Genomic DNA, 57671 nt, shown 5'->3' on the forward strand with positions numbered 1-57671 from the left:
TCGAATCTACTTACATTTCCATTTAAAAAGAGCGAGCCACGCTTCATAAATGAAACGTGATCTCGCTCAAACCAATCGATTTTTATTCAATTGAAAACTCTCACCAACGTTATTTGACAAAGAGCCATTAATTCTTGCATCAGGATTCTCTACTGCCGATGTCATTTCAGACGTATCGGGCCGCGGTGTTGGATTAGATGTCGTTAAATCAACAATTGAAGCACTTGGTGGCAATATTAGTATTGAATCTGAATATGGCAAAGGTTCATTATTCTCGATTCAATTACCGCTTACTTTATCAATCATCTCAGTCATGTTAGTTGAGATTGAAAAAGAAGTGTACGCGATCCCGCTATCTTCAATTATTGAAACATCAATTATTAAACGCTCAGATATATTAAATGCACATAATCAAAAAGTTATCGACTTCCGTGGAAAAGTAGTGCCGCTTGTATTCCTAGATGAGACTTTTGAAGTGCCAGCGTCTGATATTGAAAAAGATGAATTTTTATCTGTTGTTCTCGTTCGCAAAGGTGATAAAATGGCTGGTCTAGTAGTGGATTCATTCATCGGACAGCAAGAAATCGTTCTGAAATCATTAGGAAATTACTTAACGAATGTATTTGCAATTTCAGGAGCAACTATTTTAGGAAATGGTCAAGTAGCGTTAATTATTGACTGTAATGCCTTAATAAAATAGAGGGGAGGATTTACTATGACAGAAATGACAGAATCTGCAGTTGTAAAAGTAATCGTTTTTCAATTAGGGGATAAAGAATATGCAATCTCTGTATCACAAGTTCAAGGGATCGAAAAAACGATGTTTATCACGCGCGTCCCAAGAACAGTAGGCTATGTAAAAGGTGTCATCAATTTACGTGGTGTTGTAACGCCAATTATTGATTTAAGAGAACGTTTTGGTATTCATTCGGATATTCAAGGTGAGGATACACGCATCATTATTATTTCTCATGAAGAAATGGAAGTTGGATTAATCGTTGATGCAGCGAATGATGTAATGGACTTAGATAAAATGAAAATCGAACCGCAACCAGAAGTAGTAGGTTCTCTTGAAGAAGAATTTATTGCGGGTGTTGCCAAAGTCGAAAATCGATTACTTATATTATTAAATTTAGAAAAAGTGTTAAACACTTTATAGTAAGTGAGGTTCAAAAATGACGAATCAAATTACTTCATTTCATTTAGATGTTTTAAAGGAAATTGGAAATATAGGCGCTGCACATGCGGCAACGGCATTATCAGGTTTATTACAAACGAAAATTGATATGAAAGTGCCAGCAGTTGAAATCGTTACGTTTAACGACATGGTTGAACGTGGTGGCGGAGCTGAAAAAGTAGTGGCAGGCACATATCTTCAAATTGATGGAGATGCGAATGGCGGGATGTTTTTCATTCTTCCAGTCGAACAAGCAAACCGATTTATTCGAAAATTAATACACGACGAGCAATTTGATTTACAAAAAAGTGAAAACCAAGAGTTAGGTGTTTCCGCAATGCAAGAATTAGGAAATATTTTATCAGGGTCGTATCTTTCGGCATTATCAGATTTCACAGGATTGAAAATTTATCCGACCCCACCAGCACTTAGTGTCGATATGTTCGGTGCAATTATTAGTTTTGGTCTTATTGAATTATCGCAAGTTAGTGATCATGTCGTTGTGATTGATACTTCTATTTTTGAGGAAAGCATGGAACAAAGCGAGCAAGTGAATGGTCATTTCTTCCTCCTTCCAAACCCTGAGTCATTTCAATCTATATTTAAAGCATTAGGGGTGGAGTAATGATTGGCAGTCAGAACGTAGTCAAAGTAGGAATTGCACAGATGGATCTTGTTCATTCACCTGCGACGATACGAACTTCTGGACTTGGTTCGTGTGTGGGAGTAGTCATCTATGATTCGACAAAAGGAATTGCAGGATTAATTCATATTATGTTACCTAGCTCATCACTTGCAAAAGCAGGACAAGTAACGACTGCTAAATTTGCGGATACAGGGATCCCGGCATTAATTGAACAATTAAAATTAACGGGGGCATCTCCTTATAGAATGAAGGCAAAGCTTGCAGGTGGTGCGCAAATGTTTCAGTTTGCAAATGCAAATGACACGATGAGAATAGGCCCGCGAAATGTAGAAGCAGTGTTAGAGGAATTAAAAAAATATTCCATCCCCGTTTTAGGGAAAGACACTGGTGGTAATAGCGGCAGAACAATCGAATTCAACCCAGAGACTTGCCTATTAAATATTCGTACAGTCAACCAAGGAGTGAAAGATATATAATGTATGGGTCGATTTTTTATAATCTATGGATTGCATTAAGTGCTTTCACGCTGTATTTCTTCATGAATTTTTTATCAAATGAAGCGCCACTTAAAATAGTGCTTTATAGTTTTATGTGGGCGGGAATCGCATTTCTACTTACATTCATTTTAAGAGCAATCATTGCGTATATCGTTTATACACCTGAAGAAGCAGAAGTGGTAGAAGAAGCGCAAGGAGTTGAGTCTATAGAAGTTACTAAAGACGAAACAACTCACACTTCTGAAGAAATTGCAGAGGTTGTAAAAAGCATGATTAACGAAGATGAATAATTCATGGATATTTCGAAAAGGGACTGTTAATTCAGTTCCCTTTTTTTTGTAGTCTTTGATATAATGTAATGAATAAGTAATGAAAGATAACAAGGGGGAGTTAGCAGTTGCAATCAACGTCTGTAGAAGAACTTAAATTGTGGCAAGATTGGTCTGATCATAAAGACCCTCGTGCAGGTGACTTGCTAATGGAGAAGTACAAGTCACTTGTGTCTTATCATGTTCAAAGAATTAGTATGGGCTTACCTAAAAATGTTGCGAGGGATGAACTTACGAGTCTAGGTATGATGGGGCTTTTTGATGCCTTAAATAAATTTGATATTTCAAGAGAACTTAAATTTGATACATATGCATCTTTCCGCGTTCGAGGAGCGATTATTGACGGACTTCGTAAAGAGGATTGGCTACCGAGGTCAGCGCGCGAAAAAACAAAGAAATTAGATGCCAAAATAGAAGCGATGGAGCAGAGGCTTCAACGTCATGTGACACCGGAAGAAATCGCCTTGGAAATGGGCTTAACAATTGAAGAAGTACATCAAACGATGCAAGAGCATTTATTTTCAAATGTATTGTCGATTGATGAGCAGTTACAAGACAATGATGATGTCGATGCAAAAAGCTTTGTCATTCGAGATGAAGGTATGAAAACACCAGAGCAGGAAGCTGTCCAACAAGAGTTATTAGGAGATTTAGCGGAGAGCATTAAGAAATTAAATGAAAAAGAACAAATTGTCTTAAATATGTTTTACACAGATGAGCTAACCCTTACAGAGATTGGCGAAACATTAGGATTATCAACTTCACGTATTTCACAAATTCATTCAAAAGCGATTTTTAAACTTAAAAAATTATTAAAAGATGAAATGAAAAATGCGCAGTAAAAATACGAAGTGAAGGTGGAGGGATTCAATGAGTTTAAAAAGTATTGAACTACAAATTGCAATTCCGAAAACATTTGATGCTGGTAAACAAGTTGAGCAAGCGCAGCAAAACGTTCATGGTAATCAAGCGATGGCGAATGATGCTTTAAATAAACAACTCGAAAAAAATAACACATTATTATTACACTCAGAAGAAACAAGAAATCTGAGAAGAGAAGATCCGCGTTCAAATGATCAACAATCGCAAAATCAAAGTGAAGAATCGAGTAATTTGAATGAAGAAGAGACCAAAGTGAAAACAGTGCATCCTTTCAAAGGAAATTTATTCGATTTTAGCGGTTAGGAGCATATTTAATGGGAATACTGATTGCAGTTCTATTTATTTTACTCATGATTTGTTTTTATTTCATAGCCTTACTAAATATGAAATTAAATCGTTTCCAAAAAAATGAGCATAAACAAGAACTTTTAATGGAAGAAATGGAATCCTCAATTGCAAATTTCCTTACCGAAATTGAAGATGAGAACAATCGATTAATTCAAATAATTAATTCAAAAGAGAAACAACTCACGAAAGAGGATGTTCAGCCTACAGTAGCAAGCGTCGAACAAGCACCAAATGATGAACCTACAAAAAATGAAGAAAAGGTGGCTTTTACTGCACCAAGATCATATGTGAAAAAAGCATATTTAACAGAGTCAAAACCATCTGTTAATGAAATACCAAAAGTCGAACGAACCTTAGAGCAAAAAGTGAAAGACCTTTATATAAAAGGGCAGTCGATCGCCGAAATTGCTAAGCAATTGAACAAAGGAAAAACAGAAGTAGAATTGCTTTTGAAATTCCAAAAGAATAAATGAAATCACTTGTTAAGAAATATATGTTATGTTACAATTACAAATGGTGTTAAATACACACGTATTCTAATGCAAGGAGCGGTGCTCTTTCAACGAAAGAGTTCTCATGCAATTGATGAATGCGGAGGAATAATAAAAACAAACCTTTAGGAGGCAATACAAATGTCAGTAATCTCAATGAAACAATTACTAGAAGCTGGTGTACACTTCGGTCACCAAACTCGCCGTTGGAACCCAAAAATGAAGAAATTTATCTTCGTTGAACGTAACGGTATCTACATCATCGATCTACAAAAAACAGTTAAAAAATTAGAGGAAGCTTATGACTTCATGCGCCAAGTTGGTGCTGACGGTGGTAAAGTTCTTTTTGTTGGTACAAAAAAACAAGCTCAAGAAGCTATCAAAGATGAAGCTGAACGTTCAGGTAACTACTACATCAACCAACGCTGGTTAGGTGGTACTTTAACTAACTTCGGTACAATTCAAAAACGTGTTGCACGTATGAAACAAATCGAAAAAATGGAAGAAGACGGTACTTTCGAAGTTCTTCCTAAAAAAGAAGTTGTTCAACTTAAAAAACAACACGAACGTCTTGTTAAATTCTTAGGCGGTGTACGTGATATGAAAGCTATCCCGGACGTAATGTTCGTAGTAGATCCTCGTAAAGAGCGTATCGCTGTAGCTGAAGCTCACAAATTAAACATCCCATTAGTAGCAATGGTTGATACTAACTGTGATCCAGATGAAATCGATTACGTTATTCCTTCAAACGATGACGCTATCCGCGCAGTTAAATTAATCACTTCTAAAATGGCTGATGCTTTAATGGAGTCTAAACAAGGTGAAGACGAAGCACAAGCTGAAGCAGCTGCTGAGTAATTTCTAGGTAGAAACAGGTGATAAGCGGCTAAACCCTCTTATCACCTTTTTTTGAGAAAATAATATATTTATATATAGGAGGAAACAATCATGGCAATTACTGCTAAAATGGTAAAAGAATTACGCGAAAAAACTGGTGCAGGTATGATGGACTGTAAAAAAGCATTAGTTCAAACTGATGGTGACATCGAAGCTGCTGTAGACTTCCTACGTGAAAAAGGACTTGCTGCTGCAGGTAAAAAAGCTGACCGTGTAGCTGCTGAAGGTACTACTTTCATCGCAGAAAAAGGTAATACGGCTGTATTATTAGAAGTTAATGCTGAAACAGATTTCGTTGCTAAAAACGAAGGTTTCCAAACTCTAGTAAAAGAATTAGCAGACCACTTATTAGAAGTACAACCTGCTAACGTTGAAGAAGCATTAGAATCAACAATGTCTAACGGCGCTGTAGTTTCTGCTCACATCTCTTCAGCAATCGCTACAATTGGTGAAAAATTAAGCTTACGTCGTTTTGTAATCCAAACTAAAACTGACGCTGACGCTTTCGGTTCTTACCTACACATGGGCGGACGCATTGGTGTTCTAACTCTAGTTGAAGGTTCTGCTGACGCTACAGTAGCTAAAGACGTTGCAATGCACATCGCTGCATTAAACCCTAAATACATTTCACACGATCAAATCTCTGCTGACGAAATCGAGCATGAACGCAAAGTATTAACTGAGCAAGCTCTAAACGAAGGAAAACCAGAAAACATCGTAGCTAAAATGGTTGAAGGTCGTCTTAACAAGTACTTCAAAGAAATCTGTGTACTTGACCAACCATTCGTTAAAAACCCAGACCAAACTGTTGGAGCATTCATCACAGCAGCTGGCGGTACTTTAGCTTCTATGGTTCGCTTCGAAGTGGGCGAAGGTATTGAAAAACGCGAAGACAACTTTGCTGAAGAAGTTATGAACCAAGTAAAAGGTAACTAATTTCAAAAGCATTTTATAGCAATATTTTAGGGAGCACAAGTATTCTTCGTGTTCCCTATTTTTCAATAAAAAAGTATGATGGAGGTCCAGAAAATGCCGCAATATAAACGCGTAGTAATTAAATTGAGTGGGGAAGCTTTAGCAGGTGACCAAGGTTTTGGTTTATCACCACAAATCGTAAAATCTGTTGCCCAACAAATTAAAGATGTAGTAGAGCTAGATGTAGAAGTTGCTTTAGTAGTAGGTGGCGGTAACATTTGGAGAGGTAAAATCGGTGCCGAAATGGGCATGGAAAGAGCAAATGCTGATTACATGGGTATGTTAGCGACTGTAATGAATGCATTAGCACTTCAAGATTCTCTTGAAAATTTAGGTGTTGAAACGCGTGTTCAATCATCAATCGTGATGACACAAGTTGCAGAACCATATATTCGTCGTAAAGCTGTGCGTCATTTAGAGAAAAAACGCGTCGTAATTTTTGCTGCAGGAACTGGGAACCCTTACTTCTCAACAGATACAACAGCTGCTTTACGTGCTGCTGAAATTGATGCAGACGTAATCTTAATGGCTAAAAATAATGTTGATGGTGTTTACTCAGCAGATCCACTTAAAGATTCAACAGCAGTTAAATATGAAAACTTAACGTACTTAGAAGTAATCCAACAAGGTTTACAAGTGATGGATTCTACTGCATCAACTCTATGTATGGATAATGATATCTCATTAGTTGTATTCTCATTAATGGAGAATGGCAATATTAAACGTGCAGTACTTGGTGAACCAATTGGTACTGTAGTAAGTAAATAATTCAGGGGGAAATAGACATGACTAAAACAGTTGTAGATTTAGCTTCAGAAAAAATGACAAAATCAATTGCTGCGTTCTCACGTACACTTGCGGGTATCCGTGCTGGCCGTGCAAATGCATCATTATTAGACCGTATTAATGTAGATTACTACGGTGCTCCAACACCTTTAACTCAAATGGCAGGTATTACGGTTCCGGAAGCTCGCTTACTAGTAATCACACCGTATGATAAAACAATCCTAGGTGAAATCGAAAAAGAAATTATGCGTTCTGATATTGGTATTACACCAACAAATGACGGTAATGTTATTCGTTTAACAATCCCAGCATTAACAGAAGAACGTCGTAAAGACTTAGTAAAACAAGTTGGTAAAGAAGCGGAAGAAGCAAAAGTGGCAGTACGTAATGTACGTCGTGATGCAAATGACGAATTCAAAAAACTTGAAAAAGCAGGCGAAATCACAGAAGATGACTTACGTGGTTACGGTGAAGACGTTCAAAAGCTTACAGATGAGAGCATCGTGAAAATCGAAGCGCTTGTTACAGAAAAAGAAAAAGAAATTCTAGAGGTTTGATTCGTTAGAACTTTGTACTTTTTTAGGCGTCCTATTGTCAAAGGGACGTCTTTTTTAATAATAAAGAGAAATCTAAGCATCTGTGCAAACATGGATATTGCAAAACGGTGAACAATTCAATGATTTATCCTTGAATAGAGGAAAATAATCCGTATTTTTGATATGATATACACAGTGTACGTTCCGATTTGTAAGCTAGTGGAGGATTCTAAATGTTAGATAAACTCGGATGGAAAAAAGTAGATAAAGAAATACTAACGATTGAAGAACGTATGGCCAATTTACGCCAAGATGACATTCCAAAACATATCGCAATTATTATGGATGGAAATGGACGATGGGCAAAAAAGAGGGCATTACCTAGATTCGTAGGACATCGTGAAGGCATGCAAAATATTCGTCGTATTACGCGAGCTGCAAATAGTGCAGGCGTAGGTGCGATCACTTTATATGCATTCTCAACAGAAAACTGGAAAAGACCACCAAAGGAAGTTGAATTCCTGATGCGTCTACCAGAAGAATTTTTGAACTCATTTATTCCAGAATTAATGGATTTGAATATTCGAGTTGAGATGATCGGAGAAATGGAAGGAGTTCCAGAGTATACGAGCAGAGCGATTCAACATGCGATGGTAAAAACAAAAGAAAACACAGGTATGGTACTTAATTTTGCCTTTAATTACGGAAGTAGAAGGGAAATTGTGTTAGCTGTTCAACAACTAGCTAAAATGGTTCAGGATGGGACGCTTGAGCCACAAGAAATCACAGAAGAACTTATTTCTGAGTATTTAATGACTGCAAAAATACCGGATCCTGATTTACTCATTCGTACAAGTGGCGAAATTCGATTAAGTAACTTTCTGCTTTGGCAGTTAGCTTATACTGAATTTATTTTCACCGATGTACATTGGCCAGATTTTACAGCTGAAAAACTGCTCGATTCACTCGAGAGTTACCAACAGCGAAACCGCCGTTATGGAGGTTTGAAAGGAGAATAATAAAGTGAAACAGCGTATTATTACAGCCGTAATTGCTGCCGCTTTGTTTATTCCATTTGTCGTATATGGTAATCTTCCATTTACGATTTTGGTTTATGCAATGGCAGCAGTGGGGCTTTTTGAAATGCTAAGAATGAAAGGTTTATCCATCTTTTCGATACCTGGATTATTAGGTTTACTTGCATTATTTACTATTCTAATGCCAACTTCATGGGCAACACAGGTTGAAGAAACGACTGGATTTTCACAATTAGAGTATGTATCAATCTTTGTTATGCTTCTATTGATTTATACGGTTCTTGTGAAAAATAAATCAACATTTGATACGATTGCATTTATTCTTGCGAGTGTATTCTATGTTGGAATTGGTTTCCACTATTTCATCGAAACGCGTGCAGAAGGTATTGCATACATTGTATTTGCATTAGTCATCGTATGGACGACTGATTCAGGTGCATATTTCGTCGGTAGAAAATTAGGGAAACATAAACTATGGCCAGAAATTTCACCGAAAAAAACAATCGAAGGATTTGTTGGTGGCGTTGTAATTGCCGTTATTTCAACTTTAATCTTCCAATACTTTGCACAATTAGATGTGAATTTATGGATTTTATTAAGTGTAGCAATTTTAGCTTCTATGATTGGTCAATTAGGCGATTTAGTAGAGTCTGCAATTAAACGACACTATGGAGTGAAAGATTCAGGTACAATTTTACCTGGTCATGGTGGGATTTTAGACCGTTTTGATAGTCTGATTTTTGTTCTACCATTATTACACTTTATACATTTTATTGGATAAGGGGATTTAAAAATGAAATCAATTAGTTTATTAGGTGCTACTGGATCGATTGGTCAACAGACTTTAGACATCGTGAAGGAACATCCAGAGGAATTTCAAGTATCGGCATTATCAGTCGGGAAAAATATTGAAAAGACGAAGGAAATCATTCGTGAATTTAAGCCCAAATTGGTTTCAGTTCAACTAGAAGAAGATGCGCTAGCTCTTTCAAAAGAGTTCACGAATATCGACTTTACTTTTGGTAACAAAGGGTTAGTGGATGTAGCTACATACACAGATTCGACGTACTTACTTAATGCAGTTCTAGGTTCAGTAGGTCTAGAATCGACTTTAGCAGCAATCCGTCAAAAGAAAACAATTGCAATTGCAAACAAAGAAACACTTGTAACTGCGGGGCAATTAGTGATGGCGGAAGCAGAGAAATACGGAGCGCCAATTTTGCCAGTAGACAGTGAACACTCTGCTCTATGGCAATCTATGGTTGGTGAAAATCGTAAATCAATTTCTAAATTAATTTTAACTGCATCGGGTGGTAGTTTCCGCGATCAAACGCGTGACGAACTTAAAGATGTCACAGTTGTAGAAGCATTAAATCATCCGAACTGGTCGATGGGTGCGAAAATTACAATCGATTCAGCAACATTGATGAACAAAGGATTAGAAGTAATTGAAGCTGCTGTATTATATGATATGTCATACGACGATATTGATGTGTTAATCCATAGAGAGAGTATTATACATTCAATGGTTGAATATCAGGATACATCGGTAATGGCGCAACTAGGTACGCCGGATATGCGCACGCCGATTCAATATGCTTTAAGCTATCCAGAACGTCTTCCGAGATCAACTGCTCAAAGACTTGATTTAGCGAAAATCGGTCAATTACATTTCGAAAATGTAGACTTCAACCGCTTCCGTTGTTTAGGCTTTGCTTATGAGGCTGGACGAACTGGTGGTACGATTTTAACAGCGATGAATGCAGCGAATGAAGCTGCTGTTGCGGCATTCTTAGATGGCAAGATTAAATTCTTAGAAATTGAAGATATGATTGAACGTATGATGCAACAACATAATAATATTCAAAATCCAGATGTTGAAACAATTCTTCATGTAGACAAAGAAACAAGAAAATCAGTTCAAAGCATGATAAAATAACAAAAGAAACAATTTGAATTCAAGAAGGTGGGAGAACAATGCAAGCAGCTATTGCGTTTATATTAGTGTTCGGCTCCATCGTATTCTTCCATGAACTTGGTCATTTCATTTTCGCGAAGCGTTCAGGAATTTTAGTTCGTGAATTTGCTATCGGTTTTGGACCGAAAATTATCGGTATTACTAGGGGAGAAACACTCTACACAGTTCGTCTGCTACCTATGGGTGGTTACGTACGAATGGCTGGGGAGGATATGGATACGGTTGAGCTACAGCCGGGGTATAGAATCGGGTTTTTATTAAATGATCAGGACGAGATTACTCGTATTGTTCTTAATCAAAATAAGCAATTACCCGATATGCTTTTTTTAGAAGTAGAAAAAGCAGATTTACTTAAGGGGTTATGGGTTGAAGGTTACGACGAAGAAGAACAACTTGTTCGTTACAACGTTGCAAGAGATGCAGTAATCGAAGAAAACGGTAAAGATACAATTATTGCACCGTATGAACGTACTTTTGATGCAAAATCATTACCAAAACGTGCGATGACTATTTTTGCAGGGCCATTATTCAACTTTATCCTTGCGGTAGTTTTCTTCATCATTATCGCCCTTGTACAAGGTATGCCAACGAACGAGCCTTTAATTGCCAATGTAGTTCCTGGAAGTCCTGCTCAACAAGCTGGCATCCAAAAAGATGATGTGATCATCGGTGCGAACGGCGAAAAAATCGAGAAATATGAAGAACTGTCTGAAATTATTAAAGACAACAAAAACAAAGAAATTAAATTAAATGTTCAACGTGGCGACGAAAAAGTAACATTAGGTGTTACACCGAAGTTAAATAAGGATAAAGTTGTCCAAATCGGGATTCAATATGCTAATAAATACGAGAAAAATCCATTAAAAGCTATTTCTTATGGATTTGAACAGACGTATAATTGGTTTATAAAAATCGCTGAGTTATTAGGTTTATTAGTAACGGGTCACTTTACTTTAGATGCGCTTTCAGGTCCTGTCGGAATTTATAAAGCAACAGAAGAAGTTGCTCAATATGGATTTATGACGTTAATGAACTGGGCAGCAGTATTAAGTATTAACTTAGGAATTATGAACTTACTACCACTTCCAGCTTTAGATGGAGGACGCTTATTGTTCTTCGCTTATGAAGCGGTTAGAGGAAGACCAATCGATAAACAAAAAGAAGGAGTCGTTCATTTTGTCGGCTTTGCATTATTAATGATTTTAATGATCGCAGTGACCTGGAACGATATACAGAAATTCTTCTTCTAAAAAATAGAATAGCCAAAGGTGAGGTTAAATAATGAAACAATCAAAAACTTTTATTCCAACTTTACGTGAAGTACCCTCTGATGCAGAAGTAAAATCACATCAATTACTATTACGTGCTGGATTTATCCGTCAAAATACAAGTGGAGTATACTCGTACTTACCACTAGCGCGCAAAGTGTTGAAAAAAATTGAAACAATCGTTCGTGAAGAAATGGATGCAATCGATTCAAATGAAATTTTAATGCCTGCACTACAAGCCGCAGAATTATGGCAAGAATCAGGACGTTGGGAAGCATATGGACCAGAATTAATGCGTATCACAGATCGTCATAACCGCGAATTTGCATTAGGACCTACTGCTGAAGAGGTTGTTACTTCATTAGTACGCGACGAACTAAAATCATACAAAAAATTACCACTAACTTTATACCAAGTTCAAACAAAATTCCGTGATGAAAAACGCCCACGCTTTGGTCTTTTACGCGGACGTGAATTCATTATGAAAGATGCTTATTCATTCCATGCGACTAATGAAAGCTTAGATGCTACGTATGATCAAATGGTTCAAGCATATACAAATATTTTCACACGCCTAGGATTAAACTTCCGTGCTGTACTTGCGGATTCAGGTTCAATTGGTGGTACAGGTGGATCTCATGAGTTCATGGTACTTTCTGAAATCGGTGAAGATACAATTGCGTACTCTGATTCTTCAAACTATGCAGCTAACATTGAAATGGCTGAAGTGAAAGTTGATTACAGTCATTCAGACGCTGAAATGAAAGAACTTGAAAAAGTTGCAACACCTGATCAAAAAACAATCGAAGAAGTATCTGCTTTCTTAGATGTTGTATCAGAAAATATTATTAAATCATTAGTATTCAAAGTTGATGAAGATTTAGTCATCGTATTAGCTCGTGGCGATCACGAAATCAACGATATTAAATTAAAAAATTCACTTGGTGCTGAATTAGTTGAACTTGCTGAAGATGCTGAAATCAATGAATTACTAGGTAGTCACGTTGGAAGCTTAGGCCCAATCAAATTACCAATCGGCGTTAAAGTTATTGCTGACCATGCGATTAAATCAATTCGCAACGGTGTAGCTGGAGCAAATGAAGATGGCTTCCACTACATTAACGTAAATCCAGGTCGTGACTTTGCGATTGATCGTTACGAAGATTTACGCTTCATCCAAGAGGGAGACCCATCTCCAGACGGCGAAGGAACAATCAAATTCGCTGAAGGAATCGAAGTAGGTCATGTATTCAAACTAGGTACGAAATACTCTGAATCAATGAAAGCTACTTTCTTAGATGAAAACGGCCGCGCTCAACCATTCATTATGGGTTGTTACGGAATCGGTATTTCTCGCGTACTTTCTGCAGTTGCAGAACAATACCAAGATTCATACGGATTTGTATGGCCTAAACAAGTTGCGCCATACGATGTTCACGTCATCTCTGTTAATACAAAAGATGAAGCACAGTTAGCACTGGGTGAAGAACTGTACAAATTATTAAAATCATACCGCTACGAAGTTCTATTTGATGATCGTCAAGAACGTGCGGGTGTGAAATTTGCTGATGCTGATTTAATCGGCTTACCAGTTCGTGTAACAGTTGGTAAAAAAGCAGCTGAAGGAATTGTAGAAGTGAAGATCCGTCATAGCGGTGAAACTTTTGAATGTGCTAAAGAGGAAGTTTTAGATCGTTTAAACAACTTTTTCTAAACTCTATAAATTGTAACGAAGCATGACAAGGGAAAAGAGGTTGTCCCCTAAAGTCATAACTTTTCTTTCGCTTTAGTGGGCTGATTCCAATGATTATACATTGTGAGGTTCCAATAGAAGATGAGTTTGACTTTTCGGACAATCTCTTTTTTCTTTAAAGGAGGAGAGAAAATGTCGGAAGAAATGACTGCTAAACAGCGGTTTAAAATACTATTACAACAAATCGCTTTGACTGATGATGTGGCGATGCAATATTTAGAAAATGGTGAATTAAATCGATTAACAGTTCAAAAAGCGAATCGCGTTTGGCAATTTGCATTAGAATTAGATCGCATTCTGCCATATAATCATTTTTTGCAATTTCAAAATCATGTGGATCGAGCGTTTAGTCAAATTGCGACAATCCAACTGCAAATAACTACGAAAAACTCAATTGCTGATGAAAAGCTCATTCATGAATACTGGATGAAAGTTGTCGAAGAACAAGATGAATTATCGCCACCACTTCGCCAAATTTTATCGCAGCAATTACCTAAAGTAGTTGGGCAAAAACTAATGATTAATTGCAATCAAGATTTTGAACAGGCGACATTGCGCAATAAATACGCGGATCGACTTAGTGAAACTTTTCAATCATATGGCTTTGATAAATTGCATTTTGACTTCCAAGTGAAGGATGCCACACAAGAAATGGCTGAAGAACAACAGAAATTCATGGCGCAAAGAAGAATTGAAGAAGAAGCGATTTCGAAAAAAGCGGTTGAAGATATGCAAAAACGTGAGAAAGAACGTCAAAATAATCCAGAGGGTATCGATGTGTCGAACCAACCATTCCAATTAGGTCTTCCGATTAAAAATGATGAAGGTATGATGGAAATTCATCAAATTCAAGATGAAGAGCGTCGTATTATAATTGAAGGATTTGTTTTCGACGCCGAAGTGAAAGAACTTCGAAGTGGCCGTTCGTTAATGACATTAAAAGTATCAGATTATACGGATTCAATTTTAGTGAAAATGTTCTCTCGCGATAAAGAAGATGCAGCATTAATGCAACTTGCGAAAAAAGGTATGTGGGTTAAAGTTCGTGGCTCGGTACAAAATGATACATTCGTTAGAGATTTAATCATTATGGCTCAAGATATTGTCGAAATCCGTCCAATCATTCGTAAAGATGAAGCTCCAGAAGGCGAAAAACGTGTCGAACTACATATGCACACGCCGATGAGTAGTATGGATGCCGTGACGCCAACAGGTGAATTAGTTGCAGCAGCAGCGAAGTGGGGACACCCTGCAATTGCCATTACTGACCATGCAGTCGCGCAATCATTCCCAGATGCACATAATGCAGGGAAAAAACATGGCATCAAAATCATTTACGGAGTTGAAATTAATTTAGTCGATGATGGTGTTCCAATCGCTTACGATGAACGTCATATTAAACTGGATGATGCTACGTATGTCGTATTTGATGTTGAGACAACAGGTCTTTCAGCAGCGTACGATACAATCATAGAGCTTGCTGCGGTGAAGATCGTAAATGGAGAGGTAATTGATACTTTTGAAAGTTTCTCTAATCCGCATCATGCCCTTTCAGCAACGACGATTGAGTTAACAGGCATTACCGATGATATGGTAAAAGACGCACCAGAAGTAACTGAAATGATTACGAAATTCCATGATTTCATAGGCGATGGAATTCTTGTAGCGCATAACGCGTCATTCGATATAGGTTTCTTATATGAAGCATATAAAAAAGCGAATATCGATGATTTCCATCAACCCGTAATCGATACATTGGAATTAGCGCGTTTACTTCACCCGACGATGAAAAACCATCGACTGAATTCATTATGTAAGAAGTTCAACATTGAATTAACACAACATCACCGAGCTATTTATGATACGGAAGCAACAGGTTATTTACTGCTACATTTAATGAAAGAAGCAACTGCTAAAGGAATCGAGTACCACGATGACTTCAACAAATACGTTGGTGGTGGAGATGCCTATAAAAGAGCTCGCCCGACACATTGTACTGTATTAGCTCAAACGAATGATGGCTTAAAAAATATGTTCAAAATGTTGAGTGAGTCATTTACACAATCCTTTTTCAGAATGCCAAGAATTAAACGTTCGACATTGCAAAAATATCGCGAAGGTTTAATCGTAGGTTCAGGATGTAGTAAAGGTGAGTTTTTCACAGCAGTTATGCAAAAATCGATGGATGAAGCATTAGAAATTGCTAAATTCTATGATTATTTAGAAGTGCATCCACCAGCAGTTTACGCACCACTAGTTGAGTCAGAATTAATAAAAGATGAATGGAATATGCAAGATATTATTCGCAAAGTGATCAAGATTGGTAAAAAGCTTGAAAAACCAGTAATTGCGACTGGTAATGTGCATTACTTACATGAAGAAGATGCGATTTTTCGTAAAATCCTTATTCGTTCACAAGGTGGAGCGAATCCGCTAAACCGTAATAAATTACCGGATGTGCATTTTAGAACGACGAATGAAATGCTCGATGAATTCGCCTTTTTAGGAGAAGATTTAGCGAAGGAAATCGTCGTAACGAATTCTCAAAACTTAGCGAAAGAGATGGAAGAAGTCGTTCCTGTAAAAGACGATTTATATACGCCTAAAATCGACGGTGCCGATGAAGAAGTACGTCGTATGACATATGAAATGGCGCATGATATTTATGGTGAAGAACTTCCTGAAATCGTCGAAAAACGAATTGATAAAGAGTTGAAATCGATTATTGGACATGGATTCTCTGTTATTTATTTGATTTCTCATAAGCTCGTAAAAAAATCACTTTCAGACGGTTATTTAGTAGGTTCTCGTGGTTCAGTAGGTTCTTCGTTAGTCGCAACATTTATGGAAATTACTGAAGTAAACCCATTGCCACCTCATTATGTTTGCCCGAACTGTCAGAAATCAGAGTTCTTTGACGATGGTTCAGTGGGCTCTGGCTTTGATTTACCGAATAAAGATTGTCCGGATTGCGAAATTCCATATGCCAAAGATGGCCATGATATTCCATTCGAAACTTTCTTAGGATTCAAAGGGGATAAGGTACCCGATATCGATTTGAATTTTTCGGGTGAATACCAACCGCAAGCGCATAACTATACGAAAATCTTATTCGGTGAAGATTATGCATTCCGAGCTGGAACAATTGGTACAGTTGCCGAAAAAACAGCTTATGGCTATGTAAAAGGGTATGGAGCGGATCATGATATTAATTTCCGTGGAGCAGAAGTAGATCGTTTAGTTCAAGGATGTACTGGTGTTAAACGAACGACTGGGCAACATCCAGGTGGTATTATTGTTGTACCGAACTATATGGATGTGTTCGACTTCACGCCAATCCAATTCCCAGCCGATGATCAAGGAGCTGAGTGGAGAACGACTCACTTTGACTTCCACTCGATTCATGACAATATTTTAAAACTCGATATTCTAGGACATGATGATCCGACTGTTATTCGTATGCTACTAGATTTGACAGGAATCGATCCAAAAACAATTCCGACCGATGATCCAGAAGTCATGGCGATTTTCAGTGGCCCTGAATCACTTGGCGTAACAGCAGAGCAAATTAAAGCAAAATCAGGTACTTACGGAATTCCAGAGTTTGGGACGAAATTCGTACGAGGAATGCTTGAAGATACGAAACCATCGACATTTTCAGAATTAGTTCAGATTTCCGGATTATCTCATGGTACGGACGTTTGGCTTGGGAATGCGAGTGAACTAATTCAAAACGGTACTTGTGTACTTTCCGAAGTAATCGGTTGTCGTGATGATATTATGGTTTATTTAATCTATCAGGAACTTGAACCATCATTAGCATTCAAAATCATGGAGCATGTCCGTAAAGGTAAAGGTTTGACGGAAGATATGGAAGAAGAAATGCGTAAAAATGAAGTGCCGGAATGGTATATTGATTCATGTAAAAAAATCAAATACATGTTCCCGAAAGCCCATGCGGCAGCCTATGTATTGATGGCTGTACGTATTGCTTACTTCAAAGTGCATTTTCCAATTGTCTACTATTGTGCATACTTCACGGTTCGTGCGTCAGATTTCGATTTAATTGCAATGGTCAATGGATCCGAAATGATTAAATCTAAAATTGAAGAAATCGAAGTAAAAGGTTTAGAAGCTTCTGTAAAAGAGCGTTCACTACAAACTGTTCTTGAAATTTCACTTGAAATGACAGAACGTGGCATGCAAATGCAAAAAGTAGATCTGTATCGCTCGAAAGCTACAGAATTTATTATTGATGGCGCTTCTTTAATTCCACCATTCAATGCGATTCCTGGATTAGGAAACAACGTAGCGGAAGCAATCGTACGCGCTAGAGCAGACGGTGAGTTCCTTTCGAAAGAAGATCTTCAATTAAGAGGGCGCGTTTCCAAAACATTAATTGAGTATATGGATAAGCTAGGTTGCCTTACAGGTATGCCAGATGCGAACCAACTCTCTCTCTTCTAGAGGTCACTTGCATTAGTGGTATAAAGATGTTAGAATATAGACAATTACTTTGTTGATAGAACGACGGCAAAAGAGTGGGGATTCCTCACTCTTTTCTGTTTGTTATTTATCAATACTCTAAAGTCAGGAGGATTGTATGAGCAAAATTACAACGGAAATCGAACAAATTGCAAAGCCAATCGTTGAGGAGCTTAAACTGGAGCTAGTTGATGTTGAGTTTGTTAAAGAGGGGCGCGATTGGTTTTTACGTGTATATGTTGATACTCCTGAAGGCAATATTGATATCGATCAATGCGCACAAGTTAGTGAGCGACTAAGTGAATATTTAGATGAAAAAGATCCGATTTCTCAAAATTATTACCTTGAAGTATCTTCTCCAGGAGCAGAACGCCCTTTGAAAAAGGACACAGATTTTGAAAAAGCAATCAACCAATTTGTCCATATGAAAACATATGAAGCAATTGATGGTAAAAAAGTATTTGAGGGTTACCTAACATCTTATACAGATGAAGGTGCTACTTTAGATATGAAAATTAAAACAAGAAAAGTAAAAATATCAATTCCGAAAGATAAAATTGCGATGGCTCGCCTTGCAATTGATTTTTCGAAAGAACAATAATCTAGGAGTGAACGAAAATGAGTAAGGAACTAGTAGGCGCTTTAAAAGCACTTGAAGAAAAAGGAATTTCACGCGAAATCATTATTGATGCAATTGAAGCAGCACTAATCAATGCATACAGAAAAAACTATGATGAAGCAAATGTACGTGTCGATTTAAACCTTGATAAAGGAACTATGCATCTTTTCTCTCGTAGAGATGTAGTTGAAAAATCAGAAGACGATTTATTAGAAATGTCTTTAGAAGACGCACAAGCAATCAACCCTTCATATGAAATTGGGGATATTGTAGAAACAGAAGAAATTCCACGCGACTTCGGTCGTATTGCAGCGACTACTGCGAAACAAATTATTACACAACGTTTCCGTGAAGCTGAACGTGGTTTGATTTACGAAGAGTATGTTGATCGTGCTGACGATATCATCAATGGTGTTGTTGAACGTTTAGACGCTCGTAACATCTACGTTGGAATTGGTAAAATCGAAGCGATTCTTTTACCTAACGAACAAATTCAAGGTGAAACATACGAACCACATGATCGTATTAAAGTGTATATTACGAAAGTAGAACGTTCTTCAAAAGGACCTCAAGTTTTCGTTTCACGTACTCACCCTGGACTATTACGTCGTCTATTCGAATTAGAAGTACCAGAAATTTTTGACGGTACAGTTGAAATTAAATCAATCGCTCGTGAAGCTGGCGATCGTTCTAAAATCTCAGTTGTAGCACATAACGAAGAAATCGATCCAGTAGGTGCTTGTGTAGGTACTAAAGGCGCTCGTGTACAATCAATTGTTAATGAATTACACGGCGAAAAAATCGATATTGTTGAGTGGTCTGAAGATCCAGTACAATTCGTAGCAAATGCACTTAGCCCATCTAAAGTTGTTGATGTACAAGTGAACGAAGAAGAAAAATCTACATTAGTAGTAGTTCCTGATTATCAATTATCATTAGCAATTGGTAAACGTGGTCAAAATGCTCGTTTAGCTGCTAAGTTAACAGGTTGGAAAATTGATATTAAATCAGAAACTGATGCAACTGAACAAGGATTATATGATCCTGAAACAGCAGCAATCATCGTACAACCAGTAGAAAAAATCGAAGAAGAAGCAGCAGAAGAAGTTGCGACTGATATCGATCTTTATGACGAAGATTAATTGGAAGGTGTTTAAATATGCCAGTCAATCGTAAAGTACCATTAAGAAAATGTAGTGCGACAGGCGAGATGTTTCCGAAAAAGGAAATGATTCGTGTTGTTCGTTCTAAAGAAGGCGAAGTATGTGTAGACGTGACTGGTAAGAAATCAGGTCGCGGTGCTTACGTTTCAAAATCTGAAGCTGCAGTAGCGGCTGCAAAAAAGAGAAATGCACTGAAAAACCAACTAGATGTTGAAATTCCAGAGCATATTTATGAAGATTTATTAGCCGTTATTCGAAAGGGTAATAAATAATGACAACAGAACAAGCAATTTTAAACTTATTAGGTATTGCTTCAAGTGCTAGACAAGTAGTATCAGGCGAAGAACAAGTGGTGAAGGAAGTCCGAGGACAATCGGCAAAACTTGTAATCTTATCTACGGATGCTTCTAAAAATACACAGAAGAAATTGCGAGATAAATGCAATTCATTCGATGTTGAATTACATGAATTTAGTACACGCGATGCACTAGGTCATGCAACAGGTAGAGAGAATAGAGTATCTTTAGCGATTATGGATAAAGGATTTGCTAAGAAGCTTTCAGAGCTATTTAGTCAACTAGAAGCGTAATTTTTTTACAGTGGTTTAGTAAACTAAAACCTGGAAGTTTGCGAGAATCCGTAAGTGAAACTCCTTATTTCACCAAGTCATCAATGAGAGCCTAACAGGACAGCCAGGAACTCGTCCTGCTATTAGTAAGATGACACAGTTTATAAACTAATAGCGAAAACTCAAAAATTTCAAATGAATAAGGATGTACTATGACTAATAACTCATCTAACAACTCAAATAAATCAAACTCTTCACGCCCATCAAATGGTGGCGGTAGACCATCACGTCCATCAAATGGTGGCGGAAACGCATCACGCCCATCAAATGGTGGCGGAAACGCATCACGCCCATCAAATGGTGGCGGAAACGCATCACGTCCATCAAATGGTGGCGGAAACGCATCACGTCCATCAAATGGTGGCGGAAACGCATCACGTCCATCAAATGGTGGCGGAAACGCATCACGTCCATCAAATGGTGGCGGAAACGCATCACGCCCATCAAATGGTGGCGGAAACGCATCACGCCCATCAAATGGTGGCGGAAACGCATCACGCCCATCAAATGGTGGCGGAAGCACATCACGCCCATCAACAGGCGGCGGAAACGCACCACGTGGCGGTCAAAGCAGCCGTGGTGGTCAAAACGCACGCGGAGGACAAGGTGGCGGTCGTCCACAACAACGTCGCCGTCCAGGTATTAATGGAGGTCAACGTCGTAAAAACCGTCCAGCTCCACAACCTGTAGCACCAAAACCATTACCAGAGAAAATCACTTTCTATGAATCATTAACAGTTGGCGAACTAGCGAAAAAATTAGGCCGCGAACCTTCTGAAATCATTAAAAAGTTATTCCTACTTGGCGTAATGGCTACAATCAATGCTGAATTAGATAAAGACGCAATTGAACTAATTGCTACTGATTACGGTGTTGAAGTAGAAGAAGAAATCCGTATTGACCGTACTGACCTTGAAACTTACTTCGAAGACGAAGAAGTTGAAGAAGATGTAGCAACTGAAGAACGTCCTCCAGTTGTAACAATCATGGGACACGTCGATCACGGTAAAACAACTTTACTTGACTCAATTCGTAACACGAAAGTAACTGCTGGAGAAGCTGGTGGTATTACACAGCATATCGGTGCTTACCAAGTGAAAGTAAACGATAAAAAAATCACTTTCTTAGATACTCCTGGACACGCTGCATTCACAACAATGCGTGCTCGTGGTGCAAGAGTAACTGACTTAACAATCCTAGTTGTAGCAGCAGATGATGGTGTAATGCCACAAACTGTTGAAGCAATCAACCATGCGAAAGCTGCAGAAGTTCCAATCATCGTTGCAGTGAACAAAATGGATAAACCTTCAGCGAACCCAGATCGTGTTATGCAAGAATTAATGGAACACGGTTTAGTAGCAGAAGCTTGGGGTGGCGAAACAATCTTCGTTCCAATCTCAGCACTTAAAGGTGATGGAATTGATCAACTATTAGAAATGGTATTATTAGTTTCTGAAGTTGGCGAACTTAATGCAAACCCTGACCGTAATGCAATCGGTACTGTAATCGAAGCACAACTTGATAAAGGTCGTGGCTCTGTTGCAACATTACTAGTTCAAAACGGTACATTAAAAGTCGGAGATCCAATCGTAGTTGGTCACGCTCACGGTCGTGTTCGTGCAATGGTGAACGATTTAGGTCGTCGCGTTAAAGAAGCAGGTCCATCAACACCTGTTGAAATCACTGGTTTAAGTGATGTTCCACAAGCTGGTGACCGTTTCGTAGTATTCGATGATGAGAAATCAGCACGTCAAGTAGCTGAAGCTCGCGAAACTACAGCGATTCAAGAACAACGTGGCGAAGGTCAACGTGTAACGCTTGATAACTTATTCGAGCAAATGAAACAAGGCGAAATGAAAGAATTAAACTTAATCGTTAAAGCTGACGTTCAAGGTACAGTTGAGGCAATGGCTGCTTCACTTATGAAAATTGAAGTTGAAGGCGTAAACGTTAAGATTATCCATACTGGTGCTGGTGCAATTACAGAATCAGATATCTCATTAGCTGCTGCTTCAAATGCAATCGTAATTGGTTTCAACGTACGTCCAGATACAAATGCTAAACGTGCTGCTGAAGCTGAAGGCGTAGATATTCGTCTTCACAAAATCATCTACAAAGTAATCGAAGAAATCGAATCAGCGATGAAAGGTATGCTTGATCCTGAATTCGAAGAGAAAATCATCGGTAACGCTGAAGTACGTGAAACATTCAAAGTTTCCAAAGTTGGTACAATTGCAGGTGGTTACGTAACTGATGGTAAATTAGTTCGTGATGCTGGTGTACGTGTAATCCGTGAAGGTATCGTAATCTTCGAAGGTGAATTATCATCACTTAAACGTTTCAAAGATGACGCGAAAGAAGTTGCGAAAGGTTATGAATGTGGTTTCACAATTGCGAACTTTAACGATGTCCAAGTTGAAGACGTAATCGAAGCGTTCGTAATGGAAGAAATCAAACGTAAATGATTGTCTATGCAGAATGTGAATTTATGATTCCTACTGCACATTCATTGAAAGAAAAAAGAGCTGTTTTGGAACGTATGAAAATGCGTACAAAACAGCGCTATAATATAGCATTATCTGAGATTGACCATCAAAATGTTTGGCAAAGAACGAGACTCGCCTTAGTGACAGTTGCTTCAAATAAAGTAGCTGCTGACAAGGAGATGGATCGAGCTGTCGAATATTTAGAATCCAATCCAGATTGGCAACTACTCGAGTTACATCGAGAGTATTTATGAAGATAGAGGTGAATCGATTATGTCATTACGTGCAAATCGTGTAGCTGAGCAAATGAAAAAAGAGCTTGGCGAAATTATTGGTCGTAAACTAAAAGATCCTCGTGTCGGTTTCATTACAGTTACAGATGTTGAAGTAACTGGTGACTTACAACAAGCGACAATCTATATTACAAGCCTTGGTACTGAAAGAGAAAAACAAGACACATTAAAAGGGTTAGAAAAAGCTAAAGGCTTTATCCGCTCTGAAATTAGTAAACGTATCCGATTACGTATTACACCTGAATTGTTCTTCGAATTTGATGCCTCTGCCGAATATGGTAATCGTATTGATGATCTGTTACGCAAACTACACGAATCTGATAGATAACAATCGACAAGAGAGGCGATCCTATACGGGATTAGCCTCTCTTTTTAATTTGAAAGGAGTTTTGTAAAATGCATGGAATTTTACCACTTTGGAAAGAGAAAGGCATGACATCTCACGATTGTGTCTTTAAATTAAGAAAAATTTTAGGAACTAAAAAAGTAGGTCACACAGGTACACTTGACCCTGCTGTTGAAGGTGTATTACCAATCTGTATCGGCAATGCGACAAGACTTGCTGAATATATTACAGATGCAGGTAAAGAGTATGAAGCCATTGTATCAATTGGTACTTCAACAACAACTGAAGATGCTGAAGGTGAAGTAGTTGAACAAGATTCGACAACGAAATCAATTACGCGCGCTCAACTTGAAGACGTATTAAAATCACTGACAGGAACAATCGTGCAAACACCTCCAATGTATTCAGCGGTTAAAGTCAATGGCCGTAAACTATATGAATATGCACGCGCTGGCGAAACGGTTGAAAGACCAAGCCGTGAAGTTAATATTTATAGTATTGAATTAATGGATGATCTTGAAGTATATGAAGGCGAAACAATTGAATTCCCGATTCGTATCGCTTGTGGTAAAGGAACTTATATCCGCACATTATCCGTTCAAATTGGTGAAGCACTTGGATTCCCGGCACATATGAGCAAACTAGAACGTACGATGTCAGGTGGCTATACTGCCGAGCAGTGTAAAACATTAGGACAACTGCAAGAAATGAAAGAAGAAGGAACGCTTTTAGAAGCAATTCGACCTCTTGAAACTGCATTAGAAGAGTATCCTAAAATAGCAATTACACCGGATATTCAAAAAGAAATTAGCAACGGACAAGTACTTCCGATGCACACTTCTTTACTAGAATCTGATAAGATAGTGTATATGGAAAATAACAAGGCTGTTGCAATTTATATTGCACATCCTTCTAAAAAAGGTTTAATGAAACCAGAAAAAATGTTCCCGAAAGTTGACTAGGAGGTAGTCACATGAAAGTTATTCAATTATCATATCCTCAACAAATCACAACAGATGAAGTTGCAGGTGCATATTCTCTTGCTTTAGGTTTCTTTGATGGTGTTCATAGGGGGCATCAAGCAGTAATCAATACTGCAAAAAAAACAGCGGAACAAACGAATACGAAATTAGCTGTTATGACATTCGATCCGCATCCATCCATCGTGCTTGGACAAAGTAAAGAAAAGGTGTTTTACATTACACCATTGAAACAGAAAATTGCAATTCTTGAAAGATTAGGCGTAGATACTTTATTCGTTGTCCGATTCACTTCAGATTTCGCACAACTTTCACCGGCAGATTTTATTCAACTTTTTGTAAAAGGTTTAGGCGTTAAACACGTTACTGCCGGATTTGATTATACTTTCGGCAAAAAAGGACAAGGAAATATGGAGATTATGCCTACACTATGTGGTGAAGGTATTTCTGTAGAAGTTGTGGATAAACAACTTGAAGAGTCCGACAAAATTAGCTCAACGAGAATTCGTCAACTACTTTTAAAAGGTGATATGGAAAATGTTCACCAATTACTAGGCAGACCTTATCGCACACCTGGCGTCGTCGTTCATGGTGATAAAAGAGGTCGTACGATTGGATTCCCAACTGCAAATGTCCAATCTGCGGATGGAAGTTTCATCCCTGCAAATGGCGTCTATGTAGTAAAAATTCGCGTTCAAAATGAATGGTTTGTTGGCGTCTGTAATATTGGCTATAAACCAACATTTAAAAACCCGGATGAGAAGAATTTATCGATCGAAGTTCATATCGTAGACTTTGACAAAAATATTTACGGTGAAGAAGTAGAAATCGATTGGTATAAATGGGTAAGAGCAGAGCAGAAATTCAATGGAATTGACGAATTAGTTGCTCAATTAGGGAAAGATAAACAAGCTTCAATCGAATTTTTCGCTTAAAAAATAATACGGAAATGGAATACATTTCTAAGCATCATTTTATTCATGGAAGTTTCATAATCAAATGGCACTTTAGGTTGCAACGCCTTGCTGTTTATGTTAATATTTCATAAGTGACTTGATAAAAGCACGGAACCTTTACTTGGTGTTTCGATTCTCCAACGAACGACTCAGTAAGAGGGGATATTTTATAATTTGGGAGGTGTATTCAAGATGGCATTAACACAAGAACGCAAAAACGAAATCATCGCTGAATACCGCACACATGAAAGTGATACTGGTTCTCCAGAAGTACAAATCGCTGTATTAACTGAAGATATCAACAGCTTAAATGAGCACTTACGTACTCATAAAAAAGATCATCACTCTCGTCGCGGTTTATTCAAAATGGTAGGACGTCGTCGTAACTTATTAAAATACTTACGCGAAAACGATGTTCAACGTTACCGTGACCTTATTACTAAACTCGGCTTACGTCGATAAAATGCAACTTGGAAAAGCGGGCTCGGCCCGCTTTTTCTTTATGTAAAAGATATTTTAAATAATCACACGCCCATCCCAAATATGAAAAATTGCTAATCAAGTATGAAATGTTTCGCAATAAATATCCATTTTTGATAAACTAGCAAGTGATTACATAAATAAAATAAATGGCAATATGGTTTTTGAGAGAGGAGTTCAATCAATGAACGAAAAAAAGGTATATAGCTATGAGTGGGCTGGAAAACCCCTAGTTGTAGAGGTAGGACAATTCGCTAAACAAGCTAACGGTGCTGTAATGGTACGCTACGGCGATACTGCTGTACTTGTAAGTGCAACAGCGTCAAGAAAGCCAAAACAAACAGATTTCTTCCCACTTACAGTGAACTATGAAGAAAAAATGTATGCTGCAGGTAAAATTCCTGGAGGATTCATCAAACGTGAAGGTCGCCCTTCTGAAAGAGCGATTTTAACATCTCGTTTAATTGACCGTCCAATTCGCCCATTATTCCCAGATGGTTTCCGTAATGAAGTACAAGTAATCTCAATGGTAATGTCGAATGATCCGGATTGTAGTTCAGAAATGGCTGCAATGCTTGGTTCTTCATTAGCATTAATGGTTTCAGATATTCCATTTGACGGACCAATCGCTGGTGTAACAATCGGTATGATCAATGACGAATTCATCGTGAACCCAACTGTTGAACAATTAAAAGAATCTTTAATTGACTTAACTGTTGCTGGAACAAAAGATGCAATTAACATGGTTGAAGCTGGCGCTCTTGAAGTACCAGAAGAAAAAATGTTAGAAGCGATCGTATTCGGTCACGAAGAAATCAAAAAAGTAATTGCATTCCAAGAACAAATTGCTGCTGAATGCGGTAAAGAAAAAATGGAAGTACAATTACAACAAATTAATCAAGAGCTTTACGCTGAAATTAAAGCAGCTCACGAACCTGAAATGAATGCGGCAATCCAAACGCATGAGAAACACGCGCGTGACGTAGCAATCGAAGCAGTAAAAGCAATCGTAATTGCAGAATACGAAACAAAATTAGTAGATGCAGCTGATGCTGATGTTACGATGAAAGAAGTAGGCGAAATTTTAGAGAAAATGGTTAAAGATGAAGTTCGTCGTTTAATCACTGAAGATAAAGTACGTCCTGATGGTCGTAAACTAGACGAAATCCGTCCTTTATCATCTGAAACAAGCTTATTACCTCGTGCGCATGGTTCTGGTTTATTCACTCGTGGACAAACTCAAGCACTTTCAATTTGTACTTTAGGTTCATTAAGTGATGTTCAAATCATTGATGGTCTTGGAATCGAAGAAAACAAGCGCTTCATGCATCACTATAACTTCCCACAATTCTCTGTAGGTGAAACTGGTCCGATTCGTGGCCCAGGTCGTCGTGAAATTGGTCATGGTGCTTTAGGAGAACGTGCATTATCAGCTGTAATTCCAGATGAAGCTGACTTCCCTTACACAATCCGTTGTGTATCTGAAGTATTAGAATCTAACGGTTCTACTTCTCAAGCTTCAATTTGTGGATCTACATTAGCTATGATGGACGCGGGTGTTCCATTAAAAGCTCCAGTAGCAGGTATTGCTATGGGTCTAATCAAACAAGGTGAACATTATTCAATCCTTACAGATATTCAAGGTATGGAAGATCACCTAGGCGATATGGACTTTAAAGTAGCCGGTACTGCAAAAGGTGTAACTGCACTACAAATGGATATTAAAATTGATGGACTTTCACGTGAAATTTTAGACGAAGCATTAACTCAAGCGAAACACGGTCGTATGATTATCCTTGAATCTATGCTTGCTACAATTAACACACCACGTGAACAGTTATCAGCTTATGCTCCAAAAATTAAATCAATCCATATTAAACCTGAAAAAATCCGCGACGTAATCGGACCGGGTGGTAAACAAATCAATAAAATTATTGATGAAACAGGTGTTAAAATTGATACAGAGCAAGACGGAACAATCTTCATCTCATCTGTTGATGAAGCTATGATCCAACGCGCTCAAGAAATTATCGAAAGCATCGTTCGTGAAGCTAAAGTAGGCGAGTACTACTTAGGTAAAGTTAAACGTATCGAAAAATTCGGCGCATTCGTAGAAATCTTCCCTGGTAAAGATGGTTTGCTACACATCTCTGAAATCCAAGAAGAGCGCACGAAGAACGTTGAAGATGTATTAAAATTAGATGATGAATTACTAGTGAAATGTATTGAAATTGATCGTCAAAACCGCGTGAACCTTTCACGTAAAATCGTTGTTCAAGAAGAAAGTGAAAAAGCTAAGTCTGAGTAATCAGTAAAGCTTTCACAGTTGCCTAACTTTCCATACGCCCAATGAGCGAATCCTTTCAACCATTAGGCTTACGGATTGTAGGCAACTTTTTTTATTGTGTAAATGTTTGGAGGAGAAGTCATGTTTGAAAAATATACATGTAAAAATGGTTTAAGAATCGTATCAGAAAAAATGCCGCATATTCGCTCTGTATCTTTCGGTATTTGTGTGAATGTCGGATCAAGATATGAAACACCTGAAGAAAATGGACTTACGCACTTTATTGAGCATATGTTTTTTAAAGGAACTGAAAAAAGAACGGCAAAACAAATTGCTGAAGACTTTGACCGACTAGGTGCACAAACGAATGCTTTCACAGCAAAAGATCAAACATGTTACTATGTTGTCGCGTTAGATCAGCAAATTCGCTCATCAATTGATGTTTTAGCGGATATGTTTTTCCACTCGGTGTTTGATCCAGAAGAAATGGAAAAAGAGAAACAAGTTATTTTTGAAGAGATGGCAATGACGGAGGATACACCAGATGATGATGTAGATGAACGTTTATGGGCAGCGATGTTCCCGAACCATCCGATTGGTGCGCCAATTCTAGGTACGGAAGATACTTTGAATTCATTCACACAACAGCAAGTGAAGGAATTTATCCGTACACATTATACGCCTGATCAAATCGTCTTAACGGTGGCAGGTAATTTTGATGAATCATTAATCGAATATATTGAAAATGTATTTGATCAATTTGATGATCGTGAAAGTCGCGGAATCGTAACTTTCGAAGAACCTGTATTCCATGCTCAAACAACGACGAAGAAAAGCCAAGTAGAGCAAGCACATTTAGTCATTGGCTATCCTGGTTTGAAAGTGAATGACGAACAAATTGTACCGTATTTAGTAATGAATAATATTTTTGGGGATTCGATGTCATCTCGACTATTCCAAAAAGTACGTGAAGAAAAAGCATTAGCGTATACGGTGTATTCATACTACTCAGCATATAGTGATGTTGGTGCGTTTATGATTTATGGTGGAACATCAACGAAGCAACGCCAATTGATGGAAGATACTATTTTTGAGGTCATAGAAGATTTCAAAGAAAATGGTATTACTGCCGAAGAATTAGTTTCAGCAAAAAGCCAATTAGAAAGCAGCTTATTATTAGGTTTAGAAACTTCATATGATTATATGATGCGAAATGCTAAAAATGAGATTCTTTATGGTCGCGATTTAACGATTGAAGAAACATTAGAACAATTGAATAAAGTGACAATTGAAGAGGTGAATGAACAAATCAAAATTATCTTTCATCATGACTTTGCGAAATCAATTATTAGTAACGACGTGTAAAACGGAGCAAATTGCTTCGTTTTTTCTTATTTTTATACATTGTCTAACCCTATAGAAAACGCTTACATACCAACGCTTCATAACTCGAAAATGAAGTAATATGTATGAATTAAGACAATAATAGATTTAATATACTAAATAATTGAATTATTATACACAATTCATTTTTACTATGGTACAATTACGCAATATATAGATTTTGAAATAGGGAGAGATGTTTGAAATGGCTAAACAATTAACAGTAGCTGTTGTTGGAGCTACAGGTGCAGTTGGAACAACAATGATGGAGCAACTTGCTAAACGTAAGTTTCCAGTAGGGAAATTAAAACTACTTGCATCAAAACGCTCAGCAGGTAATGAATTAGAGTTTGCTGGTCAAACATACACAATCGAAGAAGCGACACCAGAAGCTTTTAAAGGTGTTGATGTTGCATTATTCAGTGCTGGAGGTTCAGTATCTCTTGCATTAGCTCCAGAAGCGGCTAAACGTGGCGCTGTTGTTATTGATAATACAAGCGCATATCGTATGGACCCGGAAGTTCCGCTTGTCGTTCCAGAAGTGAACCGAGCAGATATCCAGAAACATAAGGGGATCATTGCGAACCCGAACTGCTCAACAATTCAAATGGTGGCAGCAATTGAACCAATTCGCCAATCATTCGGATTAAAAAATGTCATTGTTTCTACATACCAAGCTGTTTCGGGTTCTGGTGTAGCGGCAATCGATGAGCTTCGTGATCAAAGTATCGCATGGGAACAAGGTAAAAATGTAGAAGCGAATGTACTTCCCGTCAAGAGTGACAAAAAACATTTCCCAATCGCAAGAAATGTACTACCGCAAATCGACGTTTTCACAGAAAATGGCTTTACATACGAAGAAATGAAAATGATTAATGAAACGAAGAAAATTCTTCATATGGCTGATTTACCGGTAGCAGCAACTTGTGTACGTGTTCCTGTCGTGTCAGGTCACTCAGAATCACTTTATATCGAAGTGGAGCAAGCGGGCGTGACAGTAGAGCAATTACGTGAAGTGTTAGCGAAAGCTCCAGGGATTGTCGTTCAAGACGATATCACTAACCAACAATATCCGATGCCTTTATTTGCTGAAGGTGAGAATGAGGTATTCGTTGGACGCATTCGTAAAGATTTATCGAATGACCGCGGTTTCCACCTATGGGTAGTAGCGGATAATTTATTAAAAGGTGCAGCATTAAACTCAATTCAAATTGCAGAAACAATGGTTGAAGACGGATTATTATAAAATAAAATACACTAAGGGGTTGTATTCTTTATGAATCTTGGAAATATTGGAACAGCGATGGTTACACCATTTACGAAAGATGGGGCTATGGTTGACTACAAACATTTAGCAGGTATGATTGAACATTTAATTTCTAACGGCACAGATACAATAGTAGTTTTAGGAACGACGGGGGAAGTACCTACATTATCTACTGAAGAAAAGTTAGACGTATTAAAATATACAGTCGATCAAGTAAACGGCCGAGTACCAGTTATTGCAGGTGTTGGTGATAACGAAACCTACTACTCAAAAATTATGGCTCAAAAAGCTGAAGTTGCGGGTGTAGATGGCGTAATGTTAGTTGCTCCATACTATAATAAACCAAATCAACGCGGGATTTATGCTCACTTTGTTGATATCGCTCAATCAGTTACAGTTCCCGTAATGCTTTATAATATTCCGGGACGTACCGGCATTAATATCGCACCTGAGACAGTAGCAGCATTAAGTAAAGTTCCAAATATCCAAATTATTAAAGAAGCGAGTGGCGATTTAGATCAAATGTCTGAGATTCTTGCATCTACAGATGATGATTTCACGGTGTATAGTGGTGATGATGGTTTAACACTTCCACTATTAGCAGTTGGTGGTCATGGCGTCATTTCAGTGGCCGCACATGTTGTTGGCAATGATATGCAACGAATGATTACTTTATTCAAAGAAGGCAAGCATGCAGAAGCGGCAAAAATTCACCAAGCATTGCTACCGTTAATTCGCGCATTATTTGCTCAACCAAGTCCGGCACCAGTGAAATACGCACTTTCAAAACTAGGACTGTGTAACGATAATGTTCGTTTACCAATCGTCGACTTATCAGCAGATGAGAAAGTAGCATTTGATGAAGTATGGGATCATTACTTCCAACTTCAAAAAACTTTTGCATAATTAACGTAACTGTCTTCATCTAAATGGGTGAAGGCAGTTATTTTTCGTTCTAAATCGATCGAATTGTTTCTTTTCGACAACTGGACAGAAGATCAACTGATGCCATTCTTATTCATTATTTCTGAAAGTTGAAAACATGCATTTTTTCGGCTTCATCTATTAAGAACATCTTTTTTGAATAATAATGGTTGTAAAATATATGAAGCCTTGTATAATTAGACGGAATATAAAAAGTAATAATTAATTCATGAAGAATTGTAAACAAAATACACAGAACGTCCATTTCTTAATTGTGAAAAATGGTTGCAACGCTTATAATAAATGTAAGTGGTTGCTGAACGGGATTATTTAGGAGGAAAAGAAGTGGCTAAAACTAAAAATGAAGTGATCCGCGTCATTCCATTGGGTGGCGTGAGTGAAGTCGGTAAAGCAATGTATGTTGTAGAAATCGACGAAGAATTATTTGTAGTAGATAGTGGATTAATGTTCCCAGAGGACGATATGTTAGGAATCGATTATGTTATTCCTGATATTTCATTCCTAGTGGAAAATAAAGAACGCGTAAAAGGTATTTTCTTAACGCACGGACATGAGGATGCAATTGGTTCAATCGCTTACTTATTAAACAAAGTGAATGCACCGGTTTATGGCTCAAAATTAACGATTGCTCTTGCAAAAGAACATCTTAAAGACAAGCCTGCACCGCATCAAGTGAAGTTTTTCGAAGTTACAAACAAAAGTCGCATGAATTTCAAAAAGACTTATGTTACGTTCTTCCACACTACACACAGTATTCCTGATTCATTAGGAATTGCATTCCATACATCAGAAGGTGCGATTGTACACACTGGTGAGTTCAAATTTGATCAGTCTGCACAAGGTAAATACCGTCCAGATATTTCAAAAATGGCTCAACTTGGAGAAGAAGGCGTATTTATTTTAATGTCTGATTCAACGGAAGCAGAACGCCCAGGCTATACTGTTTCAGAATCTGTTATTAAAGATCGTCTTGAAAAAACATTCCATAAAGCAGAAGGTAGAATCTTAGTAGCTTGCTACGCATCTAACTTCAGTCGTATCCAACAAATTTTTGATCAAACTGTAGCACTTGGCAAAAAAGTAGCTGTCGTTGGCAAAAGTTTAGAAAATGTCTTTGAAGTAGGTATGCGCTTAGGTTACCTATCAATTGATCCAGAATTTGTAGTACCAGTGAGCAAAATGAATGACTATGACGACAAAGAAATCGTTGCAATTATTACGGGTAATCAAGGCGAACCACTAGAAGGTTTAGAAAAAATCATCCGCAAGCATCATCGCGATATCCGTTTAAAAACAACTGATACTGTTTTAATTACATTTACACCATCACCAGGTATGGAAGTTCAAATTTCTGAAACGATGAACACATTAGCGAAAATGGGCGTAAAAGTTCTTGCAGCTGATAAAAAAGTCCATGTTTCAGGACACGGCGCTCAAGAAGATCTTAAATTAATGTTAAATCTTATGAGACCTAAATTCTTTATTCCAATCCAAGGTGAATATAGAATGTTAATTTCTCACTCTAAATTAGCGCAAGAAGTTGGTCTACGCAAAAACCAAATTTTCATCGCTGATAAAGGTGATATTGTTGAATACAAAAACGGCAAAATGCGTATGGCCGGTCGTGTAAACGCTGGTAACGTACTAATCGACGGAATTGGCGTAGGCGATGTTGGTAATATCGTATTACGTGACCGTAAACTATTAAGTCAAGATGGTATTTTCATCGTTGTCGTTACAATCAATAAAAAATCGAAACAAATTGCTTCAGGTCCAGAAATTCTTTCAAGAGGTTTCGTATACGTACGTGAATCGGAAGAATTAATGGATGAATCTGCTAAACTAGTTCGTGGCGTAGTAGAGAAGTATGTAAATAAAGGTTCTTACGAATGGACTGCGATTAAACAAGAAATTCGTGATACACTTAACAGTTATTTATTCCAAAAAACGAAGCGTCGCCCAATGATTATCCCAATTATTATGGAATACTAGGGTTTAGGCTGCAGAAAAGGATTTCCACGCCAAATTAGGTAGGAAATCCTTTTTTGTCTTATAATAGAGAGAGAGAAAGAGGTGGAGAAATGGCAACGTCTAAAAGTACGACTCGGAAGACACCGGCTAAAAAAACAACACCAATTAAGCGCAAGACGACAACAGCTAGCAAAAGAAAGCCAAGCACGGCTAACAAAAAACCGTTGTCGCCACTTGTATATGAAATTATCGGATTAGTATTAATCGCTATTTCGATATTCACTTTCTTTAAATTGGGTGTAGTTGGTGAGATGTTACAAGCAGCGATGAAGTTTTTATTCGGTAGTTGGTATGTAGTTGTACCATTCATGATGACTGCATATGCATTATATATGATGATTGCTCGTGCATTGCCAGAATTTAAAAACCGTTTTGTATGGGGATTCGGCACATTACTAATGAGTGTTACATTGTTCAGCCATATTGCATTATTCAAATCGAATATGAATCCAGAACAATCGATTCTAGGCCAAACATGGAAAATTCTCGTTACAGAACGAGCGCTATTTGATTCAACATTATCAACTGGTGGTGGATTTGTCGGGGGAATAGCCTTTTCCATTACACATATTTTATTTGATACAATCGGATCTTATATAGTGGCATGGTTAACACTTTTTGTCGCATTTATCCTCATTACGGGTCGCGCATTAGTGCCGTATATTACACAGCAATGGCCAGTTTGGAAAGAATCAATTGCCACTCGCAGAAAAGAAGTGCGAGAAGCGAGACAATATAGAGCAGCCGTTAAAAAACAGCTAGCAGAAGAAAAGCCTAAAAAAGAAAAAGCAGCACCTAAAAAATCGAAACTGACTGTTATTACGAATGAAGTAGAAGATCTTTCGGAAATCGTTGATGAAGTAGTTGTTGAAGAACCGCGAAAAGAACCGAAGATTTCAGCATTTACTCAAAATATTGAACCAGTAAAAGAGGAAGAAGTACAACCACCAACGGAAGAAGAATTGTTGGAAGAAGAAATTCCAGAAGAATTAATCGTAGCAGCTGGTGAAGAAATAATTCAGAATGAACGATACACTTTACCGAATATGAATTTATTGGAGCTTCCGAAAACGACGGACCAAAGCGGTGAATTTGCGATTATCCAAGAAAATGCACAAAAATTAGAGCAGACATTCCAATCATTCGGTGTAAAAGCGACTGTGACGGAGGTTCATTTAGGCCCTGCTGTGACAGAATATGAAGTACTGCCAGATCGTGGTGTAAAAGTGAGTAAAATTGTCAATTTACAAGATGATTTAGCATTAGCGTTAGCCGCAAAGGATATTCGAATTGAAGCACCGATTCCAGGGAAATCTGCTGTCGGTATTGAAGTGCCGAATAAGGAAGTTGCCATCGTAGGTTTACGTGAAGTACTTGAATCAAAAGAAAATAATAAACCAGATGCCAAATTATTAATTGGTTTAGGCCGAGATATTTCTGGCGAAGCAAAACTCGCTCAATTGAACAAAATGCCTCATTTATTAGTGGCAGGTTCGACAGGCAGTGGTAAATCAGTCTGTATTAACGGTATTATCGTCAGTATTTTGATGCGAGCAAAACCACATGAAGTGAAATTAATGATGATCGATCCGAAAATGGTTGAGCTAAATGTGTATAATGGAATCCCTCATTTGCTTGCTCCAGTAGTGACAGATGCAAGAAAAGCTTCACAAGCATTGAAAAAAGTTGTATCAGAGATGGAACGTAGGTATGATTTGTTCTCACATACGGGTACAAGAAATATAGAAGGGTATAATAATCATGTCGATCGTTATAATAAAGAAAATAATGAGAAGCATCCTTACTTACCTTTCATTGTAGTAATTGTTGATGAATTAGCTGATTTAATGATGGTTGCTTCAAATGATGTGGAAGATTCGATCACGAGACTGGCTCAAATGGCTCGTGCGGCAGGAATTCACTTAATTATTGCCACGCAACGTCCGAGTGTTGATGTTATCACGGGTGTAATCAAAGCGAATATCCCTTCTCGAATCGCCTTTGCGGTATCGTCATCAATCGACTCTAGAACAATTCTAGATATGGGTGGGGCAGAAAGATTACTAGGTAGAGGGGATATGTTATTCTTGCCTGCTGGTGAATCAAAACCTGTTCGTGTACAAGGTGCGTTCGTTTCAGATGAAGAAGTTGAAGAAATCGTGAATTACGTTATTGGACAACAAAAGGCACAATATCAAGAAGAAATGATTCCTAGTGAAGAAGAAGATGTCACGGAGATTGAAGATTTAGATGAGCTGTACTCACAAGCGGTCGATTTAGTAATAGAAAGCGACACAGCAAGTGTTTCTTTCTTACAAAGAAAGCTGAAAGTTGGCTATGCAAGAGCTGCTCGAATCATGGATCAAATGGAAGAGCGGGGGGTAGTTGGTCCCGCGGAAAAGAGCAAACCAAGACAGGTTTTACATGACCGATACTAGTACAGTTTGAAACAGTACCTGTTCTAGTTGTATGGTATTTTTGATAGATTATTCAGATTTTTCATATCGACTGTTTCGAGCGAAAATGTTACTCGAAGTAAGGAAAATCAGTAGCAGCAATAATAACAAAAAATAGTAAAAAAACTGACGCAGGTATGAAAAAATATACATCTGTGGCAAAAAACTAGTAAGAGAAAGACAGTGTTCGATAAAAATTCACTGTTTTAAAACAGATTTTTTTGAAATCTATTTATTTAATCGTTCAAAAATGTTATAGTATTGACTGATTAGCAGGAATGTTTTACGTCTGATGTCTGATGTCTAATTGGTGGTGATTTGAATGACTATTAAATCAGATCATCGTCATTTGTATCTACAAGTGATTGATCACTTGAAGGCTGATATTGATAATGGAATTTTTAAGGAAAACGAGAAATTACCATCAGAATTTGAGCTTTCAAAATCACTTGGAGTCAGTCGTGCAACACTCCGTGAAGCATTGAGACTGTTGGAAGAAGAAAATATCATTGTTCGTCGACACGGAGTTGGTACGTTCGTCAATCCGAAACCAGTATTTACATCTGGTATTGAACAATTAACGAGTATCGCCTCAATGATTAAAGAAGCTGGTATGATTCCTGGAACTGTTTACTTAAGTTCCACGAAGACCATTTCGAATGAAGAAGATATTAAACGCTTTCAATGCGATGAAGGTGATTGTATATTAACGATTAAGCGCGTTCGTACTGCGAATGATGAGCCTGTCGTTTATTGTGTGGATCAAGTTCCGAGCATGCATATGCCTCGTGATTATGAGAAGCGTCAAGATTCTTCGATTTTTTCTGCATTAGAAGAAACGGGGGACATACATGTAGCCTACGCGGTTACATATATTAATCCCGTTGGATATCATCCAGAGGTATCCGCAATTTTGAAAAGCGAGCAAGATGTTTCGTTGCTCCTGTTAACGCAGTTACATTACGATGATAACGATCGTGTTGTACTGTACTCTAAAAACTACTTTAGAGCTGACAAGTTCAGTTTCCATGTAGTTAGAAAACGCGTGTAACATCAACTATTCGTTCCTGCTATCGAAACAAAAATACAACTAATTACTTTTTGGGAGGACTCCAAAATGAAAAAGCGTAACTTAGGTTTAGCATTATCAGCTGTTTTAGCTTCAGGTACTTTATTAGCTGCTTGTGGTTCAGACGATGCAAAGAAAGATGATAAAAAAGGCGATAAAGACGCATTCTCAGTTGCAATGGTAACTGATACTGGCGGGATCGACGATAAATCATTTAACCAATCTACTTGGGAAGGTATCCAAGCGTTTGGTAAAGAAAACGGCATGACTAAAGGTAACGGTGGTTTCGATTACCTACAATCTAAACAAGATTCAGACTTCACTACTAACATCAACAACTTAGTTCGTCGTGATTTCGATCTAGTATTCGCTGTAGGTTTCAAATTACACGATTCAGTTGAACAAGTTGCTAAACAACAAAAAGATGCTAAATTAGCGATCATTGATGAAGTTGTTGAAGGTCACGATAACGTAACTTCAATTATGTTCAAAGCGAACGAAGCTTCATTCCTTGCAGGTGTTGCTGCTGCTCTAGAATCTAAAACTGATAAAGTTGGATTCATCGGTGGTATGGAAGGCGCTGTAATCGGCGGATTCCAAGCTGGTTTCGAAGCAGGTGTTAAAGCTGCTAACCCTAAAGTAAAAGTTGACGTTCAATATGCAGGTTCATTCGGTGATGCTGCTAAAGGTCAAACAATCGCTAAGCGTATGTATGATTCTGGCGCAGATATTATCTTCCACGCAGCAGGCGGAACAGGTAATGGTCTATTCACAGAAGCTAAAGAACGTAAGAAAAAAGATGCTAAAGCAGACGTATGGGCAATCGGTGTTGACCGTGACCAATATGACGAAGGTAAAGTTGGCGATACTAATATCGTAATGACTTCTGTATTGAAACGCGTTGATATCGCCGCTAAAGATGTTTCTAAATTAACTAAAGATGGCAAATTCCCAGGTGGTAAAACAATCACTTACGGTCTTAAAGACAACGGTGTTGATTTAGCTGACTCTCATGGTGCGATTTCTGAAAAAACTATGAAAAAAGTTGAAGAGTTCAAAGCGAAAATTGTTAGCGGCGACGTTAAAGTTCCAGAACTTCCAGCTAAAAAATAGTATAAACTACTATATATAATTCATCATGGAGGGTTTCTCCTCCATGATGTTTTTAACTTAAAAAATTAATAGAAGTAAAAATACTTCTAATGTGTATTTTTACTTGTGTTAATTTTTTTAACCATTGTTAATTTATTTATTACTATATATAGCCTGGAGGAGTGAACACATTGGAATATGTGATTGAGATGCTAGGAATCCGCAAACAGTTTGGGGATTTCGTGGCGAACGACAATATCACCCTTCAACTACAAAAAGGTGAGATCCATGCACTACTTGGTGAAAATGGAGCTGGTAAATCTACTTTAATGAACGTGCTTTTCGGTTTATATCAACCAGAAGCTGGAGAAATTAAAGTAAACGGTAAAGAAGTTCAAATTACCGATCCTAACAAGGCAAATGACCTTGGCATTGGGATGGTTCACCAACACTTTATGTTAGTTGAAAATTTTACGGTGACAGAAAACATTATCTTAGGTAATGAAACAACTAAGATGGGTATGATCAACATTCGCAAAGCTGCGAAAAAAGTTCAAGCCTTATCTGAAAAGTATGGATTAGATGTTGATCCATATGCGAAAATCGAGGACATCTCAGTAGGGATGCAACAACGTGTTGAAATTTTAAAAACACTATATCGTGGAGCAGAAATTTTAATCTTCGATGAACCTACAGCATCTTTAACACCTCTTGAAATTGAAGAATTGATTCAAATCATGAAGCGTTTAATCGCAGAAGGTAAATCAATTATTCTAATTACACACAAACTGAAAGAGATCATGGAAGTATCAGATCGTGTAACAATCATCCGTAAAGGTAAAGGGATTGGTACAGTAACAACTTCTGAAACGAACCCAGATCAACTTGCAGAAATGATGGTTGGTCGCCAAGTTGTATTCAAAACTGAAAAAACTGAAGCGACACCAAAAGAGCCAGTTCTTCAAATTGAAGGCCTAACTGTAAAAGATAATCGTAATATCGAGCGCGTTAAAAATCTTAATCTTACCGTTCGTGCTGGTGAAATTGTTGGTATTGCAGGTATTGATGGTAATGGTCAATCCGAGCTAATCGAAGCAATTACCGGTCTTCGCAAGGCGTCATCAGGAACAATCGCCTTAAAAGGTAAGGATATTACAGGTTTAAAACCTCGTAAAATTACAGAATCAGGAATTGGACATATTCCACAAGATCGTCATAAGCATGGTTTAGTGCTAGATTTTCCAATCGGGCACAATATTGCGCTTCAAACGTACTATCAAAAACCAATTTCTAAAGGCGGCATTATCGACTATAAACAAGTAAATAAATTAGCAAAAGCAATTGTAGAAGAATATGATGTTCGCACGCCAGGTATTCATACTGAAGCTCGTGCATTATCAGGTGGTAATCAACAAAAAGCAATTATCGGTCGTGAAGTAAACCGTGATCCAGATTTATTAATTGCTGCGTTACCAACTCGTGGCCTTGATGTAGGTGCCATTGAATTTATTCATAGACGCTTAATCGAACAACGCAATAAAGGAAAAGCCGTTCTATTAATCTCATTCGAATTAGATGAAGTTATGAACGTGTCAGATAATATCGCGGTAATTTATGACGGTTCAATTATGGACGTTGTAAAACCATACAAAACAACAGAACAAGAGCTTGGTCTACTAATGGCTGGACAGTCACTACATACTAAGCAAGATAAGGTAGGTGACGAATAGTGTCTAAAAAGTGGATTTCGGTATTAATACCAGTCATTTCAATTATTTTAGGCTTAATCGTTGGTGCAATCGTAATGCTTGCAACAGGTTTTAATCCAATTGATGGTTATATCGCTCTTTGGAATGGTGTATTTGGAGATAGTTATAACTTAGGTGAGACAATTCGTGCAATCACTCCTTATGTATTTGCCGGTTTAGCAGTAGCCTTCGCATTCCGTACAGGTATGTTCAACATTGGTGTTGAAGGTCAGTTAATCATGGGGTGGTTAGCTGCCGCATACGTAGGTTATGCATGGGATCTACCAAATGGTATTCACGCAGCCGTAGCAATCATTGCTGCAGCGGTAGCCGGTGGACTTTGGGCATTCATCCCAGGTCTTCTAAAAGCAAAATTACAAGTACATGAAGTTATCGTTACAATTATGATGAACTACATTGCACTTCACGTTGCCAACGCAACAATCAATTACTTATCTGATGGTAAAGAAAAAACAGAAACGATCAAAGAATCAGCTTCACTTACTTCTAACTTCTTGGGTGAGTTAACAGATTTCTCTCGTTTACACTGGGGTTTCGTAATCGCATTAGCAGCAGTAATTGTTATGTGGTTTATCTTACAAAAAACAACTCGTGGTTATGAGTTAAAAGCAGTAGGTTTCAACAAAAATGCTGCTGAATATTCAGGCATGAATGTTAAGAAAAACATCATTCTTGCAATGGTAATTTCAGGTGCTTTTGCCGGTCTAGGTGGAGCAATGGAAGCATTAGGAACATTCGGCAACATCATGAAAATGACAGCATTCTCTGGTATTGGTTTTGACGGAATCGCAGTAGCTTTACTAGGTGCAAACCAACCATTCGGTGTTCTTTTAGGTGCAATCTTATTCGGTTCACTAAAAAATGGTGGACTGAATATGCCAAACGAAGCTGGTATTCCAGACGAAATCGTATCAATCGTAATCGCATTGATTGTATTCTTCGTTGCATCTGGTTACATCATCCAATTAGTGCTTACTAAAATGGGTAAAAAGAATAAAAAGAACAATAAGAACGTAAAGGGGGAAGAATAATATGAGCTTTTTAGATGTCTTGCAGTTCATAATTCCCGCTGCGATTTTATACGCTTCTCCATTAATAATCACTGCAATTGGTGGTGTCTTCACAGAACGTGCAGGTGTTGTAAACATCGGTCTTGAAGGTATTATGATTATGGGTGCTTTTATCAGTATTGTCATCAACTTAACTTTTGCTGACCAGCTTGGCTCATGGGCTCCATGGGTAGGTTTAGCAGTAGCGATGTTTGTAGGTATTGTATTCTCATTAATCCTTGCAGTTGCGGCAGTATCATTACGTGCAGACCAAACTGTAACAGGGGTTGCCTTAAATATGTTAGGTTTAGCAGTTGCAGTATTTGCTACTAAACTTTTATATGATAAAGGTCAAACAGACTCAATTAACGAACGTTTTTCTCGTTTCGATGTACCCGGATTAAGTGAAATTCCAGTCATCGGTAAAATGTTCTTCACAGATGTATATGGCACTTCAATTTTAGCAATTGGTGTTGCCATTCTAGCTTGGTTTGTACTTTTCAAAACACCATTTGGCTTACGATTACGTTCAGTAGGTGAGCACCCAATGGCGGCTGATACTATGGGTATTAAAGTAGCTCGTACTCGTTACTACGCAGTAATGATTTCAGGTGCTTTAGGTGGTATTGGTGGTGCAATCTACGCTCAAGCAATCGCAGGTAACTTCAGCGCTGGTACAATCAGTGGTCAAGGTTTCATGGCAATTGCAGCAATGATCTTCGGTAAATGGCATCCACTTGGTGCTTTAGGAGCTGCGCTATTCTTCGGTTTAGCACAATCACTAAGTATTGTAGGTGCAACAATCCCTTACGTAAAAGAAGTACCAGAATTTGTACTTCTTGCGTTACCATATGTATTAACAATTCTTGCACTTGCAGGATTTGTTGGTAAAGCCTCAGCTCCAAAAGCTTCAGGTAAACCATATATTAAAGGAAAACGATAAAATTCATAAAAGATTGGTTACTCTTACTTAGAGTGACCAATTTTTTTAATTCATCCCAGATGTAAACTAAACTTTTTTGTACTTGATTACTAATCGTATTTTGGCTGTAAATCAATCGAATCGTTTATAGGCATATGCATTGCGTTTCATAGCTTTTGTTTTGTTATTAGTGCCATTCGAAAAGCCACTTGAGTAACCAGAAGCAAAACTTTTTAGTATTTCTATCTGCCAGCTTTTCATTGTTTAAATGGCAGATGGACAAGAATGAGGGATCTCAATATAAAGGCATACTTCCCTCAATTTTTCGATTTTTTTGTGATTGAAATATCTCTTAATCCTAGAATATTCATGTAGCACAGTTAAGCCTTTTTTAGCATATAGCGTTTGGAGCTAGACAGAGAAAGAAAAGTGAAAAACGCTTGTTCATATACGAGGGTACTGCAAGGTTTGAAAGGTTGGTTTACATCTGGAATGAATAAAAAAGGTGATTGAAATCGAAAAACCAATTTCATTCACTCCACCATTTGACACATAGCTAATCAAATAATGAAAATCGGTGTGAGGGAGAAAAGTCGTTCGTTTTCATGCGCTTTTTAGTAGGGATTTCGTTTATGGAATAGTTTAATGTGAAAAGAATAATTATACGGAATTTTCAATAATTTAATAAGAAGTGTTTACAGCATATAAATGTTGGCAAATAGCTTTATTTCGTGGCTGATTAGTTGCCAAATGGTGAATTGCAAAGGTATGATTGTAATAGAGCTTTAATTGATGACAGGAGGGTTTTCATGTTTAACACAACAGAGATTGCAAAAGGTGTTAACGTATATACACGTAAGACGGATCAATTCAAAACAGTGAATTTTTCTATCAAATTTAAAAAAGAACTTCTTAAAGAGGATACAGCGTTACGAACAGTTTTAACGAATGTTCTTCAACATAGTAATGAGCAGTTTAAAACAGCAGCTGAGATGAGAATGTACTTAGATGATTTATATGGTACGGTTCTTTATTTAGATACGACTAAAAAAGGAAATGAATATATTACATTACTTAATGTAGAAACGGTAAATGATCATTTCTTAAAAGATGCAGATGTATTGAATAAAGTGTTAGAACTTATGCATACCGTTTTATTCAATCCGAACTTTACAGATGGTCTATTCCAATCAACAATCGTAGAGCGTGAAAAAGCGATGGTTATTGACCGTATTCAATCTGTATTTGACGAAAAATCTCGTTATGCGCAAGTGAAGTTACAACAATTATTCAGACCGAATCATCCAGCTTCTACAGGAGTGAACGGTACTGTTGAGCTTGTTGAAGCCATTACACTAGAAGCTTTAAAACAAGCATATGAAGAATTATTAGCGAATGACTTTATCGATATTTTTGTAGTAGGAGATATTGATGAGGATGAAATGGTTCGTTCATTGAAAAAATATTTACCATTTACTGATCGTAAAGATGAATACAAAAAAGTAGCAGTTGAAGATACAACACCTGTTACAGATTACCGTAAAGAACAAGTTGAGATGCGCCAAGCGAAATTACATATCGGTTATAAAGCGCCGGTTAGATTTAATGATGAAGAATTTTTCACTATGCAAATCTTTAATGGTATTTTCGGTGGTTATCCGCATGCCAAATTGTTTACAAATGTACGTGAGAAGGAATCATTAGCATATTATTGCGGTAGCTCATATTCATCTCAATATGGTGTTATGTATGTTACTTCAGGCATCGAAGCAGAGAATGAGGAAAAAGCACTTCGTTTAATCGATGAGCAGTTAGAAGCGATTCAAAACGGTGAAATTACTGATTTAGAATTGATTCAAACGAAAGCAATGTTAAAAAATCAATTAACGGAAGCTCTTGATTCTGCTAGAGGACAAATCGAAATCTACGATCAATACCGTGAATTACCGATTCCATTTACAATTGCAGCACTTAGCGAGAAATGGGATGCAGTGACGAAGGAAGATGTAGCAGCAGTAGCTAAGAAAGTACAGCGTGAAACGGTATTCTTCTTAACTGGAACGGAGGAAGTTTAATATGCAAAAAGTACAATTTGATCAATTAGGCGAAGAATTATATTATGAAAAACTTGAAAATGGTTTAGATGTCTATATTTTACCGAAAAAAGGATTTTCTAAAACATTTGTTACGTTTACGACTAAGTACGGTTCAATCGATCGCACATTCGTACCAATCGGTGAAAAAGAGCCGATTACTGTTCCGGACGGTATCGCACACTTCTTAGAACATAAAATGTTTGAAAAAGAAGATGGCGACGTGTTCCAAAAATTCTCTCAATACGGTGCTTCTGCGAATGCATTTACATCATTCACACGTACTGCGTATTTATTCTCAGCGACGAATCATATTTATGAAAGCACAACTACTTTATTAGACTTCGTGCAACAACCTTACTTTACGGAGCAAACAGTTAATAAGGAAAAAGGAATTATTGGTCAAGAGATTACGATGTATGATGACCAACCTGATTGGCGTGCATTTTTCGGCTCAATCGAGAATTTATATGAGAAACACCCAGTAAATATCGATATTGCGGGTACTGTTGAGTCAATTGATGGTATTACAGCCGACCATTTATATACTTGCTACAACACTTTCTACCATCCTTCGAATATGTTGTTATTCGCAATTGGTTCAGTAGATCCTGAGCAAATGATGGCTCATATTCGTGAAAATCAATCTCAAAAAACTTTCCCCGAAGCGACGGAGATTGAACGAATTGAAGTAGATGAACCTTTAGAAGCCTACCGCAAATCAAATGAATTACGTATGGATATTCAAAAGAAAAAAGCTTATGTATCATTTAAGTCGAGAGAAACTCAAATTCAAGGGCGCGAAATGTTGAAACATGAGTTAGCGATTCAGCTTGCATTAGACTTAATGTATGGTCGTTCTTCAGAATTCTATGAAGATATGTATGAAAAAGGCTGGATTGATGAGTCTTACTCTTACGACTTTTCATTAGAAAAAGGTTTCGGTTTTGCGATGGTTGGTTCGGATACGCAAGAACCTGAAAAACTTGAGTTAGCGATCAAAGAAGTAATGAATCAATCTGCTATTGAGTTACCATTTGACCAAGAAATGTTAGAACGTGTGAAACGCCGTAAAATCGGTTTCTTCCTACGTGCATTAAACTCAATCGAATTTATTGCCAATCAGTTCACGCGTTACCAATTTAATGATATGAACTTATTTGATGCAGTTCCTGTCATTGAAGAATTGACGATTGAAGATGTCAAAGAAGCGATGAAATCAATTCAAGGCGAATCACAACAAGCAATCTTCACGGTATTGCCTTTGAAAGAACAAGCCTAATGATTTCTAAAAAGTTTTGTTTAGTACTAGGGGCTTCTGGAGCGATTGGTTCTGCCATTGCAAAGGACTTAGCAAATGATGGTTGGTCACTTTATTTACAATTTAATCAAAATGACAAGCCTGTTAAGGAATTATTACTTCAACTTGAAGTAGAGTTCCCGAATCAAGAGTTCATGCTCGTACAAGCAAATATGATGGACGGGGCTGCTGCTGAAAAAATAGCAGCTTCAGTCTTTTCATTACAAGCGATTGTTGTGGCAAGTGGTCAGTCATTGTATAAATTAATTGATGATACGACACCTGAAGATATGCAAGCTCTATGGAAAGTGCATGTGCAAACACCGATTGAATTAATTTCAAAACTTGCGCCAAAACTTCGCAAAAACAAAGTATCGTATGTGACGATGATTGGTTCAATTTGGGGAGAAGCAGGCGGTGCAGGTGAAGTAGTCTATTCAACTGTCAAAGGTGCGATTCATGCTTTCGTAAAAGCATATGCGCAAGAAGTTGCTTATAACGGCATTCATGTAAATGCAGTAGCACCAGGTTTAATTAATACGAAGATGAATGGACATTTATCCGAAGAAGAGTTTCGCATTCTATTAGAAGAAATTCCGATGGAGCGAGCAGGTAAGCCAGAAGAAGTTGCTCATTTAGTAAACTTTCTACAATCAGGCAAAGCGGATTATATGACGGGCCAAATTTTACGACTTAATGGCGGCTGGTATATATAAATAATTTCCCGGGGAATAGTGACAAATCGTCATTATTCCCTGTCATTATGAGTACAATTGTAAAAAATTATATATTAATACACCTAGTTACCTTTTACCTCTTTAAAAATATGGTGAAATCAGCTATTATGGAACATAGAAATGTTTTATTCGTCGGTATAATAGAAGGGATCGTTGTATGTGAAAGAATGGTATTTTGAATACGAAATTCAAATCAATCGTCCGGGATTATTAGGTGATATTTCTTCACTACTAGGTATGTTACGTGTCAATATTGTAACCATTAACGGTGTGGATAAAGTTCGTCGTGGGATGCTTTTAAGAGCTGAAAGGGAAGAACAAATCGAGCGCTTCATGAACATTGTGTCAATTATGGAAATGATTAAAGTAACGAAATTTAGAATACCAACTACGAGAGACAGATTAGCAATTCGTCATGGACGTTACATACAGAGGGAAGCAGATGAAAAGAAAACTTTTCGTTTTGTTCGTGATGAATTAGGAATTCTTGTAGATTTTATGGCAGAGCTTTTTAAAAAAGAAGGCCATAAATTAATTGGTATTAGAGGAATGCCACGAGTAGGTAAAACAGAATCAATCGTAGCTTCAAGTGTTTGTGCGAATAAAAAATGGTTATTTGTTTCTTCAACAATGATTAAGCAAACTGCTAGAAATCGCCTACATGGTGATGAGTACGGTGATCAAAATATTTTCGTATTAGATGGTGCGGTAACACGACGCTCAAGCGATGAGCAACATCATCAATTAGTACGTGAAATCATGAATTTACCTACGATTAAAGTAGTCGAACATCCGGATATATTTGTACAACATTCGGAATATGCAATTGAGGATTTCGATTATATTATCGAATTAAGACATCATCCAGATGAAGAAATCACATATGAACGTTTGGAGAGAGAAAATTCTTTCCAAGATTCTGATGGTTTCGGTGGTTTTGGAGGATTTAATTTTTAATAATTAGGTAGGTGTGTGTAATTGACGGAATTAGGAAATCGTTTGAAAGAAGCAAGGTTATCTAAAGGTTTTAGTCTGGATGATTTACAAGAAAAAACGAAGATTCAAAAAAGGTATTTATCTGCAATTGAGGAAGGTAACTACGCAGTAATGCCAGGTACTTTCTACGTTCGAGCATTTATTAAACAATACGCAGAAGCAGTTGATTTAGATGCGCATGAATTGCTAGAAACATACAAATCTGAACTACCTACTTCTAAGGTTGCAGAAACGCTAGGAACTGGTGCAACAATTGAACAAGGTAGTCAATCGACTAGACGAACTACAGTGGCGAAATCGATGGGACAAAGCAAGAAGTTCTCAGAAGTAATGCCAAAATTCGTCGTTGCATTATTTATTATTATTGCTGTAGCTGTAGCTGCTTTCTTAATGTTAAAACAACCGGATAACAATGGGGTTGAGGATCAAAAAGAACCAGCGAAAACTCAGGAAAATTCAAGCGTTGCAAAAGATCCGGAAAAACCGGCTAAAGAAGAACCAAAGAAAGAAACACCTAAAAAAGAAGAAGCAACTCAAAAACTTTCTAAAGGTGAAGTTGGTTCTGACGGTGTCACTACAACATACACATTATCAAAAACAGCTGATTTCAAAATCCGTGTAGACGTTACAGGCGATAACTGGATTGGTCTTACAGATGAATCTGGCGCTACGATTGGTGAATCAGGTATGTTCTCTGCAGGCGATAAAATAGAAGCAGATGCAAAAGATAAGAAAAGTGTTCGTATTCGACTTGGAGCCGCTGCAAATGGTAAAATATTTGTAAACGGAAAAGAAGTGAAGCTGGTTACACCAGTTACAGAACAAACGACTCAAAATATCGTTATTAAATTAGCTGAAAAAGAGTAAAGATAGCCCCATATGAGATGGAAGTATTTTCATCTCATGTGGGCTAATCTATTATATTTTCAACTTTAAAAGGGTGGAAAACACATGAATATACCTAATAGAATTACTGTATCCCGTATCTGTTTAATACCAATTTTCGTATTGGTTATGGTATTAGACTTCGGATGGGGTGACATTACGCTATTAGGCGCAACTATGCCAGTTGAACATTTAGTTGGAGGAATTATCTTTATTGTTGCTTCTCTTACTGACTGGATCGATGGTTATTATGCGCGTAAACATGATTTAGTTACAAATATGGGGAAATTTTTAGACCCATTAGCAGATAAACTATTGGTTTCTGCGGCATTTATTTTATTAATTGAAATCTCTGATAAAGTACCTGCTTGGATCATTATCGTGATTATTAGCCGTGAATTTGCGGTTACAGGATTACGATTAATCTGTGCTGAACAAGGTGAAGTAGTTGCAGCCAACCAACTTGGTAAAATTAAAACTTGGGCTCAAATTGTAGCAATCACACTGCTGTTATTACACAATGTTATTTTCGAAATGTGGAATTTCCCAGCAGATGTTATTATGCTATGGGTAGCTCTAGGATTCACAGTTTGGTCAGGAATCGAATATTTCTGGTTGAACCGTCGAGTTTTATTAGAATCAAAATAAGACATCAACAAATTTAGTAGATGTTCACTAAAAACGGAATCCGCACTCTCGCGTGATTCCGTTTTTGTCCTCTATATATTAATTTAGGAGTGTGATTGGATGAATGCAGAAATTATAGCAGTTGGTTCGGAACTACTTTTAGGGCAAATCGCTAATACGAACGCTAAATTTATTTCAAGCCAACTATCAGAACTAGGCATTAATGTTTATTATCATACCGTTGTAGGTGATAATCCGAAACGTTTAGTACAAGCAATAGAAATCGCTGAAAAAAGAGCAGATTTAATTATTTTCTCTGGTGGCTTGGGCCCGACGAAAGATGATTTAACGAAGGAAACAATTGCGAAGCATCTAGGTCGAGGTATGAAGGAAGATTTAGAGGCTATGAACATGATCGAAGCTTTCTTTGCAAAGAGAAATCGTCCAATGACGGCGAATAATCGTAAACAAGCACTCGTGATTGAAGGCTCAGAAGTTCTCGCAAACGAAAATGGCATGGCTCCAGGTATGTTTATACCATTAGAGAACAGTATCGTCATTCTTTTACCAGGGCCGCCGAAAGAATTAGAGCCAATGTTCCAATTCGAAGCGAAACCAAAGCTTGCAAAACTCGTATCAGATGGCGGTTTAATCGTTTCTCACGTCCTCCGTTTCTATGGGATTGGTGAAGCGGAATTAGAAGATCGCGTACAACATATAATTGACCAACAGACGAATCCAACAATCGCACCTTTAGCTGGAGATGGCGAAGTAACTTTACGTATTACTGCCAAAGCAGCAAGTGAAGAAGAAGCATGGTCACTGATCACGCCGACACGTACGGAATTACTTGAAATCGTTGGTGACTATTTATACGGTGTAAATGATGATTCTTTAAGTAGTAAATTAGTAAATATGTTGATTGAAAATGATTTGAAGATTTCTGCAGCTGAAAGTCTGACTGCAGGGCTATTCCAATCTGAATTAGCCGCAATACAAGGTGTCAGTCAAGTATTACAAGGTGGCATGGTGACTTATACGGAAGAAATGAAAATCAATCAATTAGGCGTTCCGAAAGAAATTATTGATCAATATTCGGTTGTAAGTGCAGAATGTGCAGCTTCAATGGCCATTAATATAAAAGAAAAATTTAATGCAGACATAGGCGTTTCGTTAACAGGCGCTGCTGGACCAGGCAAACACGCAGATCAACCTGTTGGTACTGTGTGGATTGGGATTGCATTCCGCGATGACGAACCACTAACTTTTGAACTTAATTTACAAGGTATGCGCAATACAAATCGACTAAGATCTGTAAAAACGGCTATATACCGATTGATCCAATTGCTATCAGAAAAAGGGTACCGTAAAATATAGTTAGATTTTAATTTTCACGCATAAAAATGCTTCAAAATAAAAAAACGAATATTTGTTCCCTTTTTACTTGTGGTTTTCTCACAAATAAAGTATAGTTAAGTTAATAAAAAAAGAGAACGTATTTTCCGGAGGAGGAAATAATTTGAACGAACGTAAAGCTGCGTTAGACAACGCACTAAAACAAATTGAAAAGCAATTCGGTAAGGGTTCAGTAATGAAACTTGGCGAGAAATCAGATATTAAAATTCAAACTTCATCTAGTGGTTCACTAGCTTTAGATACAGCACTAGGAATAGGCGGTTACCCTCGTGGACGTGTAGTAGAAATCTACGGACCAGAAAGTTCTGGTAAGACAACTGTTACTTTACATGCGATTGCTGAAATCCAAAAAAATGGTGGTCAAGCTGCGTTTATCGATGCTGAGCATGCATTGGATCCTGTATACGCACAAAAACTAGGTGTTAATATTGATGAATTACTACTATCTCAACCAGATACGGGTGAGCAAGCTTTAGAAATTACTGAAGCTCTAGTACGTAGTGGTGCAGTTGATATTATCGTAATTGACTCAGTAGCAGCATTAGTACCAAAAGCTGAAATTGAAGGCGAGATGGGTGACTCACATATGGGTCTACAAGCTCGTTTAATGTCACAAGCATTACGTAAATTATCTGGTATTATTAATAAATCGAACTGTATCGCTATTTTCATTAACCAAGTTCGTGAAAAAATCGGTGTTATGTTCGGTAACCCTGAAACAACTACTGGTGGACGTGCGTTAAAATTCTACTCATCTGTTCGTTTAGAAGTGCGCCGTGCTGAGTCAATCAAGCAAGGTAATGATATCGTTGGTAACCGTACGAAAATCAAAGTTGTTAAAAATAAAGTTGCTCCACCATTCAAAACTGCTGAAGTTGATATTATGTATGGTGAAGGAATTTCTAAAGAAGGCGAGATCATTGATATTGGTGTTGAAAAAGACATCGTTCAAAAATCTGGTTCTTGGTATGCATACGGCGACGAACGTTTAGGTCAAGGTCGTGAAAATGCGAAAGAATTCTTAAAAGAAAACCCGTCTGTTAAAGACGAAATCTCTCGTAAGATTCGTGAGGAAGCTGGAATTGCTGATGACGAAATCACTGCTTCTCCAGAAGAAGAAGAAGAGATGGATAAAGAGTTAGCTTTAGAATTAGAAGGTAAATAACATCAAATATGGTCGGGCCATCTCGTATGGTTCCGACCTTTTTTATGGCTAATTCTTTGTATTCAATCATCATGAAATTTAGAAATGATCGGGTAGGCATGAGGAATCTTAGGCATCTCAATATAAAGAATTGGTAAAACTGTGCTTTTTTTGCCTTTTCTCACACACATCAACACTGAAAGTTAAAGCGTGCATTGTTTTAAGATTCCAACATATATAATTGAACCGTGGAACCATTATAGATCATTGCGATCTATAATCGAACAAGTTTTATTACCGGTTTTTAGAAGTTTCAAACATTTATTTCAAATAATTGGTTGGAAGCGCTTTAATGGAAGCGAAGAAATGCTTGGGAAATCGCATAACTGCTATGTTTTAAGGTGTATCCAATAATTGTGAATCCTTGACAGAGTAAGCCTACACCTATACAATTAAAATTGTATTATTTTAAATTTCTAAAACCGAAATGAAATAGGCAGTATATTGTTACAACAATTTATAGCCGACTAAAAATCACAAATATTAGAGCAAGAGGAGGTGTTCGAATGGGTAGTTACATCATCTCCGCTTTGATTGGTCTGATCGTCGGTGCCGTTGTTTGCCTTGTCATTAATAAACTTGTGAATGATTCAAAAGTTAAAGGTGCAAAGAATTCTGCGGAATTAATCGTTGAAGAAGGCAAGAGAGAAGCGGAAGCCCTTAAAAAGGAAGCAATCCTTGAAGCAAAAGATGAAACTCACGTACTTCGAACTGAAGCAGAGAACGACATTCGTGAACGTCGTGCCGAACTTCAGAAACAAGAAAACCGTTTATTACAACGAGAAGAAAATTTAGATCGTAAAGATGAATCGCTAGATAAGAGAGAAGCAAGCTTAGAGCGCAAAGAAGATGGTCTGAATGATCGACAACAGCATATTGAACAGATGGAAAACAAAGTGGATGAACTTCTGAAAAAACACGGAACAGAGCTAGAAAGAATTTCTGCATTAACACGCGATGAAGCAAGAGCAATTATTCTGAAACAGATTGAAAATGAACTTTCTACAGATATCGCAGTTATGACGAAAGAAGCCGAGATTCGTGCGAAAGAAGAGTCAGACAAAAAAGCCCGCGAAGTTTTATCATTAGCAGTACAACGATTCGCAGCAGACCATGTTGCTGAGACAACTGTTTCAGTCGTTAACTTACCAAATGATGAAATGAAAGGCCGAATTATCGGTCGTGAAGGTAGAAATATTCGAACACTTGAAACATTGACAGGTATTGATTTAATCATTGATGATACACCAGAAGCAGTTATTTTATCTGGTTTTGACCCGATTCGCCGTGAAACGGCCCGCCTAGCACTTGAAAAGTTAGTGCAAGATGGCCGTATTCACCCAGCGCGCATTGAAGAAATGGTTGAGAAATCTCGTCGTGAAGTGGACGAACAAATTCGTGAAACTGGTGAACAAACAACGTTCGAGCTAGGTATTCACAATTTACACCCAGACTTAATGAAGATTTTAGGTCGTATGAAATACCGTACAAGTTACGGTCAAAATGTTCTTAAACACTCAGTTGAGGTTGCACATTTAGCAGGTCTACTTGCTGCAGAATTAGGTGAGGATGTAACGTTAGCTAAACGTGCAGGATTATTACATGATATCGGTAAAGCAATCGACCATGAAGTCGAAGGATCTCACGTAGAAATCGGCGTTGAATTAGCAACAAAATACAAAGAACACCCAGTCGTTATTAACAGTATTGCTTCTCACCACGGTGATACAGAAGCAACATCTGTCATTGCAGTACTTGTTGCGGCAGCAGATGCATTATCTGCAGCTCGTCCAGGCGCACGTAGTGAAACACTTGAAAACTATATTCGCCGTCTTGAAAAACTGGAAGAAATCTCTGAATCATATGAAGGCGTTGAGAAGTCATTCGCGATCCAAGCTGGTCGTGAAGTACGAATCATCGTTCGTCCAGATGCAGTAGATGATATTACAGCGCATCGATTAGCAAAAGATATACGTAAACGAATTGAAGATGAACTGGATTATCCAGGGCATATCAAAGTTACGGTTATTCGAGAAACAAGAGCGGTTGAATACGCTAAATAAAGTTCAAGGGGTGTTGGCATTTATTTGTCACACCCCTTTTATATTGGAGGAAGAAAAATGAAAGTATTATTTATTGGAGATATCGTTGGAGACATCGGTTTAGATGCGGTAGAAAAGTATTTGCCAAGATTAAAACGTAAGTATGATGTTGATGTAGTTATTGCAAATGGTGAAAACGCTGCAAAAGGTAGAGGAATCACAAAACGCATTTATCAAGATTTATTAATGATGGGCGTTGACGTCATTACAATGGGGAATCATACATGGGATCAAAAAGAAATTTTTGACTTCATTGATGATACGGAATATTTAATCCGCCCTGCGAACTTCTCAAAAGAAGCGCCAGGTAAAGGAATGACGACTGTTACTAAAAATGGTCAAACAATTTCTGTCATCAATCTTCATGGTCGTGTATTCTTACCAGCACATGATGAACCATTTGAAATGGCTGAGCAGATGATTGAAGAAGCGAAGAAAGTGTCGCCAATCGTATTCGTCGATTTCCATGCTGAGACGACTTCTGAGAAAATTGCATTAGGTTGGAATTTAGATGGCAAAGCTTCTGTAGTAGTTGGTACACATACGCATGTTCAAACGGCCGATAACCGCATTTTCCCAGGTGGAACTGCATTTATTTCTGACGTTGGTATGACAGGTCCATATGATGAAGTTTTAGGTATGAAAAAGGAAAGTGTCATCTACCGATTCAAAACAAATATGCCAGTACGCTTTGAAGTGCCTGAAAGAGGTCCAGAAGTATTAAGCGCATTCTTCGTTGATATTGATGATCAAACAGGTAAATCAAAATCATGTGAACGTATTTTAATAAATAAAGACAATCCTTTCAAAGGATAATCCTATAATGAACTAAAAAAACAGGAATTCGTCTAATAAAAGACGATTCCTGTTTTCGTATATTAAAGTCCTAATTCACCGAAATAAGGTGAATAAGATAATTTGATACTAAGTAGAGATGAGATTGTTTCAATTGCTTGATCTTCAAATTTACTTACGGTTGGGCCAGTATTACCGGATGTGAAATTTGATAAAACCTCATGTTCTTCACTCGTGATTTTACCCATTTGCTTCGGTGTGTAAGCACCATATTTTTTGAAAAGTTCATTTGCTCGTTGGTATGATTTTGCTGAATCAAGCTTTGAATCATATGAATAAATAGGGCCAGCGAAGTTGATTGAACCTAGTTTACCAACTTTTACATGATTGATTTTCAAATCATACTTATTATTTTTTTCGATATTCGTGATTTCAATCGCATAAATAGTTACATCTTGAGTTTGTTCGACAGATTTTTTAACAGATTCAATTTTAGCGCCACCAGAAATCGTCACAACTTTCGCATTGAATGATGCAACTTCGTATGTTGGACGAATGAAGTAATACGTCATCGAAGTACCATCCGCTTCGAATATTGTCAAGTTATTATAACGAGGTACATTACCGTTATACTGTTCTAAATTTCCACCTTCTTCATGAATTGTATTGTTATAAACACCATTAAAATGTTTACCATCTTTGAAAAGCAATTGTCTTTCGAATTCAGGATCAAAGAATTTCTTGAAGCCAGCATATAATTTTTGGCCTTTATACAATTTTTCCTTGTAAACAAATGCGGTGTTCTTCGATGCTAATTTGCCTGATTTATAAATTTACCTTTATATTGAACAATCCCTTTTTTCACTTTACCTTTTACATATAAAGTGTTTTTGAAAAGAGTTGTCGTTGTTGAACGTTTGCCTTTTACATAAAGAGTGTTTTTGTAAACAAGGGTAGAAGTAAAGACTTTACCTGTTTTACTGTTTACTAATTTCCCTTTAGAAATTTTGTAAGAAGCGGCTGAAGCTTCTTGAGGTGCTTGAACAATCGCTGAAGTAGTTGAAATGGAACTTAATGCAATTGTTGATAGTAGATGTTTTCTCATATAAATTTCCCTTTTTCATTAATGCTTTTGAACCTTTCAGTAATAATAAAACATAATTTGATTAAAAAGGTAAAAATTTGTATATTACATGAAATCCGAACAATCAAAGGTATTGCATAATTGAATGTTTTGTTTTTCATTTGAGATTCTCACAATTTCGTCAATTTTTATTCCGTCAAAGGTCTGAAATTGGCTAAAATCATGTATTAACAATAGTTTATGGACTTTCTTCGTGATAAACTGAATAAGTAGAAAAATAAATTTAAAAATAACCTGTTTTAAGGAGATGTTTATAGATGTTACATCAGCTTTCATGGAAAGTCGGCGGGCAACAAGGGGAAGGTATTGAAAGTACCGGCGAAATGTTCTCTACTGCTATGAACCGTTTAGGATACCACTTATATGGTTACCGTCATTTCTCTTCACGTATTAAAGGCGGTCACACAAATAATAAAATCAATGTTCGTACAACACCGGTGCATACGATTCCGGATGATCTAAATATTTTAGTAGCATTTGACCAAGAAACAATCGACGTCAACTATCATGAATTAGGTGCAGAAGGGGTCATTTTAGCAGATGCTAAATTCAAACCTGCGAATCCTGAAGATTGCCCGGCTACTTTATATATCGTTCCATTTACTGAAACTGCAAAAGAGCTAGGCACTACATTAATGAAAAACATGGTTGCAATCGGTGCAACTGCTGCATTAATGAACTTGAAAGATGAAGTATTCCAAAGTGTTGTAAGTGAAATCTTCGGCCGTAAAGGTGAAGAAGTCGTAGCGAAAAATATGGAAGCAATTGCTCAAGGTCACCAAATTATGCATGACATGCTTGCGGAAGCTGGGCTTGAAGAAGGTCAATTCGAACTTGAACAAGGCGATGGTCAACACCGTATGTTCATGATTGGTAACGAAGCATTGGCACTTGGAGCGCTTGCTGCTGGGGTACGTATTATGTCAGCTTATCCAATCACACCTGCAACTGAAATTATGGAATATTTAATTAAGAAATTACCGAAATTCGGCGGTACAGTCATCCAAACGGAAGATGAGATCGCAGCAGCAACAATGGCGATTGGTGCAAGCTATGGTGGCGCTCGTTCATTCACAGCTTCAGCAGGTCCTGGTCTATCATTAATGATGGAAGCACTTGGTCTATCTGGTATGACAGAAACACCACTTGTTGTAGTAGATACGCAACGTGGTGGTCCATCAACTGGTCTTCCTACAAAACAAGAACAGTCAGATTTAATGGCGATGCTTTATGGTACACATGGTGAGATTCCAAAAGTAGTTATCGCGCCATCAACTGGTGAAGAAGCATTCTACGATATGATTCAAGCATTCAATATTGCAGATGAACTTCAAATCCCAGTCATTATGCTATCAGATTTACAATTATCACTTGGTAAACAAACTGTTGAGCCATTTGACTTTAATAAAATTGAAATTAAGCGTGGTAAATTAGAGCTTGGTGAATTACCAGAGCTAGAAGATAAAGAATACTTCAAACGTTATGCAGTAACTGAAGATGGCGTATCACCACGTGTCGTTCCTGGTCAAAAACATGGTATTCACCACGTAACCGGCGTAGAACATAGTGAGATTGGTACACCTTCTGAATCGGCATCTAACCGTCAAGCGCAAATGGACAAACGTATGCGTAAACTTGATTACGTAAACTTTGATACACCAGTCTTCACAGATGCTCCAAATGAAGAAGCAGACGTATTAATCGTTGGATTTGGTTCTACTAAAGGTTCGATCGAAGAAATTCGTCCACTTTTAGATGAACAAGGTATTAAAGCGAACCATGCACATATTCGTTTAATTCACCCGTTCCCAACGAAAGAACTTCAACCATTAATGGCAAGCGCTAAAAAAGTTATCGTTGTAGAAAATAATGCGACAGGTCAATTAGCGAACATTATGAAAATGAACATGGGTGGACATGATAAGATCATCAATTTAGTTAAATATGATGGTACGCCATTCCTACCTCTAGAGTTGTTAAATCGCGTAAAGGAGTTGCTAAAATAAATGGTAACATTTAAAGATTTCCGTAATACAATTAAACCTAACTGGTGTCCTGGATGTGGA

General features: G+C 37.6%; 53 protein-coding genes and 1 pseudogene (1 of these 54 running past the window's edge). 51 read left to right on the top strand and 3 right to left on the bottom strand.

Annotation, left to right across the window (positions count from 1 at the left end; translation table 11 throughout):
* Nucleotides 1–127 precede the first annotated feature (127 nt).
* The 39 genes and pseudogenes from DF281_RS14990 to DF281_RS05620 all read left to right on the top strand — a co-directional run.
* Nucleotides 128–700, top strand: a pseudogene (locus tag DF281_RS14990) (chemotaxis protein CheA); the annotation flags it as partial.
* 15 nt (nt 701–715) lie between these two features.
* Nucleotides 716–1159 (top strand): chemotaxis protein CheW, encoded by a 444-nt coding sequence (locus DF281_RS05435; protein ID WP_109349237.1) that lies wholly within the window; start codon nt 716–718, stop codon nt 1157–1159.
* Nucleotides 1160–1175: 16 nt separating this feature from the next.
* Entirely contained in the window at nt 1176–1802 is a 627-nt protein-coding gene (locus DF281_RS05440; protein ID WP_109349238.1) for a chemotaxis protein CheC, read from the top strand.
* The gene (locus DF281_RS05445; protein WP_109349239.1) at nt 1802–2299 is read left to right on the top strand and encodes a chemotaxis protein CheD; all 498 of its coding nucleotides are present in this window, start codon (nt 1802–1804) and stop codon (nt 2297–2299) included. The genes DF281_RS05440 and DF281_RS05445 overlap by 1 nt, the downstream gene beginning before the upstream one ends.
* Entirely contained in the window at nt 2299–2610 is a 312-nt protein-coding gene (locus DF281_RS05450) for a hypothetical protein (RefSeq protein ID WP_109349240.1), read from the top strand. The genes DF281_RS05445 and DF281_RS05450 overlap by 1 nt, the downstream gene beginning before the upstream one ends.
* A gap of 107 nt (nt 2611–2717) precedes the next feature.
* The gene (locus DF281_RS05455) at nt 2718–3491 is read left to right on the top strand and encodes a FliA/WhiG family RNA polymerase sigma factor (RefSeq protein WP_109349241.1); all 774 of its coding nucleotides are present in this window, start codon (nt 2718–2720) and stop codon (nt 3489–3491) included.
* 28 nt (nt 3492–3519) lie between these two features.
* Entirely contained in the window at nt 3520–3834 is a 315-nt protein-coding gene (locus DF281_RS05460; RefSeq protein ID WP_109349242.1) for a hypothetical protein, read from the top strand.
* Nucleotides 3835–3845: 11 nt separating this feature from the next.
* Entirely contained in the window at nt 3846–4352 is a 507-nt protein-coding gene (locus DF281_RS05465) for a DUF6115 domain-containing protein (protein ID WP_109349243.1), read from the top strand.
* Nucleotides 4353–4511: 159 nt separating this feature from the next.
* Nucleotides 4512–5228: a 30S ribosomal protein S2 gene (gene rpsB / locus DF281_RS05470; protein ID WP_109349244.1), complete on the top strand. Its 717-nt coding sequence runs from the start codon at nt 4512–4514 to the stop codon at nt 5226–5228.
* A 90-nt stretch (nt 5229–5318) separates the two neighbouring features.
* Entirely contained in the window at nt 5319–6203 is an 885-nt protein-coding gene (tsf, locus tag DF281_RS05475; RefSeq protein ID WP_109349245.1) for a translation elongation factor Ts, read from the top strand.
* A gap of 93 nt (nt 6204–6296) precedes the next feature.
* Nucleotides 6297–7010, top strand: a complete 714-nt coding sequence (pyrH, locus tag DF281_RS05480) for a UMP kinase (protein ID WP_109349246.1) — start codon at nt 6297–6299, stop codon at nt 7008–7010.
* Between the two features lie 17 nt (nt 7011–7027).
* On the top strand, nt 7028–7585 hold the full coding sequence (frr, locus tag DF281_RS05485) for a ribosome recycling factor (RefSeq protein ID WP_109349247.1): 558 nt from the start codon (nt 7028–7030) through the stop codon (nt 7583–7585).
* A gap of 212 nt (nt 7586–7797) precedes the next feature.
* Nucleotides 7798–8583: an isoprenyl transferase gene (locus DF281_RS05490; RefSeq protein WP_109349248.1), complete on the top strand. Its 786-nt coding sequence runs from the start codon at nt 7798–7800 to the stop codon at nt 8581–8583.
* Nucleotides 8584–8587: 4 nt separating this feature from the next.
* Entirely contained in the window at nt 8588–9382 is a 795-nt protein-coding gene (locus DF281_RS05495; protein ID WP_109349249.1) for a phosphatidate cytidylyltransferase, read from the top strand.
* Between the two features lie 12 nt (nt 9383–9394).
* Nucleotides 9395–10540, top strand: a complete 1146-nt coding sequence (gene dxr, locus DF281_RS05500) for a 1-deoxy-D-xylulose-5-phosphate reductoisomerase (protein ID WP_109349250.1) — start codon at nt 9395–9397, stop codon at nt 10538–10540.
* Nucleotides 10541–10578: 38 nt separating this feature from the next.
* Nucleotides 10579–11829, top strand: coding sequence for an RIP metalloprotease RseP (gene rseP, locus DF281_RS05505; RefSeq protein ID WP_109349251.1), 1251 nt, complete (start codon nt 10579–10581; stop codon nt 11827–11829).
* 31 nt (nt 11830–11860) lie between these two features.
* Nucleotides 11861–13561, top strand: coding sequence for a proline--tRNA ligase (locus DF281_RS05510; protein ID WP_109349252.1), 1701 nt, complete (start codon nt 11861–11863; stop codon nt 13559–13561).
* Nucleotides 13562–13732: 171 nt separating this feature from the next.
* Nucleotides 13733–18067 (top strand): PolC-type DNA polymerase III, encoded by a 4335-nt coding sequence (locus DF281_RS05515; protein WP_109349253.1) that lies wholly within the window; start codon nt 13733–13735, stop codon nt 18065–18067.
* 136 nt (nt 18068–18203) lie between these two features.
* The gene (gene rimP / locus DF281_RS05520; protein WP_109349254.1) at nt 18204–18686 is read left to right on the top strand and encodes a ribosome maturation factor RimP; all 483 of its coding nucleotides are present in this window, start codon (nt 18204–18206) and stop codon (nt 18684–18686) included.
* A 17-nt stretch (nt 18687–18703) separates the two neighbouring features.
* Entirely contained in the window at nt 18704–19846 is a 1143-nt protein-coding gene (gene nusA / locus DF281_RS05525) for a transcription termination factor NusA (protein WP_109349255.1), read from the top strand.
* 17 nt (nt 19847–19863) lie between these two features.
* The gene (rnpM, locus tag DF281_RS05530; RefSeq protein WP_109349256.1) at nt 19864–20139 is read left to right on the top strand and encodes an RNase P modulator RnpM; all 276 of its coding nucleotides are present in this window, start codon (nt 19864–19866) and stop codon (nt 20137–20139) included.
* Nucleotides 20139–20456: a YlxQ family RNA-binding protein gene (locus tag DF281_RS05535; RefSeq protein WP_109349257.1), complete on the top strand. Its 318-nt coding sequence runs from the start codon at nt 20139–20141 to the stop codon at nt 20454–20456. The genes rnpM and DF281_RS05535 overlap by 1 nt, the downstream gene beginning before the upstream one ends.
* Nucleotides 20457–20647: 191 nt before the next feature.
* The gene (gene infB / locus DF281_RS05540) at nt 20648–22960 is read left to right on the top strand and encodes a translation initiation factor IF-2 (RefSeq protein ID WP_109349258.1); all 2313 of its coding nucleotides are present in this window, start codon (nt 20648–20650) and stop codon (nt 22958–22960) included.
* Entirely contained in the window at nt 22957–23235 is a 279-nt protein-coding gene (locus DF281_RS05545; protein ID WP_109349259.1) for a DUF503 domain-containing protein, read from the top strand. The genes infB and DF281_RS05545 overlap by 4 nt, the downstream gene beginning before the upstream one ends.
* Before the next feature lie 19 nt (nt 23236–23254).
* A complete protein-coding gene (gene rbfA, locus DF281_RS05550) occupies nt 23255–23602 on the top strand; it encodes a 30S ribosome-binding factor RbfA (protein ID WP_109349260.1) in 348 nt (115 codons plus the stop codon).
* Between the two features lie 68 nt (nt 23603–23670).
* Nucleotides 23671–24582 (top strand): tRNA pseudouridine(55) synthase TruB, encoded by a 912-nt coding sequence (gene truB, locus DF281_RS05555; protein ID WP_109349261.1) that lies wholly within the window; start codon nt 23671–23673, stop codon nt 24580–24582.
* An 11-nt stretch (nt 24583–24593) separates the two neighbouring features.
* Entirely contained in the window at nt 24594–25535 is a 942-nt protein-coding gene (locus DF281_RS05560; protein ID WP_109349262.1) for a bifunctional riboflavin kinase/FAD synthetase, read from the top strand.
* A 213-nt stretch (nt 25536–25748) separates the two neighbouring features.
* Nucleotides 25749–26018, top strand: a complete 270-nt coding sequence (gene rpsO, locus DF281_RS05565) for a 30S ribosomal protein S15 (protein ID WP_109349263.1) — start codon at nt 25749–25751, stop codon at nt 26016–26018.
* 202 nt (nt 26019–26220) lie between these two features.
* A complete protein-coding gene (gene pnp, locus DF281_RS05570; protein ID WP_109349264.1) occupies nt 26221–28344 on the top strand; it encodes a polyribonucleotide nucleotidyltransferase in 2124 nt (707 codons plus the stop codon).
* A 120-nt stretch (nt 28345–28464) separates the two neighbouring features.
* Nucleotides 28465–29688, top strand: a complete 1224-nt coding sequence (locus DF281_RS05575) for a M16 family metallopeptidase (RefSeq protein ID WP_109349265.1) — start codon at nt 28465–28467, stop codon at nt 29686–29688.
* A gap of 223 nt (nt 29689–29911) precedes the next feature.
* Entirely contained in the window at nt 29912–30952 is a 1041-nt protein-coding gene (locus tag DF281_RS05580; RefSeq protein ID WP_109349266.1) for an aspartate-semialdehyde dehydrogenase, read from the top strand.
* A 30-nt stretch (nt 30953–30982) separates the two neighbouring features.
* The gene (gene dapA, locus DF281_RS05585; protein ID WP_109349267.1) at nt 30983–31879 is read left to right on the top strand and encodes a 4-hydroxy-tetrahydrodipicolinate synthase; all 897 of its coding nucleotides are present in this window, start codon (nt 30983–30985) and stop codon (nt 31877–31879) included.
* Nucleotides 31880–32242: 363 nt separating this feature from the next.
* Nucleotides 32243–33910: a ribonuclease J gene (locus DF281_RS05590; RefSeq protein WP_109349268.1), complete on the top strand. Its 1668-nt coding sequence runs from the start codon at nt 32243–32245 to the stop codon at nt 33908–33910.
* An 89-nt stretch (nt 33911–33999) separates the two neighbouring features.
* Nucleotides 34000–36387 (top strand): FtsK/SpoIIIE family DNA translocase, encoded by a 2388-nt coding sequence (locus DF281_RS05595; protein WP_109349269.1) that lies wholly within the window; start codon nt 34000–34002, stop codon nt 36385–36387.
* A gap of 340 nt (nt 36388–36727) precedes the next feature.
* Nucleotides 36728–37456: a GntR family transcriptional regulator gene (locus DF281_RS05600; protein ID WP_109349270.1), complete on the top strand. Its 729-nt coding sequence runs from the start codon at nt 36728–36730 to the stop codon at nt 37454–37456.
* Between the two features lie 66 nt (nt 37457–37522).
* Nucleotides 37523–38587 (top strand): BMP family lipoprotein, encoded by a 1065-nt coding sequence (locus tag DF281_RS05605; protein WP_109349271.1) that lies wholly within the window; start codon nt 37523–37525, stop codon nt 38585–38587.
* A 170-nt stretch (nt 38588–38757) separates the two neighbouring features.
* Nucleotides 38758–40296, top strand: coding sequence for an ABC transporter ATP-binding protein (locus DF281_RS05610; protein ID WP_109349272.1), 1539 nt, complete (start codon nt 38758–38760; stop codon nt 40294–40296).
* On the top strand, nt 40296–41366 hold the full coding sequence (locus DF281_RS05615) for an ABC transporter permease (RefSeq protein ID WP_109349273.1): 1071 nt from the start codon (nt 40296–40298) through the stop codon (nt 41364–41366). Before DF281_RS05610 ends, DF281_RS05615 begins: the two co-directional genes overlap by 1 nt.
* 1 nt (nt 41367) lies before the next feature.
* Nucleotides 41368–42327 carry an ABC transporter permease gene (locus tag DF281_RS05620; protein WP_109349274.1) on the top strand — a complete coding sequence of 320 codons (960 nt, stop codon included), beginning with the start codon at nt 41368–41370 and terminating at the stop codon, nt 42325–42327.
* Nucleotides 42328–42438: 111 nt separating this feature from the next.
* On the opposite strand, the gene DF281_RS15070 is transcribed toward DF281_RS05620, so the two are convergent.
* A complete protein-coding gene (locus DF281_RS15070; protein ID WP_109349275.1) occupies nt 42439–42567 on the bottom strand; it encodes a transposase in 129 nt (42 codons plus the stop codon).
* Between the two features lie 548 nt (nt 42568–43115).
* On the opposite strand from DF281_RS15070, the gene yfmF reads away from it, so the two are divergent.
* The 10 genes from yfmF to DF281_RS05675 all read left to right on the top strand — a co-directional run bounded on the left by yfmF (nt 43116) and on the right by DF281_RS05675 (nt 54482).
* On the top strand, nt 43116–44381 hold the full coding sequence (yfmF, locus tag DF281_RS05630; RefSeq protein ID WP_109349276.1) for an EF-P 5-aminopentanol modification-associated protein YfmF: 1266 nt from the start codon (nt 43116–43118) through the stop codon (nt 44379–44381).
* Nucleotide 44382: 1 nt separating this feature from the next.
* On the top strand, nt 44383–45681 hold the full coding sequence (gene yfmH / locus DF281_RS05635) for an EF-P 5-aminopentanol modification-associated protein YfmH (protein WP_109349277.1): 1299 nt from the start codon (nt 44383–44385) through the stop codon (nt 45679–45681).
* Nucleotides 45681–46415 carry an elongation factor P 5-aminopentanone reductase gene (ymfI, locus tag DF281_RS05640; RefSeq protein WP_109349278.1) on the top strand — a complete coding sequence of 245 codons (735 nt, stop codon included), beginning with the start codon at nt 45681–45683 and terminating at the stop codon, nt 46413–46415. The genes yfmH and ymfI overlap by 1 nt, the downstream gene beginning before the upstream one ends.
* 180 nt (nt 46416–46595) lie before the next feature.
* Nucleotides 46596–47393: a DUF3388 domain-containing protein gene (locus tag DF281_RS05645; RefSeq protein ID WP_109349306.1), complete on the top strand. Its 798-nt coding sequence runs from the start codon at nt 46596–46598 to the stop codon at nt 47391–47393.
* A gap of 21 nt (nt 47394–47414) precedes the next feature.
* The gene (locus tag DF281_RS05650) at nt 47415–48299 is read left to right on the top strand and encodes a helix-turn-helix domain-containing protein (RefSeq protein ID WP_109349279.1); all 885 of its coding nucleotides are present in this window, start codon (nt 47415–47417) and stop codon (nt 48297–48299) included.
* Between the two features lie 84 nt (nt 48300–48383).
* Nucleotides 48384–48965: a CDP-diacylglycerol--glycerol-3-phosphate 3-phosphatidyltransferase gene (pgsA, locus tag DF281_RS05655; protein WP_109349280.1), complete on the top strand. Its 582-nt coding sequence runs from the start codon at nt 48384–48386 to the stop codon at nt 48963–48965.
* Nucleotides 48966–49064: 99 nt separating this feature from the next.
* The gene (locus DF281_RS05660) at nt 49065–50321 is read left to right on the top strand and encodes a competence/damage-inducible protein A (protein ID WP_109349281.1); all 1257 of its coding nucleotides are present in this window, start codon (nt 49065–49067) and stop codon (nt 50319–50321) included.
* A gap of 142 nt (nt 50322–50463) precedes the next feature.
* On the top strand, nt 50464–51525 hold the full coding sequence (gene recA / locus DF281_RS05665; protein WP_109349282.1) for a recombinase RecA: 1062 nt from the start codon (nt 50464–50466) through the stop codon (nt 51523–51525).
* 545 nt (nt 51526–52070) lie between these two features.
* Nucleotides 52071–53627, top strand: a complete 1557-nt coding sequence (gene rny, locus DF281_RS05670) for a ribonuclease Y (RefSeq protein ID WP_109349283.1) — start codon at nt 52071–52073, stop codon at nt 53625–53627.
* A 57-nt stretch (nt 53628–53684) separates the two neighbouring features.
* Entirely contained in the window at nt 53685–54482 is a 798-nt protein-coding gene (locus tag DF281_RS05675) for a TIGR00282 family metallophosphoesterase (protein ID WP_109349284.1), read from the top strand.
* Between the two features lie 62 nt (nt 54483–54544).
* On the opposite strand, the gene DF281_RS05680 is transcribed toward DF281_RS05675, so the two are convergent.
* Nucleotides 54545–55237, bottom strand: a complete 693-nt coding sequence (locus tag DF281_RS05680) for a hypothetical protein (protein WP_109349285.1) — start codon at nt 55235–55237, stop codon at nt 54545–54547.
* A gap of 35 nt (nt 55238–55272) precedes the next feature.
* Entirely contained in the window at nt 55273–55566 is a 294-nt protein-coding gene (locus DF281_RS05685) for a hypothetical protein (RefSeq protein ID WP_109349286.1), read from the bottom strand.
* Nucleotides 55567–55862: 296 nt separating this feature from the next.
* Between DF281_RS05685 and DF281_RS05690 the strand changes: the two genes are divergently transcribed.
* Both DF281_RS05690 and DF281_RS05695 read left to right on the top strand, forming a co-directional pair.
* Complete coding sequence (locus tag DF281_RS05690) at nt 55863–57611, top strand: 2-oxoacid:acceptor oxidoreductase subunit alpha (protein WP_109349287.1); 1749 nt, start codon at nt 55863–55865, stop codon at nt 57609–57611.
* Nucleotides 57612–57671, top strand: partial view of a 2-oxoacid:ferredoxin oxidoreductase subunit beta gene (locus tag DF281_RS05695; protein WP_109349288.1) — the beginning only. 807 nt of this gene lie beyond the right edge of the window; the window shows 60 of its 867 coding nt (coding positions 1–60); the start codon lies at nt 57612–57614; its stop codon lies beyond the right edge, outside the window.

The sequence above is a fragment of the Kurthia zopfii genome, assembly GCF_003143955.1.
GTDB lineage: Bacteria > Bacillota > Bacilli > Bacillales_A > Planococcaceae > Kurthia > Kurthia zopfii.

Coding starts and splice junctions, on each gene's coding strand:
- DF281_RS05560 (WP_109349262.1), top strand. CDS start 24,594: ATGAAAGTTATTCAATTATCATATCCTCAACAAATCACAACAGATGAA.
- pyrH (WP_109349246.1), top strand. CDS start 6,297: ATGCCGCAATATAAACGCGTAGTAATTAAATTGAGTGGGGAAGCTTTA.
- DF281_RS05600 (WP_109349270.1), top strand. CDS start 36,728: ATGACTATTAAATCAGATCATCGTCATTTGTATCTACAAGTGATTGAT.
- rny (WP_109349283.1), top strand. CDS start 52,071: ATGGGTAGTTACATCATCTCCGCTTTGATTGGTCTGATCGTCGGTGCC.
- DF281_RS05620 (WP_109349274.1), top strand. CDS start 41,368: ATGAGCTTTTTAGATGTCTTGCAGTTCATAATTCCCGCTGCGATTTTA.
- DF281_RS05595 (WP_109349269.1), top strand. CDS start 34,000: ATGGCAACGTCTAAAAGTACGACTCGGAAGACACCGGCTAAAAAAACA.
- pnp (WP_109349264.1), top strand. CDS start 26,221: ATGAACGAAAAAAAGGTATATAGCTATGAGTGGGCTGGAAAACCCCTA.
- DF281_RS05545 (WP_109349259.1), top strand. CDS start 22,957: ATGATTGTCTATGCAGAATGTGAATTTATGATTCCTACTGCACATTCA.
- pgsA (WP_109349280.1), top strand. CDS start 48,384: ATGAATATACCTAATAGAATTACTGTATCCCGTATCTGTTTAATACCA.
- DF281_RS05510 (WP_109349252.1), top strand. CDS start 11,861: ATGAAACAATCAAAAACTTTTATTCCAACTTTACGTGAAGTACCCTCT.
- DF281_RS05440 (WP_109349238.1), top strand. CDS start 1,176: ATGACGAATCAAATTACTTCATTTCATTTAGATGTTTTAAAGGAAATT.
- rnpM (WP_109349256.1), top strand. CDS start 19,864: ATGCCAGTCAATCGTAAAGTACCATTAAGAAAATGTAGTGCGACAGGC.
- DF281_RS05465 (WP_109349243.1), top strand. CDS start 3,846: ATGGGAATACTGATTGCAGTTCTATTTATTTTACTCATGATTTGTTTT.
- DF281_RS05575 (WP_109349265.1), top strand. CDS start 28,465: ATGTTTGAAAAATATACATGTAAAAATGGTTTAAGAATCGTATCAGAA.
- rpsB (WP_109349244.1), top strand. CDS start 4,512: ATGTCAGTAATCTCAATGAAACAATTACTAGAAGCTGGTGTACACTTC.
- DF281_RS05685 (WP_109349286.1), bottom strand. CDS start 55,566: ATGAGAAAACATCTACTATCAACAATTGCATTAAGTTCCATTTCAACT.
- DF281_RS05535 (WP_109349257.1), top strand. CDS start 20,139: ATGACAACAGAACAAGCAATTTTAAACTTATTAGGTATTGCTTCAAGT.
- nusA (WP_109349255.1), top strand. CDS start 18,704: ATGAGTAAGGAACTAGTAGGCGCTTTAAAAGCACTTGAAGAAAAAGGA.
- yfmH (WP_109349277.1), top strand. CDS start 44,383: ATGCAAAAAGTACAATTTGATCAATTAGGCGAAGAATTATATTATGAA.
- DF281_RS05450 (WP_109349240.1), top strand. CDS start 2,299: ATGTATGGGTCGATTTTTTATAATCTATGGATTGCATTAAGTGCTTTC.
- yfmF (WP_109349276.1), top strand. CDS start 43,116: ATGTTTAACACAACAGAGATTGCAAAAGGTGTTAACGTATATACACGT.
- truB (WP_109349261.1), top strand. CDS start 23,671: ATGCATGGAATTTTACCACTTTGGAAAGAGAAAGGCATGACATCTCAC.
- DF281_RS05460 (WP_109349242.1), top strand. CDS start 3,520: ATGAGTTTAAAAAGTATTGAACTACAAATTGCAATTCCGAAAACATTT.
- dapA (WP_109349267.1), top strand. CDS start 30,983: ATGAATCTTGGAAATATTGGAACAGCGATGGTTACACCATTTACGAAA.
- DF281_RS15070 (WP_109349275.1), bottom strand. CDS start 42,567: ATGAAAAGCTGGCAGATAGAAATACTAAAAAGTTTTGCTTCTGGTTAC.
- rpsO (WP_109349263.1), top strand. CDS start 25,749: ATGGCATTAACACAAGAACGCAAAAACGAAATCATCGCTGAATACCGC.
- DF281_RS05515 (WP_109349253.1), top strand. CDS start 13,733: ATGTCGGAAGAAATGACTGCTAAACAGCGGTTTAAAATACTATTACAA.
- rbfA (WP_109349260.1), top strand. CDS start 23,255: ATGTCATTACGTGCAAATCGTGTAGCTGAGCAAATGAAAAAAGAGCTT.
- tsf (WP_109349245.1), top strand. CDS start 5,319: ATGGCAATTACTGCTAAAATGGTAAAAGAATTACGCGAAAAAACTGGT.
- DF281_RS05605 (WP_109349271.1), top strand. CDS start 37,523: ATGAAAAAGCGTAACTTAGGTTTAGCATTATCAGCTGTTTTAGCTTCA.
- DF281_RS05445 (WP_109349239.1), top strand. CDS start 1,802: ATGATTGGCAGTCAGAACGTAGTCAAAGTAGGAATTGCACAGATGGAT.
- frr (WP_109349247.1), top strand. CDS start 7,028: ATGACTAAAACAGTTGTAGATTTAGCTTCAGAAAAAATGACAAAATCA.
- DF281_RS05580 (WP_109349266.1), top strand. CDS start 29,912: ATGGCTAAACAATTAACAGTAGCTGTTGTTGGAGCTACAGGTGCAGTT.
- rseP (WP_109349251.1), top strand. CDS start 10,579: ATGCAAGCAGCTATTGCGTTTATATTAGTGTTCGGCTCCATCGTATTC.
- DF281_RS05490 (WP_109349248.1), top strand. CDS start 7,798: ATGTTAGATAAACTCGGATGGAAAAAAGTAGATAAAGAAATACTAACG.
- DF281_RS05660 (WP_109349281.1), top strand. CDS start 49,065: ATGAATGCAGAAATTATAGCAGTTGGTTCGGAACTACTTTTAGGGCAA.
- rimP (WP_109349254.1), top strand. CDS start 18,204: ATGAGCAAAATTACAACGGAAATCGAACAAATTGCAAAGCCAATCGTT.
- ymfI (WP_109349278.1), top strand. CDS start 45,681: ATGATTTCTAAAAAGTTTTGTTTAGTACTAGGGGCTTCTGGAGCGATT.
- DF281_RS05675 (WP_109349284.1), top strand. CDS start 53,685: ATGAAAGTATTATTTATTGGAGATATCGTTGGAGACATCGGTTTAGAT.
- DF281_RS05690 (WP_109349287.1), top strand. CDS start 55,863: ATGTTACATCAGCTTTCATGGAAAGTCGGCGGGCAACAAGGGGAAGGT.
- infB (WP_109349258.1), top strand. CDS start 20,648: ATGACTAATAACTCATCTAACAACTCAAATAAATCAAACTCTTCACGC.
- DF281_RS05435 (WP_109349237.1), top strand. CDS start 716: ATGACAGAAATGACAGAATCTGCAGTTGTAAAAGTAATCGTTTTTCAA.
- dxr (WP_109349250.1), top strand. CDS start 9,395: ATGAAATCAATTAGTTTATTAGGTGCTACTGGATCGATTGGTCAACAG.